The 51,812-nt window shown below is 59.9% G+C and carries 43 protein-coding genes (1 of these 43 only partly in view); 22 read left to right on the top strand and 21 right to left on the bottom strand.

Annotation, left to right across the window (positions count from 1 at the left end; all coding sequences use genetic code 11):
• Positions 1–520: 520 nt before the first annotated feature.
• The 4 genes from H1B37_RS20795 to rpsR form a co-directional block, all read right to left on the bottom strand.
• On the bottom strand, positions 521–2,341 hold the full coding sequence (locus tag H1B37_RS20795) for an ABC transporter ATP-binding protein (protein WP_182868566.1): 1,821 nt from the start codon (positions 2,339–2,341) through the stop codon (positions 521–523).
• 97 nt (positions 2,342–2,438) lie between these two features.
• Positions 2,439–4,166 (bottom strand): ABC transporter permease, encoded by a 1,728-nt coding sequence (locus H1B37_RS20790; RefSeq protein ID WP_286177959.1) that lies wholly within the window; start codon positions 4,164–4,166, stop codon positions 2,439–2,441.
• Between the two features lie 348 nt (positions 4,167–4,514).
• Entirely contained in the window at positions 4,515–4,946 is a 432-nt protein-coding gene (locus H1B37_RS20785; RefSeq protein ID WP_182868564.1) for an acyl-CoA thioesterase, read from the bottom strand.
• Positions 4,946–5,113: a 30S ribosomal protein S18 gene (gene rpsR, locus H1B37_RS33965; RefSeq protein ID WP_286177958.1), complete on the bottom strand. Its 168-nt coding sequence runs from the start codon at positions 5,111–5,113 to the stop codon at positions 4,946–4,948. The genes H1B37_RS20785 and rpsR overlap by 1 nt, the downstream gene beginning before the upstream one ends.
• A 687-nt stretch (positions 5,114–5,800) precedes the next feature.
• Here rpsR and fusA point away from each other — a divergent pair.
• On the top strand, positions 5,801–7,882 hold the full coding sequence (gene fusA, locus H1B37_RS20775) for an elongation factor G (RefSeq protein ID WP_182868563.1): 2,082 nt from the start codon (positions 5,801–5,803) through the stop codon (positions 7,880–7,882).
• A gap of 392 nt (positions 7,883–8,274) precedes the next feature.
• On the opposite strand, the gene H1B37_RS20770 is transcribed toward fusA, so the two are convergent.
• The 3 genes from H1B37_RS20770 to H1B37_RS20760 form a co-directional block, all read right to left on the bottom strand.
• Entirely contained in the window at positions 8,275–8,841 is a 567-nt protein-coding gene (locus H1B37_RS20770) for a peptidylprolyl isomerase (protein ID WP_436298613.1), read from the bottom strand.
• A gap of 296 nt (positions 8,842–9,137) precedes the next feature.
• Positions 9,138–10,544: a DUF1501 domain-containing protein gene (locus H1B37_RS20765; protein ID WP_182868561.1), complete on the bottom strand. Its 1,407-nt coding sequence runs from the start codon at positions 10,542–10,544 to the stop codon at positions 9,138–9,140.
• Positions 10,545–10,676: 132 nt separating this feature from the next.
• Positions 10,677–13,574, bottom strand: coding sequence for a DUF1553 domain-containing protein (locus H1B37_RS20760; protein ID WP_182868560.1), 2,898 nt, complete (start codon positions 13,572–13,574; stop codon positions 10,677–10,679).
• A gap of 567 nt (positions 13,575–14,141) precedes the next feature.
• Between H1B37_RS20760 and H1B37_RS20755 the strand changes: the two genes are divergently transcribed.
• The 7 genes from H1B37_RS20755 to H1B37_RS20725 all read left to right on the top strand — a co-directional run bounded on the left by H1B37_RS20755 (position 14,142) and on the right by H1B37_RS20725 (position 19,197).
• A complete protein-coding gene (locus H1B37_RS20755; RefSeq protein ID WP_182868559.1) occupies positions 14,142–14,633 on the top strand; it encodes a 3-hydroxyacyl-ACP dehydratase FabZ family protein in 492 nt (163 codons plus the stop codon).
• 86 nt (positions 14,634–14,719) lie between these two features.
• Positions 14,720–15,109 carry an acyl carrier protein gene (locus H1B37_RS20750; RefSeq protein ID WP_147870310.1) on the top strand — a complete coding sequence of 130 codons (390 nt, stop codon included), beginning with the start codon at positions 14,720–14,722 and terminating at the stop codon, positions 15,107–15,109.
• On the top strand, positions 15,109–15,651 hold the full coding sequence (locus H1B37_RS20745; RefSeq protein WP_182868558.1) for a 3-hydroxyacyl-ACP dehydratase FabZ family protein: 543 nt from the start codon (positions 15,109–15,111) through the stop codon (positions 15,649–15,651). The genes H1B37_RS20750 and H1B37_RS20745 overlap by 1 nt, the downstream gene beginning before the upstream one ends.
• The gene (locus tag H1B37_RS20740) at positions 15,641–16,939 is read left to right on the top strand and encodes a beta-ketoacyl-[acyl-carrier-protein] synthase family protein (protein ID WP_182868557.1); all 1,299 of its coding nucleotides are present in this window, start codon (positions 15,641–15,643) and stop codon (positions 16,937–16,939) included. Before H1B37_RS20745 ends, H1B37_RS20740 begins: the two co-directional genes overlap by 11 nt.
• A 187-nt stretch (positions 16,940–17,126) precedes the next feature.
• Positions 17,127–17,522: an anti-sigma factor gene (locus H1B37_RS20735; RefSeq protein WP_182868556.1), complete on the top strand. Its 396-nt coding sequence runs from the start codon at positions 17,127–17,129 to the stop codon at positions 17,520–17,522.
• Between the two features lie 121 nt (positions 17,523–17,643).
• On the top strand, positions 17,644–17,850 hold the full coding sequence (locus H1B37_RS20730) for a small basic protein (protein ID WP_182868555.1): 207 nt from the start codon (positions 17,644–17,646) through the stop codon (positions 17,848–17,850).
• A 330-nt stretch (positions 17,851–18,180) separates the two neighbouring features.
• Complete coding sequence (locus tag H1B37_RS20725; protein ID WP_182868554.1) at positions 18,181–19,197, top strand: acyl-CoA desaturase; 1,017 nt, start codon at positions 18,181–18,183, stop codon at positions 19,195–19,197.
• A 39-nt stretch (positions 19,198–19,236) separates the two neighbouring features.
• Here H1B37_RS20725 and H1B37_RS20720 read toward each other — a convergent pair whose 3' ends face one another.
• From H1B37_RS20720 to H1B37_RS20700, 5 genes are all read right to left on the bottom strand, one after another.
• On the bottom strand, positions 19,237–19,839 hold the full coding sequence (locus H1B37_RS20720; RefSeq protein ID WP_182868553.1) for a PIN domain-containing protein: 603 nt from the start codon (positions 19,837–19,839) through the stop codon (positions 19,237–19,239).
• Between the two features lie 542 nt (positions 19,840–20,381).
• A complete protein-coding gene (locus tag H1B37_RS20715; protein ID WP_353620875.1) occupies positions 20,382–21,575 on the bottom strand; it encodes a hypothetical protein in 1,194 nt (397 codons plus the stop codon).
• Between the two features lie 22 nt (positions 21,576–21,597).
• The gene (locus H1B37_RS20710; protein ID WP_182868552.1) at positions 21,598–22,707 is read right to left on the bottom strand and encodes a CNNM domain-containing protein; all 1,110 of its coding nucleotides are present in this window, start codon (positions 22,705–22,707) and stop codon (positions 21,598–21,600) included.
• A gap of 409 nt (positions 22,708–23,116) precedes the next feature.
• A complete protein-coding gene (locus H1B37_RS20705; protein ID WP_182868551.1) occupies positions 23,117–23,704 on the bottom strand; it encodes a PRC-barrel domain-containing protein in 588 nt (195 codons plus the stop codon).
• An 87-nt stretch (positions 23,705–23,791) separates the two neighbouring features.
• A complete protein-coding gene (locus tag H1B37_RS20700; protein ID WP_147870297.1) occupies positions 23,792–23,995 on the bottom strand; it encodes a CsbD family protein in 204 nt (67 codons plus the stop codon).
• Between the two features lie 236 nt (positions 23,996–24,231).
• On the opposite strand from H1B37_RS20700, the gene H1B37_RS20695 reads away from it, so the two are divergent.
• From H1B37_RS20695 to H1B37_RS20675, 5 genes are all read left to right on the top strand, one after another.
• Complete coding sequence (locus H1B37_RS20695; protein WP_182868550.1) at positions 24,232–24,657, top strand: hypothetical protein; 426 nt, start codon at positions 24,232–24,234, stop codon at positions 24,655–24,657.
• A gap of 212 nt (positions 24,658–24,869) precedes the next feature.
• The gene (locus tag H1B37_RS20690; RefSeq protein ID WP_182868549.1) at positions 24,870–25,502 is read left to right on the top strand and encodes a sigma-70 family RNA polymerase sigma factor; all 633 of its coding nucleotides are present in this window, start codon (positions 24,870–24,872) and stop codon (positions 25,500–25,502) included.
• Positions 25,499–27,988 carry a serine/threonine-protein kinase gene (locus H1B37_RS20685; RefSeq protein WP_182868548.1) on the top strand — a complete coding sequence of 830 codons (2,490 nt, stop codon included), beginning with the start codon at positions 25,499–25,501 and terminating at the stop codon, positions 27,986–27,988. The genes H1B37_RS20690 and H1B37_RS20685 overlap by 4 nt, the downstream gene beginning before the upstream one ends.
• A gap of 11 nt (positions 27,989–27,999) precedes the next feature.
• The gene (locus H1B37_RS20680) at positions 28,000–29,490 is read left to right on the top strand and encodes a hypothetical protein (protein WP_182868547.1); all 1,491 of its coding nucleotides are present in this window, start codon (positions 28,000–28,002) and stop codon (positions 29,488–29,490) included.
• A gap of 113 nt (positions 29,491–29,603) precedes the next feature.
• Positions 29,604–31,514 carry a dockerin type I domain-containing protein gene (locus H1B37_RS20675; protein WP_182868546.1) on the top strand — a complete coding sequence of 637 codons (1,911 nt, stop codon included), beginning with the start codon at positions 29,604–29,606 and terminating at the stop codon, positions 31,512–31,514.
• 86 nt (positions 31,515–31,600) lie between these two features.
• On the opposite strand, the gene H1B37_RS20670 is transcribed toward H1B37_RS20675, so the two are convergent.
• From H1B37_RS20670 to H1B37_RS20650, 5 genes are all read right to left on the bottom strand, one after another.
• Positions 31,601–32,413: an inositol monophosphatase family protein gene (locus tag H1B37_RS20670; RefSeq protein ID WP_182868545.1), complete on the bottom strand. Its 813-nt coding sequence runs from the start codon at positions 32,411–32,413 to the stop codon at positions 31,601–31,603.
• A 32-nt stretch (positions 32,414–32,445) separates the two neighbouring features.
• Complete coding sequence (gene infA / locus H1B37_RS20665) at positions 32,446–32,667, bottom strand: translation initiation factor IF-1 (RefSeq protein ID WP_094411247.1); 222 nt, start codon at positions 32,665–32,667, stop codon at positions 32,446–32,448.
• A gap of 15 nt (positions 32,668–32,682) precedes the next feature.
• Positions 32,683–33,096: a 30S ribosomal protein S9 gene (gene rpsI / locus H1B37_RS20660; protein ID WP_147870291.1), complete on the bottom strand. Its 414-nt coding sequence runs from the start codon at positions 33,094–33,096 to the stop codon at positions 32,683–32,685.
• Between the two features lie 63 nt (positions 33,097–33,159).
• Complete coding sequence (rplM, locus tag H1B37_RS20655; RefSeq protein WP_182868571.1) at positions 33,160–33,591, bottom strand: 50S ribosomal protein L13; 432 nt, start codon at positions 33,589–33,591, stop codon at positions 33,160–33,162.
• 370 nt (positions 33,592–33,961) lie between these two features.
• Positions 33,962–35,347 carry a cryptochrome/DNA photolyase family protein gene (locus tag H1B37_RS20650; protein ID WP_182868570.1) on the bottom strand — a complete coding sequence of 462 codons (1,386 nt, stop codon included), beginning with the start codon at positions 35,345–35,347 and terminating at the stop codon, positions 33,962–33,964.
• Between the two features lie 166 nt (positions 35,348–35,513).
• Here H1B37_RS20650 and H1B37_RS20645 point away from each other — a divergent pair, with 166 nt between their 5' ends.
• Positions 35,514–36,917, top strand: a complete 1,404-nt coding sequence (locus H1B37_RS20645; RefSeq protein ID WP_182868544.1) for a prepilin peptidase — start codon at positions 35,514–35,516, stop codon at positions 36,915–36,917.
• On the opposite strand, the gene H1B37_RS20640 is transcribed toward H1B37_RS20645, so the two are convergent.
• Positions 36,834–38,336, bottom strand: a complete 1,503-nt coding sequence (locus H1B37_RS20640; protein WP_220498294.1) for a GntP family permease — start codon at positions 38,334–38,336, stop codon at positions 36,834–36,836. The genes H1B37_RS20645 and H1B37_RS20640 overlap by 84 nt on opposite strands.
• 398 nt (positions 38,337–38,734) lie before the next feature.
• On the opposite strand from H1B37_RS20640, the gene metF reads away from it, so the two are divergent.
• Complete coding sequence (metF, locus tag H1B37_RS20635; RefSeq protein WP_182868543.1) at positions 38,735–39,628, top strand: methylenetetrahydrofolate reductase [NAD(P)H]; 894 nt, start codon at positions 38,735–38,737, stop codon at positions 39,626–39,628.
• Between the two features lie 247 nt (positions 39,629–39,875).
• On the opposite strand, the gene H1B37_RS20630 is transcribed toward metF, so the two are convergent.
• Positions 39,876–40,697: a hypothetical protein gene (locus H1B37_RS20630; protein WP_182868542.1), complete on the bottom strand. Its 822-nt coding sequence runs from the start codon at positions 40,695–40,697 to the stop codon at positions 39,876–39,878.
• A 169-nt stretch (positions 40,698–40,866) separates the two neighbouring features.
• Between H1B37_RS20630 and H1B37_RS20625 the strand changes: the two genes are divergently transcribed.
• Genes H1B37_RS20625 through rfbA form a run of 3 tightly spaced genes read left to right on the top strand, consistent with a single transcriptional unit; the run spans position 40,867 to position 44,140 of the window.
• Positions 40,867–42,189 (top strand): prolipoprotein diacylglyceryl transferase, encoded by a 1,323-nt coding sequence (locus tag H1B37_RS20625; protein ID WP_182868541.1) that lies wholly within the window; start codon positions 40,867–40,869, stop codon positions 42,187–42,189.
• Positions 42,186–43,253, top strand: coding sequence for a dTDP-glucose 4,6-dehydratase (gene rfbB, locus H1B37_RS20620; protein WP_182868540.1), 1,068 nt, complete (start codon positions 42,186–42,188; stop codon positions 43,251–43,253). The genes H1B37_RS20625 and rfbB overlap by 4 nt, the downstream gene beginning before the upstream one ends.
• Entirely contained in the window at positions 43,250–44,140 is an 891-nt protein-coding gene (rfbA, locus tag H1B37_RS20615) for a glucose-1-phosphate thymidylyltransferase RfbA (protein WP_182868539.1), read from the top strand. The genes rfbB and rfbA overlap by 4 nt, the downstream gene beginning before the upstream one ends.
• A gap of 194 nt (positions 44,141–44,334) precedes the next feature.
• Here the strand turns inward: rfbA and H1B37_RS20610 are convergent, their stop codons facing one another.
• Positions 44,335–45,150, bottom strand: coding sequence for a hypothetical protein (locus H1B37_RS20610; protein WP_182868538.1), 816 nt, complete (start codon positions 45,148–45,150; stop codon positions 44,335–44,337).
• A gap of 326 nt (positions 45,151–45,476) precedes the next feature.
• Here H1B37_RS20610 and H1B37_RS20605 point away from each other — a divergent pair, with 326 nt between their 5' ends.
• The 3 genes from H1B37_RS20605 to H1B37_RS20595 all read left to right on the top strand — a co-directional run bounded on the left by H1B37_RS20605 (position 45,477) and on the right by H1B37_RS20595 (position 49,980).
• Positions 45,477–46,754 (top strand): valine--pyruvate transaminase, encoded by a 1,278-nt coding sequence (locus tag H1B37_RS20605; RefSeq protein WP_182868537.1) that lies wholly within the window; start codon positions 45,477–45,479, stop codon positions 46,752–46,754.
• Between the two features lie 183 nt (positions 46,755–46,937).
• Positions 46,938–48,482: a sulfatase gene (locus H1B37_RS20600; RefSeq protein ID WP_182868536.1), complete on the top strand. Its 1,545-nt coding sequence runs from the start codon at positions 46,938–46,940 to the stop codon at positions 48,480–48,482.
• 202 nt (positions 48,483–48,684) lie between these two features.
• Complete coding sequence (locus H1B37_RS20595; RefSeq protein ID WP_182868535.1) at positions 48,685–49,980, top strand: sulfatase; 1,296 nt, start codon at positions 48,685–48,687, stop codon at positions 49,978–49,980.
• Positions 49,981–50,043: 63 nt separating this feature from the next.
• On the opposite strand, the gene H1B37_RS20590 is transcribed toward H1B37_RS20595, so the two are convergent.
• A complete protein-coding gene (locus H1B37_RS20590) occupies positions 50,044–50,943 on the bottom strand; it encodes a hypothetical protein (RefSeq protein ID WP_182868534.1) in 900 nt (299 codons plus the stop codon).
• A 461-nt stretch (positions 50,944–51,404) separates the two neighbouring features.
• Here H1B37_RS20590 and H1B37_RS20585 point away from each other — a divergent pair, with 461 nt between their 5' ends.
• On the top strand, positions 51,405–51,812 hold the 5' portion of the coding sequence (locus H1B37_RS20585) for a multiheme c-type cytochrome (protein WP_182868533.1). The gene runs 1,377 nt beyond the window's last position; only the first 408 of its 1,785 coding nucleotides appear in the window; it begins with the start codon at positions 51,405–51,407; its stop codon lies off the right edge, out of view.

Here is a 51,812-nt window from a genome sequence, read left to right as displayed (position 1 = left end):
AAAAATTCTACGAGCCCGATTCACTTACATTTCGAATTACAACTACTGAGTCAGCGATGGCTAGTCTTTCTGTCGAAAGGGACTCTCCGATCCTTTACCGGGTGACCTTTCAAGACATCACCTCAGTGGGGCCGCGTGTATTTGAGGTACGCTCCGGTGAATCCCTCGTCGCATCATTCATATTGGAGAATCCTGCTGAAGTGAGCAGACCGAAATAGTAGCCTCACGATTAAGCCTCTCAACTCCTTGCTACATGGCAGTGGCCCGCCTTGGCAAATAACGGCTTTTACGAACTTATGAATTAAATAGCGTGAAAGCACATTCTTGTGATCTTCGTCGCGCGCGAAAGACGCCACTTAAAAGCGAGATTCGCGGAGAGTGACAGGCGTCTCGCTCGCAGGCCATCTCCCGACCAATCCGGCGAACACCATATAAGAGCGAGCGATCTGCCTTCGGTGGCGCAACAAACGCCACGGGCGACTGGACTTATCATCCATAAAAGCCAGCGTCTGAACAGAAACTACCGCCCTGGGCGATAGGGATTGAACAGCAGGTAGTTCAAGTGGCGATACAGATCGCTGTCGGCCAGCAGGTCGCTGTGTTTGCCTTCGCCGGCAAGGTTGGGACCGTTCAGCAGGATCACGCGATCGGCCGTCCGCAACGTTTGCAGCCGGCGCGGCAGCATCACGACCAATGAACCTTGATCGACCAGCTTCTTGATCGCCTTTAGACACGGATCGTCGGCGAGCTGGGCATTGGGGGCCGGCGGTTCACCGACCAACAGGATCGGCGGACGATGCAACAGCGCGCGGGCCAATCCGATCCCATAGGTCGCTTCGGTCGAAAGCGAAACGCCTTCGACCGTCGCGTAGGTCGACAAGCCTTCCGGCAGACGTTGAATCTGGTCATAGACATCGACCTCGCGGAGCGCATCGACGATGTCCGCGTTGCTGATCGTGCCCCCGCTTCCGGCCGACAGATTCTCTTCGATCGTCCCGTCCCACAGTGGGCCGGATGGTTCGATCCACATCACATTCTTGGCCAGTGAAGCCGGGTGTACTTCCAACAGCCTTAGCCCGTCGATCCGCACTTCTCCCGATCCCGGGCGACCAAACCCCATCAACAATTCAACCATCGCTTGCGGCGACACCGAATCGGTCCCGAGCAACGTCACCAATGACTTGGGCGTGAACTCGGTCGTGATGTGATTCAGGATCGACTGGCCATGCGAATCGACTAAGGTCACGTCGCGAAACTCCACGCCGTCTCTCAGGCCGGCCAACCCGACGCGCTGTTCCGATGGGGTCGCTTCGTCACTTCGGCGCAAGTAGGAATAGACGGCATCGCAGGCCGGCCCGCTGGCACGCAACTTTTTTCCTAGCGACTGCAACCGCCAAACGCCCGTCACCGCGCCGGCCAGGGCGAGGCCGAGCACGACGGCCGACGAAAGGCTTAGCCCCGCTTCGGTCTCCAATAGATTCAACCCCAATCCGATCACCATGATGGCGATCGCCGCCGACGCCGCCAAGAACATCAGCGGCCAGACGCGGGCCCGTTCGGCGTCCTTTTCCTGCAGCTTCTGGTACAGCTGGTCCAGCTCATGTTGAAACGATGTTTCGGCGATCCCCTGAGCGCGCAACCGGGCCAGTTTGGGGGCGCGGCCGACCAACGCCGCCATTTGGGCACGCAATTGGGGAAGCTCCCAGCGACCCACCTCATCGGCATCACTGCCGCGCACGTAACGGTACATCCGCCAAACCATCACGCCGCTGATGACGGCAACCACGGCCAACCAAACGTGAACCAACAACGCCAGCGCGACACACCCGAGCAACAGGAACAAGCTGCGCGGCATGGAGCGATACCAGAACGAAAGCCCCGCCTGAACGGCCGGCAAATGTCGACCGATCAATTTTTGGGCGTTCAACGATTGTGCCGCGGCGCCTTCCAATTCCGCGCGACGCACACTTTGCTTCAGGACTTTTTGGTGCAACGCTTTGGTGATCGCAGCCGCACGACGATCGGCCAAACGGCGATGACGCCATACCGCCACACTCAACACCACCGCCATCGCAAACGCCAGCGAGGTCAGCTGAGTCAACTGGACCAGCGGTGGTTGGTCGACAAAGGACGACGGAAGCGGGATCTGTAAATTCGCCCCCAGCCGCGCCGACGACTGACGCAATTCTCCCGATTCCAGCAGCAGCGAGATCAGCCCGACCACCAATACCACACCGGGGATCAGCAGGCCGGCCAGCGTCGCCCAGAGCAACGAGGAAAGTGCGCCCGGGCCCGCCTCCGGTTCGCGACGGGCGGCTGAAAGTGTGTGGAATCGATTCAAAGCAACAGCTCCCCGATGATGAACGTCATGGTGTCATTGGGGAACGAATTGGTTGCCGGTCTCCGCCATCGCGGAAACCTGTCTTTCCGTTCACCCACTATGCCAGGTCGCGGTCCTCGAACAACAGCATCGCCAACATCCAAATCGCGACCGCGAAACATACAAGATAATTGAAAGAACCGGCCAAGTAGATCCAGGGGACCTGGCTTCCGCTATCCATTGCGCTTTGAACATTAAAAACGTTCAAATTCGGCACGATGACGGCGATCAAATTGCCGAAGAAGCCGACCAGCGCGTTTTCTCCCTGAGCCGACGCGACCAGTGGTTGGGTCAGGTTTCCGATCACGTAAATCACGAAGCAGAGAATCAAATTGGCCAACAGCGGCAACCGGGTCGCCAGGGCCACGGCGATCGAGGCGATCACCATGGTTTGCATGAAGTACAGCCCCAGAACCGGGACCGTCGACATGATCTCATTGAAGCCGATCTCCCAGATCGGTGTCGCCTTGGACGTTTCTCGGGCATCGTAAATCGGTTTGTACGCCATCAGCAACAGCAAGACTGCCCCGATGATCACGAACATCACCGCGACTGACATGATGATCCCGGCGTACTTGCCCAGCAGGAACGATCGCCGGGAAACCGGTTTGCTCAGCACGGTCAGTGCCGTTCGGCCCTCGATCTCTTCGCTGACCGAGGTCCCCGAACTCCAGACCGCTTGCAGCATCGCCAGCACCATGATCAGCGTCACACTGCTGTCCTTGAACATGCGGATGTCATCGCCGAGCGTGTTGAACGGGTAGATCGAAAAGATCACGACGCCGACCACTCCCATCACCAGCAAGATCAAATACAGCGTCTGCGCCATCTCGTTCTTGGCGGTCGACCAAGCCAGTGCCCAGACGCGTGGGGCGGCTTGGCGAAACGCGACCAGTCCGCTGAACAGAAAGAACACCAGGGCGCCGATCCCGGCCGCCTGAGTCATCTCGGGGACCCTGGGGATCGATGTCATCGTGATCGTGACGGTCGCCGGGTCGAGTTCGCGGTTTTGGATATGAAACCGCGACGAATCTTGCGGCAGCGGCGGCTGGTCGCGGTCTTCGTAGCGAAACACCAGCGTCTCGCCGGCGTCGACGCGGGTCGGATTGCGGGAAAACTCCGCCATCGTCGCGCCGTCGGCCAGCATCACCGTCTTGTCGGTCGAAATTTTGAGCTCCGAAATCCCGATCAAATCGTACTCGATCGACTGCGGGTGAAACGTTGCCGCATCGGGGCTGACCGATGGGTCCGCACCAGGGATCGTCAACGCAACCTCCGTCGTGCCGTCTCCGATCACATGCACTTCCGATAGCGAGCGGACGAATCGCATCGGCTCGGAAATGAAATAGGTACCGGCCAGACCGATCAACACGAAAACTCCCGCGACCGACAACACGTAGGGCACGATTCCCTCGGTCAAAATCTCGCCCCATTCCACTCGCGTGCGGTACCACATCCCGTAAATCACCGCGTATCCCATCACCAATCCGATCAGGACCAGCGGCAGAATCAATGGCTGGACCGCACCGTCGTCCGACATCGCGTACTGGCCGCACAACAGCACCGCGAGCACCGCCCCGATCACGATCGAAGCGATGGTTCCGGTGGTCGGCGAATCGGCCAGCTTCCCCAGCGGAGGGATGAACGAAAGCAGCGCCAGTGCGGCATAGAATACGGCCGCGGCAATGGCCCCCAACAGCAACCCGATCGCAATCGTGTAGATGGGGGTAACCCAAATTGGAAACCAGTCTGCAATTTGCCCCAGCATCATCGGTCCGGGAAACAACTGGGAAGCGTCCAACGGGAGGGCAGAAAAGGCGGCGGAAGCCGATAGCGCAGACGGGGCCATGAGCGGGGCAGCAACGAAGTGAATAGTAACGAATGCGTGCGGCGGACCTTTTCCGCCGACTGATCGCTACGCAACGAGTCACCAAATGGTTGCCCGGCTGTCCACAGAATTCTCAGTTTCGCCAGCGGAGCCACCGTGCCGTAGCGGAACTCGCCAAGAGTTTCGCTCCCAGCCGGTCTAGACGCGCGAGCGGGGGGCGAAAGCCTTGGCGGCTTCCGCTACAGGCTGATGGGGAGCCCGAAAGCCTTGGCGGCTTCCGCTACCGACTGATGCGTGGCAGTCCAACTACCCCGCCCCCCCCTCCAGCTTGGCCCGGATCTCATCCGGGATGACCGCTTTTTCCAGCCCGCCCCCCGGTCGGAGCCGGCAGCAGACGGCGACGATGGTCCCTGTGGCGATCGGGATCACCTCTCCATCGTCGCTCTGGCGTGAGAACGCCATTTTGTACTGAACGCTGGAGCGACCGGTTTTGACCACCGACACGTCGATGTCCAGCCAATCCTCGAATCGCGCGACGTTCGCGTAGTCGCAGCTGACGCTCACGCGGGGCCAGGTCACCGAGGGATCGTCGTGGGAATCGGGCAGGACCTTGATTCCCAGCGAGCGAAGCATTTCGTGCTCGGCGGATTCCATCCACGGAAAGAACGCCGAGAAGTGAACAATTCCGGCGGCATCGGTGTCACGGAACTCGACCATCCGGCGAGTTCGAAAGCTCATCAGTCGCCTTGGAAGGGCAGCAGCGCCATGTAGCGGGCGCGTTTGACGGCGGCGGTCACGGCGTGTTGGCTGACTGCGGTGCAGCCGCTCTTGCGTCGCCCGACGATCCGGCCTTGGCGGTTGATCATCTTTTTCAGCAGCTCGACGTCCTTATAATCCACGTACATCGGTCGCGGTCGTTGGCCGTCGACAAAAATCGGGTCTTGTTTCTTGGCGCGGGATCGGACGCGTGAACGTTTTCGGGCTCGGCTACGCGAGCTCATCGGTCGGGCTGGCATGATGGTGCTCAGGTCAGGGCAGGTGGCGATCGGACACTCTCGGCGGCATGCAGCACCCTTAAGCAGCTTAAGCGGTGTCGGCGCCTTCAATACGAGTGGTCGGTGAGACTGGAGCTTTCAGCGGAAACCGTTCCCGCCGGCGGCTCATCGACTCGCCAAAGGAAATCAACAGAAGCGGGGGAGTATGCCGCGGGCGACGCCCTTGGGCAAGAGGAAACCGACCGCCATCGCGTGAAAACGGTGTGAAATCCCGGCGAATTGTTCGCCGCTCCCGCACAATTTGCCCTTTCCGCTCGGGCCAACCTTTGCCATATTCCGCAAAAATTTTTCGGCGTGGTTCTGGCGGCCCGGATCGCCGGCCCCAAATTCGCCCCTTCCCCGTTACTGAGTCCTTGTACCGAGACTGCTGTGCGAGACAGCCCCCCGCGGGGCAGGTCAGGCCACAGCGATCGGTGCCCCACAACACAAAATTGCTCCGACCCACCATTCTCGGTCTTTCCAATAAACAAGTTGACGCGAATTGTTTTCCGCGTCCCCGAGACGTCTTCGGTCGGCTGCGACAGCTAGGTGAATGAGATGAAATTGGAGAAAGTTAGAAACATCGGGATCAGCGCCCACATCGACTCGGGCAAGACCACACTGAGCGAACGCATCTTGTTCTACGCTGGTCGAATTCACAAGATCGAAGACGTCCGTGGCGGCGGCGACGGCGCGACGATGGACCACATGGAACTGGAAAAGGAACGTGGGATCACCATCACCAGTGCCGCGACCAGCCTGGAGTGGAAAGGGTACAACATCAACCTGATCGACACGCCCGGCCACGTCGACTTTACCGTCGAAGTCGAACGCTCCCTCCGCGTCCTCGACGGCGCCGTCCTGGTGCTCTGCAGCGTCGGTGGTGTGCAAAGCCAGTCGATCACCGTCGACCGCCAAATGAAACGCTACCAGGTTCCCCGTGTCGCGTTCATCAACAAGATGGACCGCACCGGCGCCAACCCCTTCCGCGTCGTCGAACAACTGCGTGACAAACTGGGCGCCGAAGCCTTCCTGATGCAGTACCCGATCGGTGCCGAAGACAAGTTCGAAGGCGTCGTTGACCTGATCGAAATGAAGTCCTATCGCTTCTCGGGCGATGAAGGCCAAAACGTTGACGTCGGTGAAGTCCCCGCCGATCTGATGGACAAGTGCGTCGCCCAACGCGCCCACATGCTCGAACAGTTGTCGATGTACAACGACGAGATGATGGAATTGCTGCTCAGCGAAGAAGAAGTGCCGCTGGAGATGATCTACAAGGTCACCCGCGACGCCGTGCTGGGCGGTGCCACCCCGGTCTACATGGGCAGTGCATTCAAGAACAAAGGTGTCCAGCCGCTGCTGGATGCCGTCAACCGATACCTGCCCAGCCCGCTGGATCGCGAAATCCGCGGCGTCGACCCCAAGGACGAAGACAAGAAGATCGAACTCAAACCCGATCCCGACGCGCCGTTCGTCGGCATGGCATTCAAGATCGTCGACGACGAATTCGGCCAACTGACCTTCATGCGGATCTATCAGGGAACCATCGAAAAAGCCGGCACCTACATCAACCAGCGGACCGGTCGCAAGGAACGGTTCAGCCAGATCGTTCGGATGCACAGCGACAAACGCGAAAAGATCGACTCGGCCAAGGCCGGCGATATCGTCGCCGTTACCGGGATCGACGCGGCCAGCGGTGATACCTATGCCGTCGAACGTGACCAGTGCACGCTGGAATCCATGTTCGTTCCCGATCCGGTCATCAAGATCGCGGTCACCCCCAAGAACCGCAGCGACGGCGACAAGATGAGCAAGGCGTTGCAACGGTTCCGCAAAGAAGACCCGACGTTCCGCGTCATGACCGACGAGGAAACCAACGAGATCCTAATCAGCGGCATGGGCGAATTGCACCTGGAGGTCTACATCGAGCGGATCCGACGTGAATACGACGTCGAGATCGAAGTCGGTGCGCCGAAGGTCAGCTACCGCGAAAGCCCAACTCGCATGATCGAATTCAACTACAAGCACAAGAAGCAAACCGGTGGTTCGGGGCAATACGCCCACATCGTTGGCAAGCTCAGCCCGCTGGATTCGATCAGCGAAGACAGCTTTGAATTCGAGGACCACGTCGTCGGTGGACGGATTCCCAAGCAGTACATCCCGGCCATCGAAAAGGGCTTCCGTGATATCTTGAACAAGGGACCGCTGGCCGAGTACCCGGTCGTGGGCACCAAGATCGACCTGGACGACGGATCGTTCCACGAAGTCGACTCGTCGGAAAAAGCGTTCTACACGGCCGCCCAGGGCTGCTTCCGCGAGTACTTCAAGCAAGCCGCCCCCAAGCTGCTCGAGCCGATCATGAAGATCGAGATCGAATGCCCCGAGGACTTCCAGGGGACCGTCGTCGGTGACGTCATCCGTCGCCGCGGCATCATGAACAGCAACGATATCGTCGACGGTGTCAGCATCATCATCGCCGAGATCCCGCTGGCCGAAACCTTCGGCTACTCGACCGACCTGCGAAGCATGACGCAAGGTCAGGGAACGTTCACCATGGAATTGGCGACGTACCGCGAAACGCCGTCGAACGTCCAAGACGAAATCGTCGAGCAAAAACGCCGCGAAAAGGAAGGCAAGTAAGCCCGCCGGGCGGATCGATGGACCGCCCGAAACGTTTCCAACTCAAAGGGCCGTCGCAATCGCGACGGCCCTTTTTTGTTCGGCTTTGTCCCTAAACCCGGCAAGGGTCGTATGTGGTAGCGGAATTCGCCAAGAATTTCGGCTTTTTCCGTGTGGACTGCTGCGAGTCGAAAGCCTTGGCGGCTTCCGCTACGGTTTTAAGGACAAAGCCTGGTGTCCAGGCTTTAGCCGCACACGCTCGCTGCTTCGCAGCGACCCCGAGAATCGCCTCAAGGCTAAACACCAACACGCCCTCCTCATCGGCGCCAACAAAAAACGGCCCGCCATCGGATCGATGGGGGCCGCTTCATCGTGGTTCGATTTTTAAATCGCCGTCAGCCGGCGACTGGACCCTACTCGTCCTTCAGCTCGCCGCTGTCGGCGATCGTGATCGGCAGTCGTGTTGCACCGCTCGGCGATGAGCCCAGTGATTCGATTCGCCGGACCACGTCCATGCCCTCGATCACGCGGCCAAAGATGACGTGTTTGCCGTCCAGCCACGGTGTCTTGACGGTGGTGATGAAGAACTGCGATCCGTTGGTGTTCGGTCCGGCGTTGGCCATGCTCAGCAGGCCGACTTCGTCGTGAGCGAACGCAAACTTTTCATCGGCAAACTTGGCGCCGTAAATGCTCTCGCCGCCGGTTCCGTTTCCGGCGGTGAAGTCACCGCCCTGCAACATGAACTCGGGGATCACGCGGTGGAACTTGCTGCCCTTGTAGTGCAGCGGCTTGCCCAGTTTTCCGACGCCTTTTTCGCCGGTGCAAAGAGCCCGGAAGTTCTCGGCGGTCTTGGGGACGTCGTCGCCGAACAGGCCCATCACGATTCGCCCCGCGGGCTCACCGTTGATTTCGATGTCAAAATAGACTTGATGGGTGACTTTGGCTTCGGAGGCGGATTTGGCAGATGCTTCGTTGGTCATGGTCAGGAGGGTGGCTGCGAGAGCCAATGCGGTAAGGGTTCGTAGCATGGGGAATTCCGATCGCGGAAAGAGTCTACAGGCAAGACGGTGAACGAACTAGCGGAGCGGCCGACACGACCGCCCCGTGGGAGGCCCCATTATCACAACGTCGCAGCGATTGGCCAGTGGCGGCGCGATCCGAGGGTCGCCGTGTTCTCCGAACTCGGCGGATCAAAAAAACGAAGCTTTACCCCGCGCCGACCTCGGAGAGGACGGCGACTGTCCAGCCCCACCGAAAAAAACGCTGCGGTCGACGACTACGTAAGAATCCCGTCGACGACGCGGCCGTGGACGTCGGTCAAGCGGAAATCGCGCCCCGCGTAGCGATAGGTCAACTGCGTGTGGTCGATCCCCAGCAGGTACAGCATCGTGGCGTGCAGGTCGTGCATGTGGACTCGGTTTTCACGGGCGTAGTAACCAAATTCGTCGGTCGCTCCGTAAGCAAATCCGCCGCGGACACCGCCGCCAGACAGGACCACCGAAAAGCCTTGGGGGTTATGGTCCCTGCCGTTGGAACCCTGGACGACCGGCGTCCGCCCGAATTCGCCGCCCCAAACGATCAGCGTGTCGTCCCACAACCCGCGTTGTTTCAGATCGGCAATCAACGCGGCGATCGGCTTGTCCGTCGCCAGCGCGTTTTTCTCGTGCCCCTTTTGCAGGTTGCTGTGCTGATCCCAAACTTGGCCGCTGGACACGGTGATGAATCGCACGCCGCTTTCGGCCAATCGACGCGCCAGCAAGCAGCTTCGGCCGAATTCACGAGTCGCAGTTTCGTCGATGCCATACGCCCGCTCGGTCGCCGCGGTTTCCGATTCCAAATCAAACACCTCGGGCGCCGCCGACCGCATCCGCCGGGCCAGGTCGACCGCCTGGATCGCACCTTCGATCTCGCGATCCGGCCCGCTCCGCGACAGGTGACTCGCATTGAGCGCCGCGAGCATCTGCATCCGTCGATCCACGCGATTCGAATCCACCGTGCCGGTCAGATGCGGGATCTTTCCGGATCCCGGTTTGCCGTTGCTGCCGATCGCGGTCGCCTGGTGCATCGCCGGCAAGAACGCGGCGCCGTAATTACGTGGGCCGCCGTGTGCCGTGGCCGGCCCGATCGCGATGTGGGCCGGCAAGTCCGGATGGCCGCTGCCGAGCGCATAACTGATCCACGCCCCGACACTCGGTCGGACCAGGTTGTCGCTGCCGGTATTGATCATCCCGACGGCTTGGCCGTGCGATTGGCCGCGGGTGTGCATGCTGCGGATGACACACAGCGAATCGGCGTGCGTCGCCATGTGCGGCAACAATTCACTGACCCACAAACCGGATTGGCCGCGGCGCGCGAATTCCCACGGCCCCTTCATCAGTTTGGGAACCGCGTCCAAGTTGGGCGGCAAATCGAAGGGCAACGGTTTTCCGTCGTCGGTCGCCAGTCGCGGCTTGTAGTCGAAGGTGTCGACGTGACTCGGCCCGCCGTGCATGAACAGAAAGATGACCCGCTTGGCTCGCGGCTTGGGATGCAGCCCGCCACCCAGGTTGATCGCCTCGGCCGCGTGAGCACCGATCGGTGTCATTGCCGATACGGCTAAAGACCCGAGCGCGAACCCGGCGCGTCCGAGCAGTCGGCGGCGGTCGAGGACAAGTGGCTCGGCAGCTGGATCAAGTGCTTTCATATTACTTCTGCTGGTGCGTTGTCAATTCGTGACGTGCGGGTAGCGGAACTCGCCAAGAGTTTCGGCGGGGTATCAGGAGGATTGAAGCGTTTGACAATTTCCGCAACTTGAAAAATGAGCTGGCATGGACCGCTAATCCAACATTCGAAATTCGGTGGTCGCAAAGATCGCCGCAACAAAGTCCGCGAAGCGTTCCCTTGTCGTCGCATCATCGTCTGATTCGTTAAGGCCGATGTAGTGCTCGGCCATCTGCATGTCTTCTGGTGACGGCTGCCGCGAGAGGCAGATGCGGTAGGCCGCCCGCAGTCGTTCCTGCCAGGTTGATTCGGACCGATAAATCCGGTCGGCGGTCTGCTGCGCCCAGCCAGTGACTTCGGCACTGTTGATCAACACCAACGCTTGACCGGGGACGTTGGTCGTCGGCCTCTTGCCGACCAGCAAGTCTGGATCGGCGGCGTCCAGTGCCGTCATCAGCGGCGGAACGTTGCTGCGGATCACGGGCAAATAAATTGAACGCACGGGTTGGTCCAATCCCGATGCAACGTCCTTGGTCACGGCGTTGTTCTTGGTCACCAAGACGCCTTTATCGGCCACCGGTTCCGTGCGTTCTTCCTCGGTCAGCACGCCGGCAGCTTTTAGCATCGTGTCGCGGATCGATTCGGCCGTCAGGCGTTTGCGATGGGCCCGCCACAGCAGACGGTTTTCCGGATCCGACGCCGCCGCCTGGTCATCGAATTCGCTGCTGCGATTGTAGGCCTCCGAAAGCACGATCCGGCGGACCAGCGACTTCAGTTGCCAGCCCTGACGCATGAAGTCGATCGCCAGGGCGTCCAGCAGTTGCGGGTGCGACGGACGCTCACCGCGGGTGCCGAAGTTATCCACCGTGCGAACGATGCCTTCACCCATCAGGTGCATCCAAACACGGTTGACCATCACACGTGCGACCAACGGGTTGTCGGGGTCGGTCAACCACTTCGCCAACTCGACGCGGCCGCTGCCGGTGGGGGAATCAATCGAAGCGTCGCCGGGGCCGCAGACTTGCAGGAATCCTCGCGGAACGACCTCGCCGACATTATTCACTTCGCCACGGATATGCACCGGGCTGTCGGCAATTTGGTCGGTCGGCAGATCGCGCGGCGCCATCGCCACGGGCAGCGGCGGTGGGGCGTTCTTCTTGGTGGCATCGAGTTGTTGCTTCAAGTCGTCCAACCGTTTCTGTGCGTCGGCAATCCGCTCGGCCACCTGACGCGACTCGCCAGGCTCCGCCGCCTGTTCGACTGGCAAGAACGCGATCGCATCGGCGATCACATAGCCGTCCGTGTCGTCGTTTCGGATCGTCACCACCGCGTCCTTGTCGGCTGAAAAAGTGAACGTCCCCAAGACATTCCACGGCGGGGTGTCGGAGGACTTGCGCTGGCTGACGATCAATTGCTCGTCGCCGTCGGCCGTGGCGATGGTGACTGGGACGGTCGCGGCGCGGTTTCCGTTGCTGCTGTAGGCGAATCGCACCACGTACTCGCCGTCTTGCGGCAACTGTTTACGGAACTCGATCGACAGCTTGCCTTTGTTGGCGTTGTCATCGTGGACGTATCCCGCGCCGATAAAGCCCTTGGTGTACGTCGATGCGGTCCAATCGCCGACCTTCGTCGCTTCGCTGTCGTCGACGATGATGCCGTTGTTCCCGCTGCGGCGGGCGGCTTGCAACTCCTGCGTCGCTTCCTTGATTTGCTTTTCCAGGGATGCGATCGTGGACCGATGTTCGGCCAGTGAACGTCGGTGATCGTCGGTCGTCGGCAATTCGACGCGATTCCAGGTGCTGACGTATTTTTGCGATTCCCCGTTCAGTGTTTGGGTGCTGCGAAAGATCCCGGCAAGTGCGTAGTAATCTTCGGTCGGGATCGGATCGAATTTGTGGTCGTGGCAGCGGGCGCATCCGAGTGTCATTCCCAAGAACGCGCGTCCGATGGTGTCGATCTGTTCGTCGACAACGTCCAGAGTCAGTTTCTGCTTCGCGCGTTCGCTGAGCATCTTGGGGCCGAGCATCAGGAAGGTGGTCGCGACGACGTTGTCATGGCGCTGCTGATCGGTCGCGGCGGGCAGCAAGTCTCCAGCGACCTGCTGGCGGATCATTTCGTCCAGCGGCCGGTCGCGATCGAAGGAATCGATCAGGTAGTCGCGGTAGCGCCAGGCTTCGTGGAAGGTCGCATTGAAATCACTGCCGTTGCTGTCGGCGTAGCGAGCGACGTCCATCCAGTGCCTTGCCCAATGTTGGGCGAAGGCGCGTGACGCTAGCAATTCGTCAACGATTTGTTTCCATGTCTGCTCGTTGGGAGAGGCCATCCAGCGTTGGCTGACGGCATCACTCGGTGGCAATCCGGTCAGATCAAATGCGAGTCGCCGCAGCCGCGTTTCGGGGGGCGCGGGGCCGACCGGTCGGATCCCGTGCTCGGACAGTTGGTCATCGAGCCCGTGGTCGATCAGGTTCTGGCGAACCGACTCGAGCGAGTCTTCGGAGAGGCCGCGGCGAAAATCGGCCAGGGGGCGAAACGCCCAGAACTTGCGTCCCTGTTCCAGGTCGATTTCGATTGTCGCTGGTCGGGCGGAATCGCCGGGGGATTGTTTCCGAGGATCGATCGCACCGGCGTCGATCCATTGGACGAAATCGTCGACCACCGCTGGGGGGAGCGGTGCGTCCGGGGGCATTTCGCTGGATTCGTAGCGGATGGCCGAAATCAGCAAACTGGCGTCGGCATCACCGGGGCGGATCGCCGGGCCGCTGTCGCCGCCTTCGCGCATCGCCCCAGCGCTATCCAGCCACAGCGAACCGCCGATTTCGTCGGAGTCGGCAGAGTGACATTGATAGCAATGCTTGATCAACACCGGGCGGATTTTCTGTTCGAAGAACGATTCCGAGCCGGGTTCCGCGGCGCCCGTCACGGCGGGCCCGATCAAGCAGAGGGTGATGGCGCAGGAGGCAATGACGAGTGCCGTCAGGTTGGACAGCGGCGACCAGGGCGTTCGTTTTCGCATCCGAGACGGGACCGTCAGACAGAGGGCGGTGCGGAAGGGGACCCGTAGCGTAACAAAGATCCCCCAGTGACGCCAAACTTTCCCTTGCGCTCAGCAGGGGGCAGACCCCGAGCTGATCGGGGACAGACCCCAGGGTGATCGGGGACAGACCCCAGGGTAAACCGGGCGACGGCCAGCTGGGGGAAATAGGACCAATGGGCCAGATAGGACCTATGCGTCCCCCAGCTCCCAGCTCCCAGCTCCCAGCTCCCAGCTCCCAGCTCCCAGCTCCCAGCTCCCAGCTCCCAGCTCCCAGCTCCCAGCTCCCAGCCAACCAGTTCCCGGTGCTGTGGTTGAGCGAAATTGCCCAGATCACTATTTTGTGGCGGAGGAAAACGTCGAGTTTTCCGAATCGGCTGACATTACCGGTGCCGATCCCGATTCCAGGCTCAAGCGTGGAGGGCTCGGTAGCCGATGGCTGGAGAGAGTCCAGGCGCGCATCCGGGCGTTTGAATGGGGGCACGACGGCGCGATGCCGGCCCTCTCGATCTTAGTCTCCCTGAATATTTGGTTCATCCTCGCCGTTTCATGAAGTACCGCCAACTGGACCGAATCGTCAGCCTGGATCCCGGACAACGGATTGTGGCCGAGCGCACGTTGCGGGCGGACGAGGAATACCTGAAGGATCACTTTCCGCGATTTCCCGTGATGCCGGGCGTGATGATGCTGGAAGCCCTGCATCAGGCGGCGATTTGGATGATTCGTGTCGGTGACGACTTTGCGTCCCCCCTGGTGCTGTTGCGAGAGGTCCGCAACGTGAAATTCGGCGACTTTTTGTCTCCGGGCGAGACGCTGTTGGTCACCGCCGAGCGTGTCAAGGAGAATGACGGATTGATCACCGTCAAAGCGACGGCGGAGAAACAGGGGCGGGTGACCGTCGCGGCGCGGCTGATTTTGGAACGTTCGGGTAGCAACGAGCCGCCGGAGACTGGTACAGACGCGGACGTCATTCGGCGGGCAAAAAAACAATTCAAACAGTTATTCGGGGACGTTTCGTTCAGTCCCACTTCAACCACCTAGTTTGATCTGCAAGGCTAGTTTTTACCGGCGGACTGAACCGTCGGTCGAGCCTTGCGGAAATGGCATTAGCAAAGGAAAACCACGAGATGGCTCTGACAGACGACGAAATTTTTGCAAAGGTCCAATCGGCTCTCGAAGACGCGCTGGGCGTGGACGACGACGAGGTCACGATGGAAGCGACCCTGGTCGGTGACCTGGGCGCCGAGTCGATCGACTTCTTGGACATCGTGTTCAAGTTGGAAAAGGCATTCGATATCCAGATCCCTCGCGAAGAACTTTCGCCCGAAGACATTCTGACCAACAGCCAATACGTCCAAGACGGCGTGGTCACCGCCGACGGACTGGCCGAGCTGAAAAAACGCATGCCCTGGGCCGACTTGAGCGAGTTCGAAGCCGACCCCAAGGTGCAGAACTTCGGCAACCTGTTGACCGTGGGCGATCTGTGCCGTTACGTCGGTGCGAAGGTCAACGACTGATGCGCTGGTTATGGGTCGATCGTTTCACCGAGTTTGTCTCGGGCTCCCATGCCAAGGGCATCAAAAACGTGTCCTTGGACGAGGAAGTCGTCGACAATTACTGTCCCGGATTCCCGTTCCTGCCGCCGACCCTGATCATCGAGGGGATGGCGCAGCTGGGGGGGATCCTGGTGGCGGAGCACTTTTTGTTTGACAAACGCGTCGTCCTGGCCAAGGTCGGGCGGGCAAAGTTCTACGCACCGGCACTCAACGGAACCACGTTGAATTACGAAGTGCACCTGGACGCCGTTCAGGAAAACGGCGGGACCGTCACCAGCACCAGCCGCTGTGACGGGGAGATTCAAGCGGAGATCGAGTTGATGTTCGCGTTTCTCGAAGACGGCTACTTGGTCGACGGTCCGTTGTTCGAACCGGACGACCTGAAGGGAATGCTGCGGATCATGAAGTTCTTTTCGGTGGCGGTCGATGCCAACGGAAATCGATTCCCGACTTACGAAAAACTCAATTCGCCATCAGCGCCGAGAAGTCAGCATGCAGGGTGATCAGCAACAGCGCCGTCGCGTCGTCGTTACCGGGATCGGAATGGTCAACCCGATGGGCCACGACGTGGACACGGTTTGGGCGGGGCTCCAGGCGGGCAAGAGCGGCGTCGCTTACACGACCCTGTTCGACGCCAGCGGTTTTCCGACCAAGATCAGTGCCGAAGTCAAGGATTGGGAACTGGCCGAAGAAGACCTGCCACCCGGTCGCCCCGAAACTCTCGGCCGGCACACAAAATTCGCCATCGGCGCGGCCCGACAAGCCGTCGCCGACAGCGGTGTGGTCGACTCGATCACCGACCCCACGCGGTTCGGCGTGTACCTGGGCAGCGGCGAAGGCAACCAGGACTTCAACACGTTCAGTCAAATGATGGCCGCGGCGCTCGCGGGCGGCGAATTTGATTCGTCCAAGTTCATCGCCCGGGGATTGGAATTGCTCAACCCGGCCAGCGAGCTGGAACAGGAACCGAACATGCCGGCGGCGCACCTGGCGACGCTATTGAACGCCCAAGGCCCCAACATGAACTGCTTGACCGCCTGTGCGGCCAGCAGCCAAGCGGTCGGTGAAGCGACCGAGATGATCCGCCGCGGTGACGCCGATGTGATGTTGGCCGGCGGAACGCACAGCATGATCCACCCGTTCGGCGTGACCGGGTTCAACCTGCTGACCGCGCTGAGCGAAAGTAACGACGAGCCGACCAAAGCCAGCCGACCGTTTGACCGGCTTCGCAACGGTTTCGTGCTCGGTGAGGGGGCGGCGATGGTGATCCTGGAAGACCTGGATCGCGCCAAAGCACGCGGCGCGACGATCTACGGCGAAATTGCCGGCTACGGGACGACCGCGGACGCCTATCGCATCACCGACATTCCTCCCGACGGACACGGCGGAATCGCCGCGATGCGGATGGCCATCGCCGACGCGGGGCTGAAACCCGCCGACATCTGCTATGTCAACGCCCACGGGACCAGCACCACGGTCAACGATAAAGTCGAGTCGCTGGCCTGTCATGAAGTTTTTGGCGAGCATGCGGCCAAGGTTCCCGTCAGCAGCACGAAGAGCATGATGGGGCACCTGATCGCCGCCGCCGGAGTGACGGAGATGATCGTTTGTTTGTTGGCGATGCGAGATTCAGTCCTGCCGCCGACGATCAATTACGAAAACCCCGACCCGGCGTGCGACCTGGACTACGTCCCCAACGAAGCGCGTCCGGCTGACGTGAAGTACGCCCTGAACAACAGCTTCGGCTTTGGGGGCCAGAACGTTACGCTGTGCCTCAGCCGCGACGTCTAGGGCTCTGTCAGCGTTAGACGTTCCGGTTCCTGTCGTAGCGGAAGCCGCCAAGGCTTTCGGTTCCCCTGCTTTCGGTCCATCGGTGCGACGTTGTCGCGCCCGTGCGAAACTCTTGGCGAGTTCCGCTACCCGAACCTCAAGCTGTGGCGGATTACTGCGCTCCACAACTCCGTCCCGCACCTGTCCGATGCCCGACTTCACCGACGCCGAATTGGTCGCCTTTCTGGATGAAGCGCTTTCCGACGAACGGGCCACGGAACTGGAGCAGCAGCTGCGCGACGACGCCGAGCTGCGGGAGCGGTTGATCGCCGTGCGTGGCCGCGAAACGGCGGGGCTGCACACCTTGGGGGCGATCTGGCGGCGCGGGCGATTGTCATGCCCCTCACGCGAGGATCTGGGGCAGTACCTGTTGGAAACGCTTCCCGAGGAGCAATCCGGCTACATTCGTTTCCATCTGGAGACGGTCCAGTGCCGTTATTGCCAAGCGAATCTGGCGGATCTGATCGCCGCGTCGGACGCCGATCGGAGCCTGGTGCGGCGGCGGAAGTACTTTCAGACCAGTGCCGGGTACTTGAACCAGTGAGCCCGCCTGGTCGGGAACGAAAAAATCCCTGCTCAACCTTGCGGATTCCGGCCGCAGGCATTACCCTTCGCGGCTCGAAACAACTTCAACACCCCTCTTTCCCTCCCCCGAGGAAGCTACCATGACGCTCGATCGCAGCCTGAAGGTAAAAGCTGGGGCGATCAAAGCGCGGAACGTGCTGACCCGAGCCGAGCGGATCGCCCAGTTGCAACGCCTAGAAAAATTCAACGAAGACGAATCGATCCTGGGGATGCCCAAGGTGCGTGTGATGAAGGTCTCGCTGAAGAAGAAGAAGAAGGTCAAGAAGGCCGACGACGACAAAAAATAGTCGAGTTGATCTGGCACGCCTTTGCAGCCCCGAATGTGCGTCGACGCACGAACGAACAGGCCGTGAGCGAATTCTTTCGCCCACGGCTTTTTTCTTCGCGGTTTGCCCTGCCGGAGCGGCGCGTCTCTGGCGTACAACTACGCGTTAGAGATAACGCTTGCCCCAACATCCCACGCTGCGATCGGTCGACGTCTTCGGCAGATCGCGTCGTATCCCTGGGAATGTTTGATCGGCCGCATCGCCCTCCAGCGGCGTGCAGGGTCTGTTCGGGCATGCCGGTGGCCGGCCCAGTCGGTTCACCGCCACCTTTCCCAAACCCGGTCCCTACCGATGTCCACTGCCGACGCAACCTCAACGTCTTCGGCGGAGTCCGATTCCGCCGAGGTGAAATCGACCACCGAAACCGCCGCGGTTGCTGATACGATCAGCGATCATGCGGCTGCGATCGACCCCCAGCGTCTGCCACACCCCGAGCAAACGCGGCCGACACGGATCCTATGGGAATACGTCGCCGTGCTCGCGGCCGTGCACCTGATCGCCTTGCTTGCCTTTGTGCCCTGGCTGTTTACCTGGTCGGGCCTGGTGATTGCGATCGCCGGGCACTTCGTGTTCGGCATGATGGGAATCACGATCGGCTACCATCGGCTGCTGACCCATCGCGGCTTCAAGTGCCCGAAATGGCTGGAACATGGACTGGCGATTTTGGGGATGTGTAATCTGCAAGATTCCCCGGCGCGGTGGGTGGCGATCCACCGCATGCACCACCAGCACAGCGACGACCAGCCCGACCCCCATTCGCCGCTGGTCAGTTTCCTGTGGGGACACATGGGCTGGGTGGTCGTTCGCAACCGGGATCTGGACCGGACGTCCCATTACGAACGCTATGTCCGCGACCTGCTCCGCGACCCGTTTTACTTACAACTAGAACGCCGAGGCGGTTGGTTCTTCGTTTTCCTGGGCCACGCCGTCGTGCTGACGCTTGTGGGTGCCCTGGTCGGATACTTCGTCGATGGTGGCGCCGGGGCGCTCAAGTATGCTGCCAGCTATTACGTCTGGGGCGTTGCGGTGCGCACCGTGTTTGTGCTGCACGGCACCTGGGCGGTCAACTCGGTCGCCCACGCGTTCGGGTATCGCAATTACGAAACCCGCGACCACAGCCGCAACAATTGGCTGGTCGCATTGTTCAGTCACGGCGAAGGCTGGCACAACAATCACCACGCCGAACCGCGGGCCGCCGCCCATGGTCACCGCTGGTGGGAATTCGACATGTCGTGGCGGGTGATCCGACTGCTGGAAATGATCGGCTTGGCCACGGACGTCGTGCGTCCCAAATCGATGACGAAGTAGACCGTCGGCCATTGGATCGGCCGATCTCTTGCCCATCGATCACTTGGTCTTTGGCAGGGAGTAGCTGACCTGTGCCCCGGAAATGGTGACGTGCTTCTTGGCGACCAATTGGTCGATGACCAATTGAATGTCCTTGTCCGTTAACTTGTTGCTAAACCACGACGCGAGCGTGCTGTGAAGCGTCTTGACCTTCCGTGGCTTGGACATCTTGGTGCGCTGCAGACGTTCAATCGCCTCTTCAAGCCGTTTGGCCAGTGCACCCTTCTTGTTGGCCGGGCCCGGCCGTGCGGCCTTCGTCGATTTGATCCTGTCGGCGTTGATGCCTTGCGATTTCAGATGTTTGATCAACGGGTCAAAGCCCTTATCATTGGAAATAATCTGGAACACGGCCGACGGGGCAGACTTTGAAAGTTTGCCCAGGTAATACGCGATGTGAAAGTCCAACGCGTTGGGGCCGCTGTCGGAGATGGTGATGAGTTCGACCTGGCTGCCGAACCGTAGCAAGGCTTCTACCGTTTCGACAGGAAGCTTGCTTTGTTTCGCGCCGACAAAGACAAGGATCTTAGTGGGCTTTTCAACGAGCTGCGGGGTGCAGTCGTGAAGAACATTTTCCAGGTCGATAAAGACGTAGTGGGGTCGCATCAGATCGCGTGAAAAGGTCGCTTTTGATAGGGGGACGTGACATGTCGACGGGTTGCCGGCGAGAAGTATATCGACGTCCCCCTCGGCAACGGGCTTCTGACAAGCCTTGGTCAAATCTGCCGGGGTGGTCGGTCAATGAAGCAATTGATCGACCAATCGGCGCGTGCACTGCGTGTCTTGTGTGGCGCAAAGCGTTCGACCGTTAGATTCGGGCGGCGCTGGTGTCCAGGCTTTAGCCGCTCCCCTTCGCTGCGGAGTTGCTAAGGGGAATCGCCTAAAGGCTAGCTGGACAGCGCCACTTTGAATCAGAAACACCAGGATTTGCGGGTTAGAGTTGATCGTACTCGTACTCAGACGTTTCGTCGGCACTCGTACTCCTACTCGATCCGCAAGTTTCCCACGAGCTATCGATTAGGAGTACGAGTACCACGTTGTTGAGTACGAGTACGACTGGCGTGAAACTCATCCCATCTACCACGGTGTTTCTAGCATTTTTTGAGCAAGTCGCCGCAAAGTGGCGCTGTCCAGCTAGACACCAACACCTAAACCTCTTCATCGACATAAATGATGTGGCGGAAGTGGTATTGCGATTCAAAACTCGCCCCGAGCGCGCCGATCATCAGGGCGACCGAAGCTGAAAAGGAACTCATGCGCGCCGTCGTCTGCAGCCCGAGGTTTCCCGGCTCTAGCGACGATGAGCTGGCCCAGTTCACCACAAGTTCGGGAGTGAAAAACAACGAACCGGCACAAAACCCGATCGACATCAATGCGATCCACGTGACCGACATTCCTAAGAAAACGATCGCCACCGCGGAAACGGACGTCACGACGGTTTGCTCGCTGCGTCCACGCCCCCTGCGGACGAGCAATTGTTGGCGTCGAATCACATAGCCGGTGGTGGTGCACAAGCTCAGCGCGATCAACAGCAAGACACTCGCGGGGGCTTGCGACAGGCCCAGGTCCCAGGCTTCGGCGGTCATGAACAAGATCAGCACGGTCGAGACCGAGGCGATGGTCAGACCGCTCAGCCGCCGAGGAAATTCCCAGGGCCTGGCTCCCAAAACGGCATCGACGATCTCGCGTCGATTGATCCAGGCGGCGTTGATCGCGAACACGGGGTAACTTTTGCGACGCCCCGACGATTCCTCCAGCCGCGCGTCGGCGATCTCCGCCAGCGCCGCCCGTTGGCGTTCGGTTTGCTCTTCATCAAAGTGCTGCATCGCATCGAGTTCATCGACCGTCGCGGGATGGAACAGCAGGTTGCCGGGCTCGGAGGAACGATTCAGCCCGGTTAAATGCCCGATCGCGTGCAGCATCAGGCGACTGAGTCGACGCGCGATGCGTTCGATGCGAACCTCCTGATCGGCATCGCCACTGGCCTGGGGATCGATCAACGAGAGTGAGAAGACAGCGGCGTCGAGTGGCCTGCTGAGGGCGGCGTAACAAAACGGAGAGTAAACGCCCGCCAACTCGGCTGCGGTCAAGATGAAAGCGAAGTCCCAATGATGAATGTCTCGGTCCTCGGCGGCCTGCTGTAACAGCTCACTCGGCTGGGCACGACCGTCCCCGATTAGCTCCGGCCGGCGGGCGCGCAACATCCTCAAGTCGAACTCCGGGAATTGCTCACTAAAAGAGTCACCCACCTGTCCGATCGCGAGGGAAATCGCCTGGCGGTCAATCGAATCCATTGGCCCGGCGACGATGATTCCGATCTCGATCAACTGGTTGGCTTGCACGCACTCCACTCCGTGATTGATTTCAGTTGCACGATAGGTTCTCGCCGGCCGCTCGTTGCATCACCGCCGTGTCACTTCGTGACGGGGTTTGGATGCCTTGGCGCTCCAGACGCGACTGCCAACGCTTCCGTGCCAAGGCTTGCATGTCGACCGCCTTGTCGTGTTCGTCAACAATTTCCAGCCCCAGTAGTGTCTCCAAAACATCTTCTAAGGTAACAATCCCTTCGAACCCGCCGAATTGGTCGACCACCATTGCGATGTGGGCACGAGAATCCAACAGGTCATCAAACACGGACGTGATGCCATCGTCTTCATGGACCGCCAGGATCGGCCTGGAAAACTCTCCCAGTGGCTTTTCTGCTTCACCCGACGCAATCGCCGTTAACAAATCGCTGCGGATCACGAATCCGGTGACCACATCCCGGTGCTCACGGAACAGGGGCACACGCGAAACCGGCATGCCGGCAATCGTGTCGGCCACGTCGGCCAGTCGTTGGGATTGTTCCAATGAAATCACCACCGTCCCCGGTGTCATGATGTCCTCCACCCGGATCGACTCCAGCGTCAACAGGTTTCGCAAGATCCGCGACTCATGCTTCTGGAGTAATCCTTCGTTGGTCCCCAATTCTGCAACGGCCGCAATTTCTGAACGGGTGACAAGTCGCTGTTTCTTGTCCCCGCCGAGCCGCTGAGTCAAGAATTCCGAGAGCCAGACCAGCGGCAGCATCATCACAATCAACCCCTGGACGGCGATCGCAATGGCCCCGGCCAGTTTTCGCCAATGCAACGCCCCGATCGTTTTCGGGATGATCTCGCTGAGCACCAGGATCAGCAGCGTCAACACCGCGCTGATCACACCGACATATTGGTCGCCGAACATCTTGGCCGCCTGGGCACCGACGCCCGCCGCCCCGACCGTGTGGGCGATCGTGTTCAAGCTAAGGATCGCTGCCAACGGACGGTCGATGTCCTCCTTTAAACGAATGATCCGCAACGCCGATTTGGTCTTCTCCGTCCGCCGCTCGGCAATGAAGCTGGGGGTGATCGAGAGAAGGACTGCTTCGGCAATCGAGCACAGGAATGACACTCCGATCGCAAGGGCTAGAAAGATGGCGAGTAGTACGTAGTCCACAGTGTCGTCCCGACGGCGGCTGGAGTGATGGAGGCGAACTAGCCCCTGCGACTGTCGCACGTCATATGCCAATGCACGCGGCGGCTGAGCCGTTTTCGATGGGGCGTCGGCAGAATCGACGCCAGCGCCAACCGACGCCACCGAGACTGGCTGATTGACGTGTCTGTGTAGAAAATTGCGATGCTGGCGAACCGCCCAGAAGGCCGGCAAGCGACCAGGGTGGACGCTCGGGGACCATCACGCCATCCGTGATCAATGCCGCCGAACCGGAAGCTGGCTGTTCGACATTCAACCCCCAGCGATCACGAAGAGCTTCGTGCGTTTGCACGTGTCAATCAAAAGACGCACGAGCCAGGTAGATCTGACTCGCGCGCGATGAAGGAAAGCGGTTGCTTGCTCGTGAGACGATTTACTCACGTTCAATGTCAATCTCGACCTCTTCGACGCGGTTATCGCGGTTTTCCAGGCGTTCGCGCAGGCTTCGGTTCTGGCGATCCGCCTTGACCTTGTAACGCTGATTCAACTCGGAAACGAAGTTTTCGTCGGCGAAGTTCGGCCAATTGTCTTGGTCAAATCCCTGGGCACCGTCGAGCTGTTTTTCAGTCACGTTCAACGTCAAGTAGATGTCGTCTGGATTGTCGCGTTCCTGCTTGACATGAAATGCTTTGAACGGCACGGCGAACAATTTGTCGCCCAACCCGAAGATGCCGCCGTAGGTGACTGCGGCATAAAGCACCCGCCCGGAGTTGGCGTCCAGGACGATGTCCTTGATTTCGGCAATACCTTCGCCTTCGGCATCGTAGACGTTCAGGCCCAACAATTGACTCGCTCGGACCGTGGCACCTTTCGTCTTTTGATCGAGCTGCCCAACCGAACTGCCTCTCTGGGCCTTGCGTTGCACCCGGTCCTTTGTGTTCGCGTCCTGCGCGATGGCGGGAGTAACCAGCAAGGCGACAATCCCGAAGACGGTCAACGCATTCTTGATTGTATTTCTCATCTCTCTACACCTCAAAATTTTTTATCGGACGATTCGCAAAAGGGACGATTCGCTGGCAGTCACGCGACCACCGCGGACGATTGATGATCAGCAGTTGCACGACCGTTCGAATTGTTCCACTTCGGCCTCCGCTGCATCGCGGGCCATCCCATACTTCTCCTGAATCCTCCCGACCAATTGATCGCGTTTGCCATCGATTTGGTCGAGTTCGTCATCGGTCAATTTGCCCCACTTTTGTTTGGCTTGGCCTTTCGCTTGTTTCCATTTGCCTTCGATGGTGTCCCAGTTCATCAGTGAAATCCCCTTTGTGCTGGAAGTGTGATTGGCAGCTCGCATTGAACTGCGCGATGGCCACAGGGGATGCATTCCTCGTGCCAACGCGCCGGCAGATCTTTTGCCACCGGCGTCGACAGCGCGGATCAATCGTGTACAAGTCAACCGCCCACGAGTTGCCCGGACACGCCTGTGAAGTTAAATTAGACACATCGTCTTTGGTAAGCCGTCGGCATCCGGCCAGGAGTGGCGTCGTGAAGAGATTTGCTTTTCCGTTGATCACCAGCACTCTGGTGCTGCTGTCTCTTGCTCCGCGTCTGTCTTGGTCCCAGGGAAACGCGATCGATGAGAATCGAAGGCTACAGAAAACGTATCGCGCGAAAACGCGGGAGTTGGACTTCCTCCTGGACTCGGCACTTTTCGCCTACGTTTCTTCCTCAGGGACTGATCCAGAGGTGTTCTTGTTGATCGAAGCCAGGGACGTCGATGGTCAGTCCCCCTGGACCTATTCGATCGCACGTTTTACGACACGCGAAATCTGGATGTCCCGTGGCGACCAACCGATGGTGCGAATCGATGAAACGCCGTCTGTGAGTCGGACCACAGGACGAATCGTCGAACCCTATTTTTATCGTGTCGAATCTGTCCTCTCGGTCGACGATCTTGAACCGGACGAGTGACCCGGTGCCAATCCGCGGTGGATGAACCGCACCACCTTGTGGGGCAGCGTCTCTGGCCCAAAGTAGCGGCAGCAGCACGATGAAGTCGCAAATTCAAAAGAATTGTCGATCCCGAGCGTGACAAAGTCGCGTCACCCATGTCTGTTTTACGATGGGTACCCCTCGCTCGTCTTGGAAAGATAAGCGTTTCATGAACTACTGCCGTGCGATTGATGGAATCTGGCAACGCGACTGATGTGGACGCCCTCCTTGCTTCGGCCAAGTCGGGAGACGCGTGCGCGTTGAGCACGTTGTTCGGGATGTACCAGAACTACATCAAACTGCTCGCCGCGTCACAGGTGCGATCCCGGCTTCGCGTGCGGGCCAGCGCTTCGGATATCGCACAAGAAACGTTCTTGAATGCCCATCGCGGCTTTGAAAACTTTCGTGGAACGACCGGCGGCGAGTTTGTGGCCTGGCTGCGTTCCATTCTAACGCGTCGAATTCAATACCTGGTCCAGCAACACGTCCAGTCACAGGTTCGCGATGTCCGCAAAGAGGTCTCGATCGAAGCGATCGGGAAATCGCTGGACCGATCTTCGATTCGATTGGAAACTGTCTTTCAGGCCGGTTCCCCCTCTCCGTCGGCACAGCTCCAGCGCCATGATCGCAGCGTCCATGTCGCCAACGCGCTGGCGGAACTTTCCGACGACTATCGGGAGGTGTTGATGTTGCGCAGCGTCGAGGGTTTGGGATTCAAGGAGGTTGCCGCACGGATGCAACGCTCGCACGGTGCGACGCGAATGTTATGGTTACGGGCCATCGAGGCGCTGCGGGACCGATTGGGCAACGGAGACGGTCTATGAACCAAGATTCAGCTGCACGAAATCCAGACGCACAGGATTCAACCGCACAGGTGCAAATGATCGTGCGGCGTCAGCGGAAACTCGAATCACGATCCGGGCTGACCGAAGCCGATGAAGCATTGGTGGGCGTCTTGGATTGGTATCTGGAGCGTCGGTCAATCGGTCCGGTGGTTCAATCCTCCTTCATCGCCGAGCAGTGCGCGCGTTTTCCTGAATTAGAACTCGAACAAAAGCTTCCAGGACTGATCGGCAGCATTGATGCACTGCACGGGTTTGTAGACGATCAGACGGCCGGTCAGACAGCGGGCTTCGAATCGGGGCCGTGGGAAAACTTGGTCTCCAAAACACTCGGCGATTATGAAATCCTATGCGAAGTCGGTCGCGGGGGAATGGGGATTGTTTACGAGGCTCGTCAGCGGTCGCTTGACAGAATCGTCGCATTGAAAGTGCTGCCGGTTTCGGTCGTCTTGGACCAACAGCAGATTGCCCGCTTCATGCTGGAGGCCCAGGCGGCGGGCCAACTCCACCATCCTCACATCGTCCCGATCTACTCGGTCGGCTTGGAAGATGGTGTGCACTGCTACAGCATGCCGTTGATCGATGGCCATTCGCTGGACCAGAAAGGTGAAGTGTGGCAGGCCGACGAACCGGACGTGATGCAAGCGATCGAGTGGATGATTCAAGCGGCAGACGCGATCGAATACGCGCACCAGCACGGCGTGATCCACCGTGACATCAAGCCGTCGAATTTGATCATCGACCGCAACAATAAACTGTGGGTCTCTGATTTTGGGTTGGCTCGCTGTCGACACGCTGATCGCATCACGCAACCCGGTGTGATCGTCGGAACGCGTCGCTATATGAGTCCTGAACAGGCGAGCGGGAACCCCGCGTTGGTCGATCACCGCAGCGACATCTTCGCCTTGGGAATGACGCTGTTTGAATTACTGACCGGAAAACATGGCCGGCAGAAAAGCTCGGTTTCGGCGACGGTGTCGATTGACTCGGAACGGACGGCTTTTTGCATCCAATCGCGATTGATCCGGAGGCACAACCCTGGCATCTCTCGGGACATCGAAACCGTCGTGATGAAAGCGATCGCGCCCGATGCGGCCGATCGGTATCAATCGGCCGCCGAATTATCGGCCGATTTGCGTCGAGCCTCGAACGGTCTTCCGATTCTCGCCCGACGCCCTTCCACGTTGGAGCGGATCACAAAATGGACGCTCCGGCATCGTCGCGCCGTCGCCGCGTCGGCTGCGGTATTCAGCGTGTTGTTCGTTGGCCTGGTTGGTGCAACGTTGTTGTTCGCGCGACAACGATCTGAGCTGCAAAGTGCGCTCGACGCCGCTGATCGCCATCTGTCGGTGGCCAATCAAAACCGGGACCGTGCGGAAGCTCATCTGCGTCGAACGCGCGATGTGCTTGATCGCTTCGGTTTAATGGCGGCCGAGCAGTTGCGCGGAGTCGCCGGAGCGGAACACGTTAGAGAGGCTTTGGTCCGCGACGTGCTCCGCTACTATGAAGACGATGTCAGGCAAGCTGAGTCCAAGTCTGATTCGCCGCTGCAGTTGGCCGAGACGCACTACCGGGCGGCAAAGATCATCGAGGAGCTCGGTGCGAGCCGACGGGCGCGAACTGTCTATCGACGAGCGCTGGGGCATTTCGAATCAGATGGCCGATCGGAATCCGTGCAATACCGGGCCGCATTGTGTCGAAACAGTATCGCCGTTCTGTCGGCCGAACTGGCGGAATTTGCCGCGGCCGAAAACGAATACCGCGTCGTGATCCAGCTGCTTCGGCCGATCGCAACCGCCAACGCCGATCGGACGCGGACGCTGGCCACGGTCCATGGCAACTATGGGCTTCTGCTGACCTCACTTGACCGCACCGAAGAAGCGAAACGACAGTTTCACTTGGCTTGCGAATTGCTTCCCGAACACGACCTGATCCATCCCGCCGACGCGCTGACCGCAGCGATGATCTTCAACAATCTCGGCCATTTGGTGCAAGACACGGACTTGACGGAGGCACTGAGGTACAACCTGCGGGCCATCCACGTGCTGCGATCGGTCGTTCTGTCCGAAAATGAGGACCTGGGCACCAATGCCACTCACGAGGCCGTCGGTGCACTCGCGCTCAACCTGAACAACCAGGCATCCCTGCTCGTTCGACTCGATCGCAACGACGAGGCGATCGCGGCGTACCGAGATGCAATCGTCCTGTTCAGAAGTTTGGTCGACCGGTTGCCGACGATGGTTCGCTACACCGAGGAATTGGCGATCACCTACAACAATTATGGACGGTGCTTGCACCGCAACGGTCACGACCGCGATGCCCGGGCGGCACTGCAGCGGTCCCATGACTTGCTGCAGAACTTAGTGCATCGCCGCCCGGACGAACCTCAGTATCAGGCAGCACTCGATGGGGTGCGGAAAAATCTCGCGCGAACCGGCGGACGTATCGCGCTGCAGAGCCAACTCTAGGATCAGCAACCGTGAACCAAAAACGAACACTCACGCTGGAACGATTGGAGACTCGCCTGGCCCTCGCTGTCGACGGCCCGCTGACGCTGGTCACCGAACTGGATGACCGGCCAGGCGATCCCGGCGGTTTGGCCGCCCTGTTGAAGCAAATCGACATCCTCTCAAGTCAACGGCAGGACGATTTGGAATCCGACCTCAACGCCCCTGCACCCCTCTCGGGTGAGAGAACGCTCGGTAGCGACGCCGCGGTGCGGCTGCGTGTCGAGATCCTTGATCCCGATGGTCGATCAGTGGAATCAGCGGTGACGGGCGGACTGTATTCTGCAAAGGTCTTTGTCCGTGACGTGCGGGACTTTGCGGTCTCCGACAAGAATGTCGGCGGGGTGTTTCAAGCGATCCTCGATTTGGACTTTGGTGACAATGCTCGTCCAGCGGGCCCGCCGATATTCTCTGATGGATTTCCCATTCTTCGACAATACGGCACGTTGGTCGGGAACGCACTGCAAGGAATCGGTGCGGTCAGCGATTACGCGAGCGGCAGCTGGCAAGTCGAGCAGTTTTTGATGGCGGTCCCGTTTGTGGTTGAGGATCCCGCCCGGCCAACGCAGCTCAATGTCTCGCCATCGATATCGAGCTCAGAATCGATGCTTCTGTTCGGTCTGAACGCCCCGCTTCCGCCATCGGGCATCGGCGCCGGGTCCGCAACGCTTCAGCCGATTCCTGTCGCAACGTCTCCACCGCCCCAAGCGAGTGCCCCGCCGGTTGATCCTACGCCTGTAAAGCCGCCGGACGGCCATCCTGGCACCGATTCTGCAGAAAGTCTTTCCCCGGATCCGACGATCACCGAATCGGTGTCGACTCTGATTGCGTTCAGGCCCGCCGAGCCAATCGATTTTGGCCGGACCGTCGACGCTGCGTGGCCCCGACTGGAATTGGATGACAAGGATGAAGACGACGAGGACTTGATGGAGCTGCCAATGCCACAGAAGGCCAACCCGATGACTTTGGGAGAAGACACCGCAACCTCCGATGCGGCCGACGACGACCAGGAAGAACGCGAGGTGGACACAGAAGCATCCGAATCGACCGGCCTGTTTTTTGATGAACGACTGCTCATCGAAGGGGCGTTTGTCGAGCCATTGTTGTCACCGTTCCGCTTGCAGTTTCAGCGTTACCGAGAAACGGATTCGGGCGAGAGCAACGATGTTTCGGTTGCGGACGATCCGCCAATGCCAGAACACGATCCCGCTGCATGGGTCGACATTGCAGTGATGTTACGGTCACGGGGCCACGATGCGACAACCAGCCACGCCTATGTTGATGTCGCGGGCAACCAAACACGCGATCGCCCTAATTCCGCCAACGATGTGGGACGTGAGTTCGCGATCCGCTTTGAAATCGATCCGGCTCGACTGCCGAGGGTCGATCGCAACTTGATGCGGAGCGAAAGCGTAATGGCTCCGCCTGCTCAAAACACCGAATCAGATGCCAAGGTCGATTGAAACTTGAACGCAAAAAAGGATTCGGGGGATCTTGCGTGACGATTCGCGAGGGCTCATGTCTTTTGGATTGGAAAACTTTCATTCGACCAGTCCATGATTTCAGATCCCTTGACATGAAACGACGCGCTACGTCTTTGCGGCCAAGAAACATCCACCTTTGTCACGAGCGTTTAGAAACCCGCCAATTGCTCGCCGCCGATCCTTTTAGCCCGTGGACGCACCCGTTGGATCCGGCTGACAGCAATAGCGATGGCACGGTCACGGTACGCGATGCCCTGGTCGTCATCAACCAACTCGGACGTTCGGACACCGCCGACCTCGCCGCGGTTGCCGCGCCGCCCATCCTTGGACTCGATGCCGACGATTCGCAGGCGACGTTGCACTTGGATACCAACGGCGATTCCGAATTGACCGTCCGCGATGCATTGTTCGTCATCAATCGACTGGGCCAATCAACGACGGGCATCGGTTCGGCAGAGTCGGAGGAGGATCCATCGATCCCCGTAGGCCAGGAAGACGACGCCCAGACGCTCGGTTTTGATGACGACTTCGCACACGTGATCAGCTCGCTTTCAGCCGAACAGAATTTGCGAACCTATCGGTTCACCGCAGTGCAACCACGCGCAACGGTCGACTTGAATTCGGTCTTGGACGAGAGCCTGGCGGAACTGACGATCCTGGACGCTCAGATGCAGCGGATTGCCAGCAGTTCCTCACAGGCCGCTCGAGCAAGATTCCAAGGGATCGATTTCCCGACCCAACCCGGTCGAGAGTACTTCGTCCGGGTCGAGTTTGCCGACGGTGCATCGGAAGCGGCATTCGATTTCGCCTTGAGCGTTTTCCAATTCGAACCGTCACGTTGGTTGCCGGAATCAAGCGATGAATTGACCGACGTCGACGGAGACGATGGAGGCGACGTCGGCGATACGATTCTCACGGCCGTGGACGTTGCGATCCGGCCTAACGGATCCAGTTTCGTGCAGTCTCTTGAAATGCCTGGCGACGTCGACGTGTTTCGACTGCCCAACGGATTGCCGGGATCGGTATTCGTCCAGGGCGTTGATGGGATCGGCTTTGAATTGCTGGGCGAAAATGGAGACGTCCTGGAACGCGAACCCTCGTCCATCGCCGTGAATGACCAAACCGACGTCGGATACTACAGGGCTTTTCAGGACGCGGCCCTCGGGTCCGATTCGATCTATTTGCGTGTCTTTTCGAACACTGAATCGATCGGGCAATACAGTGTCTCGGTGCTGCTGGATAACACGCCCGATCAATCGGACCAATCACTTCTGAGCGGCTACTCGCAAGATCAGGCCGGGGTGGTTCATTTTCATGGGAACTCAGCGACGATTACCGGGGCCACCGAGATCAGCGGGCAAGTTCACTTTTACCGTTTTTCGGCCACCGCGCGACGAGCCGTTTTAACGCTGAGTGGCGATGAAGGCGTCGAGATGCAGTTGTTCCGCGCCAGTGACGAATCGCCGATCGGCCCACCGCGGTCCGATTCGCTTTCGGCGTGGCTTAACGGACCGACCGATCAAACCGCCGCCGAGTACGTGTTGGCCATTCACAATCCGCGTCAATCAAGTGACTATCGCGTCGCCATCGAATTGATCGAACCGACCGTGATTCCGGTGGAGGTTGACGTGGCGGATTTAGAGTCGGCCGTGCCGTTGTCCGATTCCGATCCGTCTGTGGCGGGGACACACTCGGTTGTGACGATCGCTGCTAACGAGGTGAAATATTACTCGTTTGAATCCCCGGCGAATGTGATCCGGATGTTGGCCCGGGGATTAGACGAAAGAGACGAATCGGTTCTGCAGTTGCAGTTTCACTTATTGGACCAGGACGCGGAGGTCATCCCAGGGAGCTATCCTGACAACTTCGAATCGATCTTAGAGATCTTGGATCGCTTGGGCGGCCAAATCGTGATCGGCGACACGCACGTCGGGCAGCAGGTGTTTCTGAGGATCGCTAATCCGACCGATCAAGCGGTCACGTTTCGGTTGTCGTTAAGCTGAAGCGATTCCTGTTGGGGACCAGCGGCTAAACCGGACGCTTCCGCGACGGCCCGGAAAGGATGTCGTACCAAGATGGAACGTCACGGCTAGGCCGGGTGATGCTTGGCGGTGATTTCCAGGGCGGCCTCGTACAGGCCTGGGCAGCTGGCCAGTACGCTTGACGGTTCTAACCCCAGCGGGTTGCCCTTCGCGTCACTGATCTTCCCGCCGGCCTCGGTCACGATCAGCTGTCCGGCGGCGAAGTCCCAGGGCGAGAGCTTGTACTCGAAGAACGCGCCGAACATCCCGCTGGCGACGGCACACAGGTCGAGCGCCGCGGTGCCGAAGCGGCGAATCCCGTGGATGTCATGGGCAAAAAAGTCTTCGATGGCCGACAGTGTCGATCGCATCATCGCGCCGCGGTCGTAGTAGAAACCGCATCCAACCAATGCGGTGGACAATTCGGTCGCGGTGGCGGTGCGGACCGGGGCGCCGTTGTGTTTTGCCCCGTCGCCTTTGACGGCCGTGTAGGTGTCACCGGTGATCGGGTTCAGCACCACACCGACCGTCGGCGTGCCGTTGTGGTAGTAGGCGATCGAGACCGCGAAGTGGGGCACGTGGTGCAGAAAGTTGTTGGTGCCGTCCAGCGGGTCGATGACCCACAGGTGCTCCGCCTCGGTGTCACCGACAAGGTCCTCTTCGCCCATCAGTTCATGATCGGGGCAGATGTTGGCGATCAGATTGGCGATCACCGACTGGCTTTCCAGGTCGGCGTCGCTGACCAAGTCATAGCTCTTTCCGCCGACATCGGATTTATTCCGCAGCTCGACGCCGTCGTTCCAATAGCGGTGCAGGACGTGGCCGCCGGCTTCGGCGGCCGACTCGGCCAGGCGGAGGATGGATGCCAGATCGCTGGGCATGAAATTGATGGACGTCCGAGTCGCGCGGGCGGCTAACGTTCTCGGTACGTGATTCGGCCTTTGGTCAAATCATAGGGCGACAGTTCGACACGAACCTTGTCGCCTGGCACGATACGGATGAAGTGCTTGCGCATCCGTCCGGCGACGTGCGCCATCACTTCGTTGCCGGTTTCCAATTGGACTCGGAACCGGGTGTTGGCGAGGGCCTGGGTGACCGTGCCCTCGACTTCGAACGCTTCTTCTTTCTTGCCCAACTTTTTTCCTAGGGGTTATCGTTTGCTGAACTGGACGCCGCGTCGGGCTCCACGCAAACCTGGTTTCTTTCGTTCCTTCATGCGAGAGTCTCGCGTCAGGAACCCGCCATCACGAAGGGTGTCATGGAGCGACTCATCGTAGCTGACCAGGGCACGTCCCAGGCCCATGCGAACGGCACCGCTTTGGCCGGTCAGGCCGCCGCCGGTGACACGCACGATGACGTCTAGCTTATCGGTCAATTCGACGGCCGCCAGGGCCGCGGTGATCGCAGCTTGGTCCTGGTCGTTGACGAAGTATTCGTTCAGCGGCTTGCGGTTGATCGTGATCTTGCCTTCGCCGGCGCGGACGCGAACGCGTGCAACACTGCTTTTGCGTCGTCCGGTGCCCAGTGCGTCACCGTTGATCTTGTCTTTTTTGACCAGGGTCATCAGTAGAGTCGGTAAATGAGTTGTTTGGAAGGGGGTTCAGGGACTGGCTGCCGAGCGGGGTGGCTAGCTGACTTTCTTGCCGGTGCGAGCCAACGGTTTGGGATCCTGGGCCACGTGCGGGTGATCCGGACCGGCGTAGATCTTCAGTTTCTTGATCATTTGCCGGGCCAATTTATTCTTGGGCAGCATGCGTCGGACGGCGTGATAGATCAGGTCTTCCGGCTTGCGTTGTTGGCGGTCGCCATAGCTTTCCAGCCGCAGACCCGGGTACCCGGTGTACCACGTGTAGTGCCGGGCGTCCATCTTTCGGCCCGTCATCGCGACCTTGTCCGCGTTGGTGACGATCACGAAATCACCGCAATCGACGTGCGGGGTGTACTGCGGGCGATGCTTGCCCATCAGGACGACGGCGATGTCACTGGCCAAGCGTCCGAGGACCTCGTCGGAGGCGTCGACGACGTGCCAGTTCTGTTCAACTTGGCCGGGTTTGGCCATGTAGGTAGGTTGCGTCACGGGAACAGTTCTACGGAATACGGAAAATGTGCGGTTGGGCGAACGTCAAACGGATCGCTCGGCTCTGGCGGGGGCGAAACGGCGGTCGCTGCAGCGGGTGCAGATCGACCACGACCTCGGCGCCCGTTGTTCTGCGGCGGCGATTGGTGTCTTCGGCGGCGATTTCGGCCGGTCAAACACGGCACGATCTCACGAGGAGCTCGCTTGGAAGCGGAGCGAATCGGATTCGCGATCCCTGCCGCCGAGAAAGACCGAGAACGGTCCTCCGGCGGAGGATTCGGAAGCGTATCGACACCTTCCCGGCTCGGCAAGGGCTTTTCAGAGTTTTCGGGGGCGAAATTGACTCGCCGGCTTAACTTTCAAAGCGACTTAAGTACTTCGTCAGCCGCAGCTTCTTGCGGGCACTGTCGCTGGTCATGTAACGCAGGCTGCCGAAGATGGGGCGTTTGGGGCCCCAAGCCCGGTCGTAGCGACCCAGCACCCAAAAGATCCCGTTGTAGGAGTTGGGATCGCGTCCGTCCAAGGCGTATTTGTTGTTCAAGTGAATCATGATCCGGAGCGCCTGAGGGGCCGATTCGGTCCAGTGCAGGATTTTCTTGCCCCACAGCATCCGCATGTAATTGTGCATGACCCCCTGGCGGACCAATTGACGCTGGGCCGCGTTCCACAGTTCGTCGTCGGTCTCGGCGGCCTCGAACTGCTCGAGCGTGTAGGTCACCGGCCGCGGGTCGTCGGCCGTCTCGGCGATCGTTTTCTTGGCCCAATCGGGCAGCGATTCGAGTTTGTCGTACGTTTCCGGCTCGCGGAACGCCATGTTGAACCCCATTTCACGCCAGGTCAGGATCTGGTCCAAAAAACCTTCGGCCGGCTCGCTGGTGTTCCAAAATCCGTGGTTCTTTCCGTTGGCCTTGGATGCCTGGTCGGGGGTCCAGTCTTCGTGGTCCAGCACCCGCTCGACGATTTCATGGGCGGCGATGTGGCCGAAATGGAGGTGCGGGCTAAGTCCGCTGGTGGCGTGTTCGTCGGGGTGGTTGCGATCGGTGTGGTAGACCGGCAGGGCATCCGACAAAAAACGGTCCAAAACCTTCGCGGCGGCCACACTGCCGCCATCGACGACCGGGCTGGGGGGCACCGAATGATCGATCGGAATCGACGCCAAACCGTCATCGGCCAGCAGCGCATCCAGATTCGCCGGCTTCCATTTTCGGGTCACCGCCGCAGGCAGCTTGTCCAGTTCGGGCAACGCGACGTCATCCAGCGGATCCGTTTCGGGCAGCTCGGTCAGGCAATCCAGGATGTTCTTCTGCATCCAGCGCCGATAGCTGTGGGCGACGGTAAAAGTTCGTTCGGGCAGCCGCATCGGCACGACACAGTTGCCGTCGACCAGTTCCAGCGGCACCGGCAATCGGTCTTTCACCGCCCGGATCATGTGGGGCAGAAAGAAGCACGGGAATTCGTCGGTGACCACCGTGCACGCGTTTTCGGCCAATTTTGCCAACAGCGGCGAACCGCGGCCCGGTTTCGGCTCGACATACGGAAAGTACATGACCGGTTTGTCGCCAAACGCGTCGGCGTTGTCGCGCATCCCCTGGATGATGAAGCGATGGAATCGGTCACTGGCCCAGTCATAGCGCACGCGAAGCGGCTCGAAGACGACCAGCGGCTTGTCGAGTGACCGGGCGCGATCGACGGCATGCTGGAGCGCGAAGTTGTATCGTGTTCGCCGTGCGGCGATCATCCAGTACAACACGTACCGGCCGTCTTGTCGCAACGACCGCGAATTGGCCTGCGTGATTCGAATCTCGGGAATCGGCATGTCGGCGGATGATCCGGTGGAATTCGGGAGCAAGGTTGTAGCGGACGTTGCCACGATCATAGTATTGTGCCCAAGCAACCGGCGAAGCATGGAAGTGGCCCCGCCTTCATTCGGACGTGACAACTTGAAGCGACATCGACTGCGAAAGAAGCTCCCCCTGATCGCCACGTTGGCGGCGATCTCGATCGCCATCGGCGGCTACGTGTTCGGACTGGCACTGATCCAGTCGCACCGGCACGCCTATTACGACTTTGAAGATTTGGTCGAGCCCCGGTTGATCGACGCGACGATCGTCAGTTGGTTGCTGTTTTTTTGCAGTTCGATCGGCAGTTTCTTGAACGTCGTCGCTTGGCGGATGCCGCGTGGCGAAGGCATCGGCGGCCATTCCCACTGCCCCCGCTGCGCGAACACGTTGAAGATTCAAGACAACGTGCCGATCCTGGGTTGGATCTCGCTGGGTGGGCGTTGCCGGTTTTGCTCGCTGCCGATCTCGCGTCGCTATCCGATCGTCGAGGCGTTGGTGGGGATCACGTTGACGCTGATCGGAATCACCCAGCTATACTCGCTCGCCTTGCCGGCACAGTTCGTCCACGGTCACGGCGGCCCGCTGTGGGCCCCCCGCGTCTCGCCACAGCTGTTGGCGATTCTGACGTATCACACCGTGGCGGTGTCAACGTTGTGGGCGATGGCCTTGATTCGAATCGACGGAACCCGGTTGCCGACCCGGTTGGTCGTCTTTGCCGGCGTCGCGGTGGTGGTGCCAATGTTGGCCTATCCGACGGTGATGGTCGTGCCGTGGCAGGCCAGTCGCCCGCTGGGTTGGGTGCCCGACGGATTGCACGTCGATGCGATCATGCGTGTGGCCAGCGCCCTGGTCGCCGCGGCCTTATTCGGACGCGTGCTGGCCAAGGGGCTGTGCCCTTCGGCCGATTTAAAACTTGATCCGCTCGGCACCGGCACGGCGCGGTTGGTCGATCTGATCGCGATGCTGTCGATTCCCGCCCTGGTGATCGGTTGGCAATCGATGCCCGCGCTGGTGATCGTCGCAGCGGTCTTGGCGATCTTGCTGCGCCGGTTGCTGCGATGGATTCCCATCAACGACGGGCCGCGAGGGCAAATCGCTCGGCGTGGGGCGATGGAATCATTCGCATTCGCCTTGCCGTTCGCGCTGACGTTGCACCTTGTGTTCTGGCGCATGCTCTGGGAAACGCCCGCTTGGCCCAGCGATCACAGCAGCCGCAGCGCGATCATCGTCGCGGCACTCGCGGTCCTGGCCGTGCCGTTCTTCCTGACTGATCGCACCGCAGCGACAGCGACAGCGTCAGCGACAGCGTCAGCGACAGCGACAGCGACAGCGTCAGACGATGGCAAGCTGACAGTTCCCGACAATGATCCCGCCGAGGATGGCTCAACCGACGAATTGCCAGATTACCATCGCGATTGCGAATCCGATGACGGAGATCAGCGTCGAGATGATCCCCCAGGTCCGTAGCGTTTGGGCTTCGGACATTTGGAAGTAGCGGGAGATCATCCAGAACCCGGAATCGTTGACGTGGGAGAATCCCGTCGCTCCGGCGGCAATCGCGACCGTGATCAGTGCCAATTGCGGCTGGCTCATCCCGTCGACAAAGTTCCCCATCAAACCGGCGGCGGTCAGCATCGCAACGGTCGCTGAACCTTGGGCGATGCGAATCAACGTCGCGAACACCCAAGCCAACAACAGCACCGAAATCCCTGAGTCGCGAAAGATCTCCTCCATCGCATCGGTGATCCCCGTCGCCGCCAGCACGCCCTTGAACACGCCGCCGGCACCGGTGATCAAAATAATGATGCCCGCCGGGCCGAGTGCCTTGGTCGAGATTTCCAGCAGGGTTTCCCGATCCACGCCACGCCGGGTTCCCAGGAAGTACAGCGCCGTGAGCGTTGAAAACAACAGCGCGATGACCGGGTGCCCGATGAACGTGATGAACTGGACCAGCGGCGATGCACTGGCCAACGATGCGGCGAGTTCGGCGCCACGCTGGTCGCGTGTCAGCCCTTCGGCCAGCCCCGCGGCATACCATTGCTCGATGACCGTGTTGGCTAAAATCAATCCGATCGGCAATCCGATCAAAAACACGATGAACCCGAACGGAGGCAGCGCCACCTGTTCACTTTCGTCAATCTCAGGTGCCTCCGGCAGCACGATGTCCACGCCCTTGGACAGCTTGACGCACAACCAAGGGCCGCACAGGATCGCCGTCGGCAATCCCACCATCACGCCGAACAGAATCACCCAGCCCAGATTGACGCCCAGCAGGTAAGCCACCGCGACCGGGCCGGGGGTCGGGGGGACGAACGCGTGCGTGACCGCCATGCCGGCGACCAGCGGCAGCCCGAAGTGCAAGAACGGCCGTTTCGTGTCCCGCGCCAACGCGTACAGCAGCGGCGCCAAAATCACCAACGCCACGTCCAAAAAGACGGGGATCGAGATGATGAATCCGGTCAACAGCATCGCCCACGAAGCGCGTTTGGGGCCGAACACTCGCACCAGATGGTTGGCCAACGCCTGTGTCCCGCCGCTGTGTTCGAGAATCGCCCCAAAGACGGCTCCGATCCCGATGATCGTGGCGATAAATCCCAGCGCGCTGCCCATGCTTTTGACGATCGTGTCGGCGACCTGGGTCAGCGGGACCGCCTCGGGGTTGACCGTCCGGCTGGACGCCGCGACGACGACGGAGACCAACAGCAGGGCCAAAAACGCGGACAGTTTCAGTTTTAAGATCAACACCAACAACAGCGCGATGCCGAAAACCAGCAGCGCGATCAGCGGTCCCGCCGGCGGACCGGCCGGCTCGGCTTGCCCCAACACCATCGAAACAGACGCCGGCCACTGGAAACCAACGGGGAACAGCAAAGAAGCATCGATCAACGGAGACACCGTGGAAGGCAGGCGGAAAGACGAACGTGGATGCCCGGCGGGGGGATCAGCGCCCCGGGGCCGCTGGCGCGAGCGGCGAGTCTAGGCGGGCGGCCAGCGTGGGTCAAGAATCAGCCCTTAGCGACGGCTCACGGGAGAGCATGGATTCACCCGCCCTGCTGTCTAGCTGGACAAAGCCACTTTGCACAAGCAATATCGTGAAACGCCGGTCAAACGTAGCGACCTTCGTCAAAAGGTGGATTCCCGGGGTTTTCCACGCTCTGGCGAGCGTAGCTACGTCATCGTGGCGCTGCCCACCTTTCTGAGAGTCACCGATTGCGATTCTGCTCACAGGGCTACAATAGACGCCCATTTCCTACCGACCTCCAATCCACGCCTATCGGTCCCAGATGAGTTTTCCGATCCAACTTGCCGACCACTTCAACGGCGAGCGCTGCGCGATTTCGTTCGAATTGTTCCCGCCGAAAACCGAAGCCGGCATGAAATTGCTGGAAACGAACGTCGAGCGATTGAAGGCGTTCGAGCCCAGTTTCTTCACGTGCACCTACGGCGCCGGCGGTTCGACCCAGTCGCGGACGCTGGACGTTGTCGAGCGTGTGCGGCAAATCACCAAGCTTCCGGTCGCGTCGCACCTGACCTGCGTCGGTTCGACCGTCGCTCAACTGCGTGACTACTTGGCCGAAGCCAAACGCCGCGGCGCCGACTACATCGTCGCGTTGCGTGGGGACCCGCCCAAGGGCAGCGAATCATTCCAAGCGGTCGAGGGCGGACTGCGTTACGGCAACGAATTGGTCGCCTTGATCCGAGAAAGCTTCCCCGACCAGTTCGGCATCGCCGTGGCCGGGTACCCAGAAGTCCACCAGGAAGCCCCCGACGCCCAAACGGACCTGGACAACCTGAAACGCAAAGTCGACGCGGGCGCGGATATCGTGGTCACGCAGTTGTTTTATGACAACGACGACTTTTATCGTTTTCGCGATGCCAGTGTGGCCGCGGGCATCGATGTCCCGATCGTGCCCGGCATCCTGCCGGTGACCAATTTCAAACAGGCACAGCGGATCGCCGGGATGTGCAAGGCACGGATCCCCGATGCCATGGCGGCCGCGATGAACGAAAGCGACGATGCCGACCACCAGTTCAAAGTCGGCGTGGATCACGCGCGGGTGCAAACGATCGACTTGATCGAAAACGGTGTCCCCGGGATCCACTACTACGTGCTCAACAAGAGCGACGCCGCGGCGCAAATGCTCGATGGCCTGTCACTGGGCGCCCAGTCGTCCTGACGGTGCCAGATGAGCAAGTCAAACGCGACGCGTTGGTGGGCATGCGGTGTATCGGAATTCACCCTCCCTGACAGGGAGGGTCGAGCGTAGCGAGGGGAGGGTGAAGGCGTAAACGCCTGATAGAAAAGAGGTCAAAAACCGCACGACCTCATCAGTGCGGATGCCCCCCAGCGATCCTAGCGAACGCGTCGGGCTGGCATTCCGGCGTTCAATCTAACGCTTCAATTGAATCAGCAACCCTTGACGGCTACCGCGGGAACGCCGCCAACGGCACGTCGCGATAGAGCGTCAACATGCCGGCGACTTCCTCGGCGCGCTGCCGGCTTTCTTTGCTCAAGTCCGCTTTGAATTTGTAGTTGGAAACGAACGTCCGGCCGTGCGTGTCGGATTTCAATTCCAGTGTGACCGTCTCGGGAATCCGTCCGTCGGCGGCGATGGTGTTGCCGAGATTGATTCGGGCGAACGGCGGCGTGCCGATCTTACGCACCAAATTGACTCGGGCGACCCAGTCGGTGAACTCGGCAAATCGATTCGGTTGCGCCGCAATCTCCGGATCGGCGGCACTGGCGGTGTAGTGGTAATCGCCGAATTGGATTCGATACGTGTTTGTCTGGTTCGCGTCACGAACGGTTTTGGCGTTGATTCCCAACCGGGTTTCCAGGCCTTCGTTGGTCGCGAACAGCCGAAACCGAGCCGCGGCAGTCACGATGTCTTGATGGGTGATCGTGGATTTGACGTGGTCGACGCGGGAGAGCAACGTGACTTGGCCATTGATCGGATCGATCAGCGTCACGTTGCGGGGCTCGGTGAGAGCGAAATCGTAGGCTTTGCCGTCTTTGAACAGCACCAGGTGTCGATCTTGGAGCTGCAGTTTCTGATCGGCCAGCAGCTCGAAGACTTCGATCGTGACTTGAAAGGCACCGTCGTCGGCGGCGGGAATTTTTGCCGCAGCCAGGCGAGCCGGCGATTCGGCAGCGGCGGTCCCGGCCGTGACGATCAGGCAGCAACACAGGATCCGCGTCAGTGCCGCAAGCGGATTGGGAGCGATCGGTTGGGAAAGCCGCATCATGCTGGCGTTCTCGTGGGGGGAAGGTGGTGCTCGGAGGTGTTGTCGCGAGGCGACCTGGACTTTTTGCGTCTCTGGAGCGTAGAAAAGGGCGCCGCCGGTGGTCTAGACCAATGTCGCCGGCTTTTTTTCGCCGTTTCTACCCTTCGTCTTCCTCCTTTCACCGACATCGATGCAACGCACGCTCTTGTTCATTCCCCATGAAATCGGGCCCTTTCCCATCTTTGGGATCGGTTGGGCGTTGGGGATCCTGGTGCTGGCGTTGCTCATCCGACTGGGCTGGGCGCAACGTCAAATCAGCCGATTCGGCGGCAGCGACGGCGAACATGGACCTCCGACGCTGGGACAAGTCATCGCGGCTGAAGGCCTGTTTTGGGCCGCCGCGGCAGGATTGGTCGTGTTCATTCTGCCCAATGTCGAATTGAAAAATGTCGCCGGCGAACCCGTCGGAATGGCGATCCGCGGCTACGGCGTGTTCTTGGTTTGTGGCGTGATGAGTGCGATCGCGCTGGCGGCCTACCGGACCTCGCGTGCCGGCATGAACCCCGAACTGATCTACTCGCTGGCCCCCTGGGTGTTCATCGGCGGAATCGTCGGCGCCCGGCTGTTTTACGTGATCCAGTACCGCGACGAATACATCGGCGCGACGACGATGGAAACGATCAAAAACATGCTGGCGTTCACCGAAGGCGGTTTGGTGGTCTATGGATCATTCATCGGCGGCTTCCTGGCCTTCATGATCTTTACCTTTCGCAACAAGGTCCCGCTGTTGCGGTTCGGCGACGCGATCGTGCCGTGCATTTTCCTAGGCGTCTTTTTTGGACGCTTGGGATGCCTACTGAACGGCTGCTGCTACGGCGGGCGGTGTGAGCCCGGTTGGGCGTCGTTGCGATTTCCTCCGATCACCAAGGTCTATCAGGAGCAACTGACCAGCGGCGAACTGTTGGGCATGGACATCGATTTGAAAACCGGAACGATCCATTCGGTCGTACCGGGAAGTGTCGCCGACGAGTTGGGGATCAAAGCGAACGACGTGTATGAAGCCGGCGATTTCGATCGACGTCCCTACAAGACCGCCGACCCGAAGCTCCCCGAAGAGGAGATTGTGCCGGGTTGGATGATGCGAGTTTCGGGAAAGACGCACGTGTTGTCGCCTGAAGAATTGCCCGAGCGGGCGTTGCCGGTGCGCGCCGCCCAACCGATCAGCAGCCTCAGTTCGCTGGCGCTGTGCATCGGGTTGTGTGCCTTGTCACTGTGGATCACGCGGACCGGTGCGATGATGTTCATCGGGTTTGCCTCGTATGCGGTGTTGCGTTTTGTGTTGGAGATTGTTCGGGTCGATGAAGCCGGCCAGTTCAACACATCGCTGTCGATTTCACAGTGGGTCAGTGTGGTCGTGCTGACGCTGTCGATCGTCGGATTGATCTGGGTGTACTTCATCCGCAGCGAAGCCGCCGACGGCAGCGACCCGGCGCTGTCGGGAGAGATCTCGTGAAGATTCTGGTCACCGGCGGTTGTGGGTTCATCGGCAGCAATCTGGTCCGCCACCTGCTCACCGCAACGCCGCACTGCGTGGTCAACGTGGACAAACTGACGTACGCCGGCAACCCGAACTCGCTGGCCGAAATCGCCAACGACCCACGGTATGTGTTCGTTCGTGGCGACATTGCGGATTTGACGTTGATGCGTGGCGTGTTTGCCGAGCATGCCCCGGACGCGGTGATGCACTTGGCCGCCGAATCGCACGTCGATCGTTCGATCGACGGTCCGGCCGACTTTATCCAGACCAACGTCGTCGGCACCTTTCACCTGCTGTCGGCGGCCAGTGAATACTCTCAAGAGCTTTCCGGCCCGCGCGCCGACTCGTTTCGTTTCCTGCACGTCTCGACCGACGAAGTCTACGGGGCACTCGGCGACGAAGGGCTGTTTTCCGAGTCGACGGCCTACGACCCGCATTCGCCCTATGCGGCCACCAAGGCATCCTCGGATCATCTGGCCCGCGCCTGGAGAACGACGTACGGATTGCCCGTGATCGTCACCAATTGCAGCAACAACTACGGTCCGTATCAGTTCCCTGAAAAACTGATCCCGCTGATGATCATCAAGGCGATCGGGGAGCAACCGCTGCCGGTGTATGGGCATGGAGAAAACGTCCGCGACTGGTTGCACGTTGCGGACCACGCATCGGCGTTATGCCAAGTGTTGCAACTCGGAGAGGTCGGCCAGACCTACAACATCGGAGGCGATTGCCAGCGTCGCAACATCGACCTGGTCCGCGCAGTGTGCGAGATCTTGGACGAGCTGCATCCACGCCCGAGCGGATGCCACGCCGATTTGATCCGCTTCGTCGCCGATCGGCCCGGACATGATTTCCGCTACGCGATCGATTCGACCAAGATTCGCCAACGACTAGGCTGGCAACCACAACACGACCTCCAGTCCGGACTGCGGCAAACGGTCCGGTGGTACCTCGACAATCGCGACTGGTGGCAAGCGATCCTAGCGGGCAACTATCAACTCCAGCGACTCGGCCGAGTCCAATCGACGGATCAATCATGAAAGGCATCATCCTGGCCGGCGGCAGCGGGAGCCGACTGGCGCCACTGACGACCGCGATCAGCAAACAATTGCTGCCGGTCTACGATAAACCGATGATCTACTATCCGCTGTCGACGCTGATGTTGGCCGGGCTTCAAGACATCTTATTGATCAGCACGCCCGATCACACGCCACTGTTTCAATCGCTGTTGGGAGACGGGGCGCAGTGGGGCATCCGGATTTCTTATGCGGTCCAGGAACGTCCCGGTGGGTTGGCCGAAGCGTTTCTATTAGGCGAGTCGTTTTTGCAGGGGCAACCGAGTTGTTTGGTGTTGGGCGACAACGTGTTCTATGGCGAAGGGCTGATCCAGTTGCTGCGTCGTTCGGCGGAACTGGACCGCGGCGCAAAAATCTTTGCCTATGAAGTCCGCAACCCGTCGGCCTACGGCGTCGTCTCGTTCGACTCCGACGGTCGCGTGATCACGTTGGAAGAAAAACCTGATCATCCGAAATCGAACTTTGCCGTGCCGGGATTGTACTTTTTTGATTCGCGTGCCGGCGAGTTTGCCAAGCAACTGCGTCCCTCGTCACGCGGCGAATTGGAGATCACCGATTTGAATCGCATGTACCTCAGTGAGGGAGCGTTGGAAGTCAAAGTCCTGGGCCGCGGGATCGCCTGGCTGGATACGGGGACGCACGAGAGTCTGCACGACGCCAGCAGCTTCGTCGGTGCGATCGAAAAGCGGACGGGGTTGAAAGTCTGTTGCCCGGAAGAGATTGCCTTTCGCAACGCCTGGATCGACCGCCAAGGCCTCGCCCGCTGTGCCGATTCCGTGCGGCACAGCGAATACGGGCGTTACCTTCGCAAGTTGCTCGAGCATCCGATCACCCATCGCAGCGTCGTGTGAGCCGTCGTGGACGACGCGAGGAGTCCTTGCAGTCCGGACACCCTTGTTCCTCAAGCCCGCTAGCTGGACCACGCCACTTTGGTGTAGCTACGCTCGCCAGAGCGTGGAAAACCCCAGAGATCCACCTTCTGGCGAAGGTAGCTACGTTCGACCGGCAATTCACGGTGTTTCTTGAGCAAAGTGGCGCTGTCCAGCTACGCGACCTTCTTGAAGTCCAAGCCGGCGTTGTTGGCACCGTCCAGTTGGAACGTGAACCCGTTGGCTGCCATCGTCAGCTTGCCTTCCATCTTTTGCAGATCGTTGCTGCGGACCAGTGTCAAGCGTCCCTCGGTCACTCGGTATTGGCCGGTGAACTGACTGGTCTTGCCGTTGTTGCGAACGACCCAGGAGAACGTGTTACTGCTGTTGAGGTTCAATTCGATCGTGACGTTGCTGGGCAAGGTCGCTTGGAAGCTTCCGATGTGGCCGGGAGTGGCTTCCGAGGCTGCAACGGCGGTTGTCGTGGTCGGCGCCGGATTCGAAACGCTGGGCGTGGATGACGCCCCGATCGGTTTGGACGCGGTCAGCGACGCGAGTGCCGCCAGGGCGGACGATTCGGCATCGACCGTGTTTGCCGCTGGTTTATTTGTCATCGGCGTCGTGGTGGGTTGAGTGGTCGCTTGTTGCGGGAGCGTTTGCTGTGGTGCCGCCGACGTTTGCAACGCCACTTGGGCTCGCGGCCGCGGGCGAACGGCGGCGACGGTGGACGCCGTCGAAGCCGGCTGAGTGATCGCCGCCGGCGGGGCGGCTTGCCCCAGCGCGGGATTGAACCGCGGCGCGGCATTGTGGATCGGTGGCGTCGTCGGCAGCGTGCTGCGGTAGTTCGACGCGGCCCGGGAATAACCCCCATAGACCGGGGCGTACGAAACGCGTCCCCCGCGTCCACCACAAGCCGACGCGGTCGGAACAGATTGAATCGAGACGGCAGCGATTGCGGCAGCGACGAAAAGCTTTTTGGCAGTGCGTTTCATGGGTCGAGATCCGAAAGAAATTGATTGGGTTGCGGCGTGAAGATGCCTTTCAAACAACCAAGCGGAACCGGCGAACGGATGTTTCAGTTTTTTTGTTTCGGGTTTCGGGTTTCAAGTTTCAGGCCCCGGAGGCTGGCGCCGCCGCAGTTTTTCTTGGCCGAGGTGATTTGGCGAACCAGATTCAATCTGCGACACTCTCGGTCAGCAACAATACTCGCCGCAGTGACCGAGCCGAACGCAACCGCGTAATTGTTACGGCAGGACCGACGGCACGCAGAATTCAGACGGCTTTACGCCGGTACCAGTAGCAGCTCGACGAAAACCCCATGAAACACTCCCTTTCGACCTTCGGAAACCGCCTCGCGTTAGACTCGGGGATCGGCGAATTGATGCAGGACCTGGGCGAAACGCTTGCTTCAGGCGATGAGAACCTGTGCATGCTCGGCGGCGGCCAGCCGGCCCACATCCCCGAGGTGGACCAGCGTTGGTTGGCGCGGTTCCGCGAACTGGCCGGCGACCCGACGCAGGTCTCCGCGGTGCTGGGCGACTACCAACCTCCCGCAGGGGACGCCGCGTTTCGCGATTCGGTCGCCGAATTGTTCGCGCGGGAATTCGGTTGGCCGATCACGGCAAAGAACGTTTGCATCACCGCCGGCGGACAGACGGCGTTCTTCCTGTTCCTCAACGCCTTGGCGGGAAGGTTTGATGATGGAACGGAGCGCAAGGTGCTGCTTCCGATCGTCCCGGAGTACATCGGGTACGCCGACCTGGCGACGTCCAGTGACCTTTATCGCGCGGTGCAACCGAAAATCGAAAAAATCGGTGACCACGAGTTCAAGTACGCGATTGATTTTGACTCCTTGGAAATCGACGATTCGATCGCAGCGATCTGCCTGTCGCGGCCGACCAACCCCTCTTCCAATGTCGTGTCCGACGCCGAACTGGAACATTTGGCGGAGCTGGCCGAGCAGAACGACATCCCGCTGATCGTCGACAACGCCTACGGCGATCCCTTTCCGGGCGTGATCTTCACCGACAGCACGCCGATCTGGCGACCGTCGATGGTGCTGACCTACAGCCTTTCCAAACTGGGACTTCCCGGGACGCGGACGGGGATCGTGATCGGCAGCGAGGAAATGATCCAGTGGATCGGATCGATGAACGCGATCTCGTCCCTGGCCAACAACAACATCGGCCAAGCGATCATTCGACCGATGATCGACAGCGGCGAAATCATCTCGATCAGCCACGATGTGATTCGTCCGTTTTATGAGCAGCGTTCACGTCATGCTCATGATTGGCTGGTCGAAGCACTTGATGATTCCGTGCCCTACCGTATCCATCGTCGCGAAGGCGCGTTTTTCCTGTGGCTGTGGCTAGAAGGGCTGCCGATTTCGTCGGCCGAACTCTATCGGCGGCTGAAACAGCGAGGCGTCATGGTGATCTCCGGCCACTACTTCTTTTTCGGACTCCCCGACGACGATTGGCCCCACCGCAATGAGTGTCTGAGGATCAGCTTCACCACCTCCGAACCGGTGCTCCGCCGCGGGATCAATATCCTGGCCGACGAAATCAACCAGCTGTTCACCCGGCAGACGACGTAGAACTGCGTCAACACTCAGATCCCGGTTGGTGGCACCAATCGGAGCCCGCTGGAACACAGCAAACCGGGGAACAGAGGGGACACAGGGAGTGGTTGGCGGAATCCGGCATCAGCTTGCACCGGCCACCAAAGTCTATAGACTTCTGAATGCCACCACCGACCTGCTGCCTGCCATAAGGACTTGATGATGAAATGCTCCCGCCGAGTTTTGCTGTGCTTCGCCTTCGCGTTGCTGTTTTCCGTCTCATCCGACGCGGCTCGGAAAAACGTTGTCGTGTTCTTCGTCGACGACATGGGGTGGACGGACCTGGGTTGCAGCGGCAGCGATTTCTACGAAACGCCGAACATCGACGCGTTGGCCAAAAGCGGCGTCCGGTTCACCAACGGCTACGCCGCTTGCACGGTCTGCTCTCCGAGTCGCGCGGCACTGATGACCGGCCAATCCCCGGCCCGGCTTCACGTGACCGACTTCATCCCCGGACACCCCTTCGTCAACACGCCGATGGCGATTCCCGATTGGACGAAAGTGCTGGAGAAAAAGCACACCACCCTGCCCGAGATCCTCAATGCACACGGTTACACCTGCATTCACCTGGGAAAGTGGCACCTGGCTCATCGCGACGGCTACAAGACGGGACAAGACGACAGCGCCGATCCTGATTTTTACCCGCAGGCGCACGGATTCGACATCAACATCGGTGGCTGCGAAAAAGGAGCCCCGCCGAGCTACTTCTGGCCCTACGGGAAAGGCCGCAGTTTGGAAGCACGAAAAGACAACACGATCTACCAAACGCTTCCCCAAGGCGACCTCTCGGACCAGCAACGTGCGGGCGAATACTTGACCGATCGCTTGGCCGCCGAAGCGGTGGCGCTGATTGACGAAATCGCGGCGTCACAAAAACCGTTCTTCATGAACTTCTGCTTCTACAACGTGCACACGCCGCTGATGGGGCGGCCCGATCTGGTCGAAAAATACGAACGAAAACTCAAAGAAAACCCGCAACGAAACCACACCAACGTTCGCTATGCCGCGATGGTCGAAAGCGTCGATGAAGCGGTCGGACGCGTCGTCGGCAAGCTGCAAGAGCACGACCTGTGGGACGACACCCTGGTCATCTTCACCAGCGACAACGGCGGGCTCAAGCCGGTCGCGACCGACAACACTCCGCTCCGCCAAGGCAAGGGCGGCATCTATGAAGGCGGAGTCCGCGTCCCGCTGATCATCCGACATCCGGGCGAAGGAGCAAGCGGTGTGCGGTGCGATCGACCAGCCATCACGATGGACATCCTGCCGACGATCTGTGACGTGCTCCAGATCGACCTGCCGGCCGAAGCCGCAAAGGTGCAAGATGGTCTCTCGCTGCGACCCTACCTGACCGACCCGCAAGCCCCACCCCGTCGCGATGACCTCTATTGGCATTACCCGCACTACCACTCCATGGGCGCCCAGCCGTACAGCGCGATCCGTTCGGGCGATTGGAAACTGATCGAAGTGTTCGGGAAAGAGTCGCTGGAACTGTACCATCTCTCTAGCGATCTCGGAGAAAACGAAAACCTGGTGACGATTGAAAAGGAAAAGGCAAAAGAGCTATACGCCAAACTGGTTGCGTGGAGGGAGTCTGTCGGGGCTCAGGTACCGACGAGCAATCCCCAGTACGATCCCGCCAAAGAAACCGGAATCGTTCGAAACGGAAAATTTCGCAAGGCGTCTCCGATCCGGGCTCGATAACGCCGGGCTCGCCCTGCCAAAACCGATCACCATGTCGCGGAAGTTCGAAAACATGATTCAATGCGTTGCCTGGACATGGGCTGCTTGCGGCCGGTTGCTTACGTGTCATTTGCTACACCGCGTAGCGCCGCACGCAGCGATCGTCGTCGCAGCCCTATCGGCGCATACGCTGGGTTCTCCCATCGCAAACGCCGAATCAGACGTGCGTCCGAACATCATCGTGATCCTGGCCGACGACTTGGGCTACGGCGATCTGGGTTGTTACGGCAGTGAGATTCACCAGACACCCAACATTGACGCACTCTCCGCATCCGGGTTACGGTTCACGGACTTTCATTCCGCCGGTGCAATGTGCAGCCCCACGCGTGCGTCGTTACTGACCGGAAGTTATCCGCAACGGTTCGGCAAGATTTTCGATGGCGCCCTCTCCGGAACCACGCAGCGCGATCTCGGTCTTCCGCAGGAGGCGACGACGATCTCCGAGCGGCTAAAGCAGAACGGATACGCCACTGCTTGCTTTGGCAAATGGCACCTCGGCTACCGATCCCCGTTGCTGCCGACCCGCCAGGGATTCGACGTGTTCCGCGGACTCGTTTCCGGTGACGGCGACTTTCACACGCAAGTCGACCGGTCGGGAAACAATGACTGGTGGCACAACGAGTCACTCGTGCGGGAAGACGGGTACACGACGGACTTGTTGACCGACCACAGCATCGACTTTATCGAAGCCCATCGCGATCGGCCGTTTTTCATCTACCTTGCCCACCTGGCAATCCACTTCCCCTGGCAGGGACCAAACGATCCGCCGCATCGCCAAGCCGGAACGGCATACCATCGGGACAAATGGGGAGTGATCCCTGATCCGCAAAACGTCGCACCGCATGTCAAGGCGATGGTCGAATCGCTGGATGAAAGCGTCGGTCGCTTGATTCGCACGCTGCGAGCACGGGGTCTGGAAAAGAAAACGCTGGTCGTGTTTACATCCGACAACGGCGGCTATCTGACCTACGGCAAACGCTTCAAAAACATCTCGAGCAACGGTCGATACCGCGGCCAAAAGATGGACCTTTACGAAGGCGGCCACCGCGTGCCGATGATCGTTTCCTGGCCGGGACACATCGCGCCACGCGTCTGCGATCAGACGACACACAGCAACGACCTGTTTCCGACGCTGTTGGCGCTCAGTGGTGACACGTCGGACAACGGAGCGAAGACAGACGGCGTCAATCTCGTCCCGTTGTGGCTGGAGAACAAGCCGCCGCCGCCCCGGGTTCTGTGCTGGCGAACCTTCACTCACGGGGCCACGCGAAGTGGCCCCTGGAAACTTGTCCGACCGCTTCGCAACGGTGGCAAAGCCGAGCTCTACCACCTGGAAAGCGATCCCGACGAGCAACACAATCTTGCCGGAAGCAAACCCGAACAGGTCAGACAACTCCGCCAGGCCTGGGCCGCCTGGGACACCGATGTCAACGCCAGTGCCCGACGACACCAACCGTGAGCGATTCCACCTGGCCTGAACCGGATCGCGACACCCTCCCAAGGGCGAGGTCAAAACGCTGCGTTAGAGAATCCCCCAGGCAAGCGCATACTGGATGTAGGCTTCGTCGCCCCCGTCGATCAATTCGTCGTGATTGGGTGCCTGTTGGCCGTTGAGTTCGTTGTGATAGTCGTCTTCGGACCGGGCCACAGGTGCGGCCGGACGCACCGGCCCGCGTAAAATCGGGGGCGGCGGATTACGGACTCCGAGCACCGGTTCGGGGCGAGGCTGCGGCGGCGCGACGGGTGGCCCGACGGGATACTCGTCCATCAATCCCGGAGCACGATGACGTTGGTTTTGCACCGGACGGACCGCCACCGGGACCGGGGGAGTGGCTCGGCGAGGCCTTGGCGGCGGCGGCGGGCTATCCGAGACGCGTCCGAGGTACTCAAACTTTGACGACGAATTCAGCCGAGCCTCGAGCGCCTTGGGACTCATTGCCCGCGGGTCAATGTTTCGAAAAATGCCATCCATCCCTTCCAACAATTGCGCCGCCGCCATGTAACACAGCAAGGTGAATTCGACGCAGTACATCTTGTCAAACTGATGGGGATCGATGGGCTGCCCCGCATCCGATTGCGCCATCGCGGCCTCCACCAAGCCACAAAACCGATTCACCCGATTGGTAACCCGCCGGGTCCGAAATTTGGGTTTGAACACCGATCCCATGGCCCGTTTGAAGGGAAAGCCTCGACTCATGTGTGCGGCATGGGCCACTCCGGCAACCGTCGCCGCCATGTCGCCCAAGCCGGGTGTGGTGGGCCGCCAGACCAAATGGGGAAACCCGCCGAGTTCGTCACAAAGGCAGAGTTCGTCGACTTCGATATTCTCGACCACCTCGATTTGCGTGTCGCCGTAGTAAACCATTCCGGCGTGCATCGACGCGCTGGAACTGCTGTTTTTGCACCACGAACAGATGGCCATGCCCAATTTTCGAGTATCAAAACTGTTCCACGGCCTGCCATCACTGCGAAAATATTGGGTGATGAAGATGTCTCCCGGTTGTAACGTGTCCTGCTCTACGATCGGTTGACGTAGGAACCAAGCTTTCGAATTGCGTAGCGTAGGCATGGCGAAAAGAATTGAGGAAGGGATCGCGTCAATGAATCGACACCGTACCGCATCAGCGGTAATCGATGGCTGATAGAGAGGCCTGCCCCGAGGGCAGATAGTTTAATCCCAATACGTCGCCGGTCCACCGAACGGGCGGGACGCTCGCGCCGGCGTCCTCCGCCGCTCCCCGCCGTCGCAGAGGACACAGAGGAGATTTTTGTCTGCTCATACTCTTTCTCTTTGCGACAAAAAACTTGAGCTGCCGAATTCCACCCTGTTAGACTTGCGGTTTACTTTTCCGGCATCCTCTCTTCCTCCGCGGATCGATACCCTTGTTTGCTCGACCGATCTTAGCCGCGCTCGCCGTTCTCATCGGCTGCTCCACGCACACCATCGCCGAACCTCCGACCAACACAGACCCCGCGGTCGGATACGTGGGAACCCAGACCTGCGTGAAATGCCATGAGGCGGAGCATCTGTCCTATTTGGACACCAAACACAGCGAGTCGATGGAACGCGTCGACCCGGACAAAGAGGTGTCCTCGGCGACCTACCATCACGACGCGTCGGGCAACGACTATGAAGTGTTCCGCCGAGGCGACGATTTGATTCACCGCGAGATCATTCGCGGGGTCGACGGGGCAGAACTGGCCAGAACCGAACACCCGATCGTGTTCACGCTCGGTTCGGGCACGCACGGCAAAAGCTATGTTTATCACGACGGATCACATTTCGGCCAG

Origin of the sequence: Stieleria mannarensis (assembly GCF_014154935.1) — a bacterium.
GTDB classification, from domain to species: Bacteria; Planctomycetota; Planctomycetia; order Pirellulales; family Pirellulaceae; genus Stieleria; species Stieleria mannarensis.
This window is presented reverse-complemented; position numbering and strand designations above follow the sequence as displayed.

Bases quoted from the DNA above. Each gene is read 5' to 3' on its own strand.
- H1B37_RS20785 (WP_182868564.1), bottom strand. From the start codon at position 4,946: ATGAGCTTTCGAACTCGCCGGATGGTCGAGTTCCGTGACACCGATGCC.
- rpsR (WP_286177958.1), bottom strand. From the start codon at position 5,113: ATGTACGTGGATTATAAGGACGTCGAGCTGCTGAAAAAGATGATCAAC.
- fusA (WP_182868563.1), top strand. From the start codon at position 5,801: ATGAAATTGGAGAAAGTTAGAAACATCGGGATCAGCGCCCACATCGAC.
- H1B37_RS20770 (WP_436298613.1), bottom strand. From the start codon at position 8,841: ATGACCAACGAAGCATCTGCCAAATCCGCCTCCGAAGCCAAAGTCACC.
- H1B37_RS20765 (WP_182868561.1), bottom strand. From the start codon at position 10,544: ATGAAAGCACTTGATCCAGCTGCCGAGCCACTTGTCCTCGACCGCCGC.
- H1B37_RS20760 (WP_182868560.1), bottom strand. From the start codon at position 13,574: ATGCGAAAACGAACGCCCTGGTCGCCGCTGTCCAACCTGACGGCACTC.
- H1B37_RS20755 (WP_182868559.1), top strand. From the start codon at position 14,142: ATGAAGTACCGCCAACTGGACCGAATCGTCAGCCTGGATCCCGGACAA.
- H1B37_RS20750 (WP_147870310.1), top strand. From the start codon at position 14,720: ATGGCTCTGACAGACGACGAAATTTTTGCAAAGGTCCAATCGGCTCTC.
- H1B37_RS20745 (WP_182868558.1), top strand. From the start codon at position 15,109: ATGCGCTGGTTATGGGTCGATCGTTTCACCGAGTTTGTCTCGGGCTCC.
- H1B37_RS20740 (WP_182868557.1), top strand. From the start codon at position 15,641: ATGCAGGGTGATCAGCAACAGCGCCGTCGCGTCGTCGTTACCGGGATC.
- H1B37_RS20735 (WP_182868556.1), top strand. From the start codon at position 17,127: ATGCCCGACTTCACCGACGCCGAATTGGTCGCCTTTCTGGATGAAGCG.
- H1B37_RS20730 (WP_182868555.1), top strand. From the start codon at position 17,644: ATGACGCTCGATCGCAGCCTGAAGGTAAAAGCTGGGGCGATCAAAGCG.
- H1B37_RS20725 (WP_182868554.1), top strand. From the start codon at position 18,181: ATGTCCACTGCCGACGCAACCTCAACGTCTTCGGCGGAGTCCGATTCC.
- H1B37_RS20720 (WP_182868553.1), bottom strand. From the start codon at position 19,839: ATGCGACCCCACTACGTCTTTATCGACCTGGAAAATGTTCTTCACGAC.
- H1B37_RS20705 (WP_182868551.1), bottom strand. From the start codon at position 23,704: ATGAGAAATACAATCAAGAATGCGTTGACCGTCTTCGGGATTGTCGCC.
- H1B37_RS20700 (WP_147870297.1), bottom strand. From the start codon at position 23,995: ATGAACTGGGACACCATCGAAGGCAAATGGAAACAAGCGAAAGGCCAA.
- H1B37_RS20690 (WP_182868549.1), top strand. From the start codon at position 24,870: ATGGAATCTGGCAACGCGACTGATGTGGACGCCCTCCTTGCTTCGGCC.
- H1B37_RS20685 (WP_182868548.1), top strand. From the start codon at position 25,499: ATGAACCAAGATTCAGCTGCACGAAATCCAGACGCACAGGATTCAACC.
- H1B37_RS20675 (WP_182868546.1), top strand. From the start codon at position 29,604: ATGAAACGACGCGCTACGTCTTTGCGGCCAAGAAACATCCACCTTTGT.
- H1B37_RS20670 (WP_182868545.1), bottom strand. From the start codon at position 32,413: ATGCCCAGCGATCTGGCATCCATCCTCCGCCTGGCCGAGTCGGCCGCC.
- rpsI (WP_147870291.1), bottom strand. From the start codon at position 33,096: ATGACCCTGGTCAAAAAAGACAAGATCAACGGTGACGCACTGGGCACC.
- rplM (WP_182868571.1), bottom strand. From the start codon at position 33,591: ATGGCCAAACCCGGCCAAGTTGAACAGAACTGGCACGTCGTCGACGCC.
- H1B37_RS20650 (WP_182868570.1), bottom strand. From the start codon at position 35,347: ATGATCGCCGCACGGCGAACACGATACAACTTCGCGCTCCAGCATGCC.
- H1B37_RS20645 (WP_182868544.1), top strand. From the start codon at position 35,514: ATGGAAGTGGCCCCGCCTTCATTCGGACGTGACAACTTGAAGCGACAT.
- metF (WP_182868543.1), top strand. From the start codon at position 38,735: ATGAGTTTTCCGATCCAACTTGCCGACCACTTCAACGGCGAGCGCTGC.
- H1B37_RS20630 (WP_182868542.1), bottom strand. From the start codon at position 40,697: ATGATGCGGCTTTCCCAACCGATCGCTCCCAATCCGCTTGCGGCACTG.
- H1B37_RS20625 (WP_182868541.1), top strand. From the start codon at position 40,867: ATGCAACGCACGCTCTTGTTCATTCCCCATGAAATCGGGCCCTTTCCC.
- rfbA (WP_182868539.1), top strand. From the start codon at position 43,250: ATGAAAGGCATCATCCTGGCCGGCGGCAGCGGGAGCCGACTGGCGCCA.
- H1B37_RS20610 (WP_182868538.1), bottom strand. From the start codon at position 45,150: ATGAAACGCACTGCCAAAAAGCTTTTCGTCGCTGCCGCAATCGCTGCC.
- H1B37_RS20605 (WP_182868537.1), top strand. From the start codon at position 45,477: ATGAAACACTCCCTTTCGACCTTCGGAAACCGCCTCGCGTTAGACTCG.
- H1B37_RS20600 (WP_182868536.1), top strand. From the start codon at position 46,938: ATGATGAAATGCTCCCGCCGAGTTTTGCTGTGCTTCGCCTTCGCGTTG.
- H1B37_RS20590 (WP_182868534.1), bottom strand. From the start codon at position 50,943: ATGGCCATCTGTTCGTGGTGCAAAAACAGCAGTTCCAGCGCGTCGATG.